Here is a 56572-nt window from a genome sequence, read left to right on the forward strand (position 1 = left end):
TTAAGCAGCGAAACGGAAGCGTCGGAGCGTAAGCGACAGACGCTGACGATTGAGTCGCTTAGTCGATGTTTGTAAAGCAAATGTCGACTGTGACTTAGAGTACTCGACGTTGACGCAGTCAATGTCGACAGTAACTCAAAGGTACAAGCCTACAAATACAATTTGCTTACAGTTTCTTCTGTGAAGTTTTGAGTGAGCAAGACTCATTCAAGCATGCGGTGATGATGCCTGGACGGTACCACCTGTTCCCATTCCGAACACAGCAGTTAAGCGTCCACAGGCCGAGGGTACTTCGTTGGAGACGACGTGGGAGACTAGGTAGTTGCCGCAAGGATAGAACTCGTGAATGACGTGTTCACGAGTTCTATTTATAAATAACATGGCGGCTTTGGTGAAGCGGTTAACACACTGGATTGTGGCTCCAGCATGCATGGGTTCGATCCCCATAAGTCGCCCCATAGGGGTATAGCTCAACTGGTAGAGCAACGGTCTCCAAAACCGTAGGTTGTGAGTTCAAGTCTTACTGCCCCTGCCATTGAGGTTCAGCCGTATCGATTTGATACGGTTTTTTTGTTCTTTTATGTTCTTTTTCTTGTCAAACGTTTCATTATGGTGTAGAATGGCGAACAGCAAAATGATTTTTTTGCCTTGAATTTAAGGAGGAGATCTATCCATGAAGAAATTCGTCCAAATGGCGCTTGCTTTGTGCCTTATGCTGCTTGCCGTACAGGTGAGCGCATCTCCCTATACGGATAAAGTGACGCTTCCCGAGGGAGCAGTGATTACAAATGTTAATCGTTTGGCGATCGGTGCACCTCTTTATGTACAGGTCGAGGATACGGCTCCTTCCATTGAGATCCTGACCCAGGTTGTTGCAGATGCTGCCCGTGTGACGCGTACTAACGTAGTCAGCTATGATACGGTGGTGAACGGGGTCAAGGAGAGCAAGGGCGTTGATCTGAAGACACTTCCGCGCCGTGATGCTGCGAAGACGTTTAAGGAAAATGTTGCCTCCTTTGCTGATGCCTATGTGATTCTGACGGTAGCAAACAATAGCCGTACGGTCTTTTTCTTTGATGTCTATCGCTCCGGTTCGAATGAGCTTCTCTATACCTATGAGGTGCGTGCGAATTCGACGGACGGCAATACGGTTGCAACGTTTTCCAGTCTTTCCGAGCAGTTCTATAAGAACTGGCAGCGTTCGGTGGATGCGCAGAATAAGGGGAAATAATCAGATATATCCGGCTCCCACTCTGTGGGAGCTTTTTTGTTGAATAAGGAAATTTTGTAGCATCTGCTCATAATTTTGGTTGACAAAGATGCTGCACTATAATAAGATAGACACACTATCTTTTGGACGGATGCAGGGGAGGCACATCTTTTTATGGTGACGAATGAAAAACTGCGCAATATCGCAATTATTGCACATGTTGATCATGGTAAGACAACACTTGTCGATGCGATGCTGAAGCAAAGTCATGTGTTTCGCTCGAATGAACAGGTGAATGAGCGCGTGATGGACTCGGGCGATATTGAGCGCGAACGCGGCATTACGATTCTTTCGAAGAATACGGCGATCCTTTATGATGGAATCAAGATCAATATTGTAGATACACCGGGACATGCTGATTTCGGCGGTGAGGTGGAGCGCGTTCTCAACATGGTGGACGGCGTACTCTTGCTTGTTGACGCATTCGAGGGACCGATGCCCCAGACGAAGTACGTGCTGCGCAAGGCACTTGAACAGGGGTTGAAGCCGATCGTGGTCATTAATAAGATTGACCGTCCGGATCAGCGTGTGGACGATGTATATGATGAGGTTCTAGAGCTCTTTATGGAGCTCGATGCAGACGACGATCAGCTCGATTTTCCTGTGATCTATGCGGCGGCGCGTGACGGTATCGCAAAATTCAAGATGGAGGACATGAACGACAATCTTGAGCCGCTGATGCAGACGATTGTGAAGGAGATTCCGGCCCCGCAGGGCGATGCGGATGGCCCTCTGCAGATGATGGTGACGACGCTTGAGGCGGATGACTATGTTGGGCGTGTTGCCATCGGCCGCGTGATTCGGGGGTCGGTGCGTCCCAATCAGAATGTAGTTGTGATCAGTGGTGACCATGAGACGAAGGCGAAAGTCGGCAAGGTCTATGTCTATCAAGGACTCAAGCGTGTCGAGGTGGATGAGGCAGGTATGGGCGAGATTGTTGCTCTGACTGGCCTCGGTGATGTGAGTATTGGGTACACGGTAGCGGACGCAGAGAATCCGGAGGCGCTGCCGACGATTAATATTGATGAGCCGACTCTCTCGATGACCTTTGGTGTCAATACGAGTCCCTTTGCGGGCCGCGAGGGGCAGTTCGTCACCTCCCGCCATCTGCGTGATCGTCTGTTCAAGGAGATTGAGACCAATGTTGCTATGCACGTTGAGGAGACGGATTCTGCCGATGTGTTTAAGGTATCGGGACGCGGTGAGCTTCATCTGTCGATTCTGATCGAGCAGATGCGTCGTGAGGGCTACGAGCTGCAGGTCGGAAAGCCAGAGGTTGTCTATAAGATGATCAATGGCCAGAAGTGCGAGCCGATGGAGAATCTGACGGTCGAGGTGCCGCAGGAGTACATGGGCGCGGTCATGGAGGCTCTCGGCACACGTAAGGCAGAGCTGTCGAATATGACGGAGCTCTCGGGTTATATCCGCATGGAGTTCTTCATCCCTGCACGCGGGCTGATCGGCTTCCGTTCTGAACTTCTGACGAGTACGAAGGGCAACGGTATCATGAATCATGTCTTCCACGGCTACGTGCCGTATAAGGGGGATATGACGGGGCGTTCGCACGGGTCACTTGTTGCGTTTGAGCAGGGGGAGACGACAGGCTACGGAATCTTCTCGCTGCAGGATCGCGGTACGATGTTCATCTCGCCGGGGCAGCAGGTCTATGAGGGCATGATCGTCGGAGAGAATTCACGCGATATCGATATGGATATCAATCCGTGCAAGAAGAAGAATGTCACGAATATGCGTACGTCTGCCTCGGATGAGGCAATCCGTCTCACACCGCCCCGTATTCTGAGCCTTGAGCAGGCGTTGGAGTATATCAATGACGATGAGCTCGTCGAAGTGACACCGGAGAATATTCGTCTGCGCAAGGCGATTCTCGATCGTACAGCACGCGGTCGTGCGGCGAAGAATGCCCGTAAGTAAGTCTTGTCCAATAAAATCCTTCGATCATAGAATTATTTTGTCAAAGATGTGCTTGCTTTTCTGAAAGAAATATGATAGTATGTCTGCGTTAGCAAGATGAGGTTTTGTCGCCAATTTTAGGCAGCGCTTAGAGAAATCGAGGAAGGAAGAGGTAAATGGGTGCAGATTCGTTGTTTTCACGAGTGAAAGATATGTTTTCACACGTGGTGGACTCATTTCTACCGACCGATGAAGAAGATGATGAGGAGGATATCCTGGAGCAGCAGGCGTCACCGGCCATTCAGGCGACACAGGCGGCACAGAACGTTGCTTCCGCGCGCCGTGTAGCCAATGGCGGTACGGTTCCTTTCTCCGCGCCTTCTCCTTCCTCTTCTTTCCAGACGCCGCGTACGCCGGCAATGGGGGAGGGCGGAACGACCCCGTTGACCGTACATACGACAAAGGTATCAGAGCTGCGGGTGCGCATTCATCGTCCGCGCCGCTATGATGATGCGGCTCCTGCTGTTGTGCAGCTGAAGCAGGGGATTGCAATTGCGGTTAATTTTGACTGCATGAATCATCCTGAGCGACGTCGCGTTTGCGACTTCCTAAATGGTGCCTGCTACGTGATGCATGGTACAGCACATGTGGTGTCGAGCACGATCATCCTCTATGCGCCCAAAGGGGTTGATGTGACCGAGGCACTTGCTATGACGCAGTCAAACTGAATGACGACGCAAACATGGAGGGATAGCATTCCTCCATATTTTTTGTGTAAAATTTTTTGGAGGGCGTTGTTTTACTGGTGACGGTATGTTATAATACGCCCTAGTGTGAAAAAGCACGCGTTTCCGATAGCCGTTCTGTGCTGCATTCTGTGCGGTGGTACGGCGGATGAGGGACGCGGAAGAACAACAGGAGGTATTTCCATGGCAGTAATTTCTATGAAGCAGCTTCTGGAGGCGGGGGTCCATTTTGGGCATCAGACGCGCCGCTGGAACCCGAAGATGGCGCGTTATATCTTTACGGAGCGCAACGGAATCTACATCATCGATCTGCAGAAGACGGTACGCAAGGTGGACGAGGCGTACAACTTCCTCCGCAGTGTTGCGCAGGAAGGCAAGTCCGTCCTCTTCATTGGTACGAAGAAGCAGGCGCAGGAGGCAATCCGTGAGGAGGCGCTCCGTGCAAATATGTTCTATGTCAACGAGCGCTGGCTCGGCGGCATGATGACGAACTTCCAGACGATTCAGCGTCGTATTCATCGCCTCAAGACACTCGAGGAGATGGAGGAGAACGGCACGTTTGAGGTTCTTACGAAGAAGGAAGTGCAGGGGCTGCGTCACGAGAAAGAGAAGCTTGAGCGCTATCTGGGCGGTATTAAGGAGATGAACCGTCTGCCGGGTGCACTCTTCGTCGTTGATCCGCGCAAGGAGCGCATTGCGGTTGCTGAGGCACGCAAGCTGAATATTCCTATCGTTGCGATTGTCGATACGAACTGTGATCCGGACGAGATCGACTATGTGATTCCGGGCAATGACGATGCGATTCGTGCCGTCAAGCTTCTCACGGGCTGCATGGCAGACGCTGTGCTTGAGGGCAGCCAAGGAGGCGCGCAGGAAGCGGAAGAATAATAGAATGCAGTGGGGTAAGGGAGTGTTATCCCCTTACCCATTTTTTTTGGAATGATCGTAGGAGGAACAATGATGGCAATTAGTGCGGCAATGGTAAAGGAACTGCGTGAGCGTACAGGCGCGGGTATGATGGACTGCAAGAAGGCTCTTGCAGAGACAAACGGCGATATGCAGCAGGCGATTGACTATCTGCGTGAGAAGGGAATTGCAAAGGCGGAAAAAAAGGCAGGTCGTGTTGCCGCTGAGGGTGCTGTAACGGCATACCTTACGCCCGATGCGAAGGTCGGTGCTATCGTTGAGATCAACTGCGAGACAGATTTTGCTGCAGGGAATGAGCAGTTCCGTGAGCTCAGCGCAAAGGTCGCAAAGCACATTGCTGAGACAAATCCGGCAGATCTCGATGTGCTGAATGCGAGCACACTTGATGGCAAGGAGGTTGCCTCCCTCATCACCGAGGCAACGGCAACGATTGGGGAGAAGATCTCCCTGCGCCGCTTCGTTCGCTATGAAAGCGCGGGGCGCATTGCGGTATACATCCATATGGGCGGCAAGATCGGTGTCCTCGTCGAGCTCTCCGGTGGAGATGAGCAGCTCGGCAAGGATATTGCGATGCAGATCGCAGCAGCGGCGCCGCTTGCTGTTGATCGTGCCGGTGTAACAGCAGATCATATCGAGCATGAGAAGGAAGTCCTCCGCAAACAGGCACTTGAGGAGGGAAAGCCCGAGAAGATCATCGAGAAGATGGTTGAGGGACGTATCAACAAGTTCTATGAGGAAGTCTGCCTGCTTGAACAGAAATTCGTCAAGGATCCGGAGAAAAAGATCGCTGATGTGCTTGGTCCGGTAGAGATCAAGGCGTTCACACGCTTCCAGTTGGGGGAGGGCATCGAAAAGAAGCAGGAAGATTTTGCTGCGGAAGTTGCTGCACAGATGAAGTAAAATGACATGAGGAGAGCTGCCCGTCGGCAGCTCTTTTTTGCAGATGGTCTGCGGATTTTTTTGAAAAAGTATGCTATAATGGCGCAGAGAATGTGCGTGAGGAGGAGTCGTCTTGGAAACGAAATATCGTCGCGTCGTATTGAAACTGAGCGGAGAGGCATTGGCAGGAGATCAGAGATTTGGGATCAACCCGCAGGTGGTTGAGGAAATTGCGTCACAGATAAAAAAGGTGCGCGATCATGGCATCGATGTTGCTATTGTTGTCGGCGGAGGGAATATCTGGCGTGGTCTTGCCGGCAGTGCCAAGGGGATGGATCGTACAACAGCGGACTATATGGGGATGATGGCGACGGTGATGAATGCGCTTGCCCTGCAGGATGCGCTCGAAAAACAGCATGTCGATACGCGCGTCCAGAGTGCAATTGAGATGCGTCAGATTGCGGAGCCGTATATTCGTCGCCGCGCTATCCGCCACATGGAAAAGGGGCGTGTTGTGATCTTCGGTGCAGGGACGGGCAATCCGTATTTTTCGACGGATACTACGGCAGCGCTGCGCGCAGCCGAGATTGAGGCGGATGTCATCCTGATGGCGAAGAAGGGGACGGACGGGATCTATGATTCTGACCCGAACAAGAACCCGAATGCCAAACGGTTTGAGACGTTGACCTATATTGATATTCTTAACAAGGGGCTGGCGGTCATGGATGCGACGGCGACCAGTCTTTGTATGGAAAACAAGATCCCCATGGTGGTGTTTAGTATCGATGTGCATGAGAATATTGCGCGTGCATCGTTTGGGGAGCCGATTGGAACGACGGTAGGAGGCGAAGCTGTATGATCAAGGATATTCTGTCAAAGCATGAGGAAAATATGAATAAGGCGATCGATGTGCTTCGTCGTGAGTTCTCGTCCCTGCGTGCGGGTCGTGCGACACCGAATCTCCTGGATAAGGTGATGGTCCCTTACTATGGCACACCGACCTCGGTCAATCAGCTTGCCAAGGTGACAGTGCCTGAGCCGCATATGATCGTTATCACTCCGTGGGAAAAAGCAATTCTGCACGAGATTGAGATTGCAATTTCGAAATCCGATCTTGGTCTTTCGCCGAATTCCGATGGAAATGTCATTCGTCTTGCAATTCCACAGCCAACGCAGGAGCGCCGCAAGGAGCTGATTAAGACGGTCGGAAAGAAGACGGAGGAAGCGAAGGTCGCGCTGCGCAACATCCGCCGTGATGCAAATGAGGCGATCAAGAAGCTCGAGAAGGACAAGGAAATCAACGAGGATGAGTCTAAACGCGGGCAGGACTCCGTGCAGAAGCTTGTTGATAAGTTTGTCAAGCAGATGGATGAGATGCGTACGGCAAAGGAAAAAGAGGTCATGGAGATCTGATGCAGGATTCCTTTTCGGCACGCCCGTGGGACGAAGTTCGTCGAGAACTTGATGCGGCAGGTGTTCCGTATGTTGTAACGACGACATGTGCTTCGCGGCAGTTTTTCCCTGTAGACAAGGTGCATCCTTATGTCCTTCGTGTTCGAAGGGAAGGGGAGGGATATGCGGTGACGCTTGCCGCTCTCCCTCTGCGGAGTGCAGCGGTTGCTGCCTATGAAGAATATCTCCGCTGAACGCGCGGCACCCCTTTCGGCATTTGCCGAAGGGGTGTTTTGGTCATGGAATCGTCTTGCGGATAGGAATGGAGCGAACGAGCATGTGGAGAAAACTCTTTGGCAGCGCTGAGGGGGAAGTACCATCTTCGGAAGCCTCCCTTTCAATGGATCATACAGGCTCTAAGGATATGCTGCCGCGCCATGTTGCCATTGTGATGGATGGGAATGGACGATGGGCGAAGGCAAAGGGGAAATCTCGTTCTACGGGACATGAAGCAGGAGCACGCACGCTCAAGCGCATTGTGCGGGCCGCATCGGAGATGGGGATCGAAGTGCTGACCGTCTATGCTTTTTCGACGGAGAACTGGAAGCGTCCACATCGGGAAATCGACTTTTTGCTGCGGCTTTTTGATACATTTCTGGCACGGGAAATTGATGAGATGAATGCAGAACAGGTGCGTATTCGTTTTATCGGCCGGCGTGACCGCTTCTCGGATCATCTGCTTGCTCGTATGGAGGAAGCGGAGCATCGCACGGCACAGAATACTGGTGTGCACTTTAATCTGGCAGCGAACTATGGCAGTCAGGATGAGATCCTGCGTGCCGTACGGACGCTGGCTGCCCGTGTGGAGAAAGGAGAGCTTCGTGCAGAAGAAATTGACGAAATACTCTTTTCCCATACACTTGATACGGCAGGGGATCCCCCCGTCGATCTCTTCATCCGTACGAGCGGCGATCTGCGACTGAGCAACTTCCTTCTGTGGCAGTCTGCCTATGCAGAGTTGTACTTTACGGAGACGCATTGGCCGGATTTTACGCCGGAGGAACTCGCGCATGCTATTGAGGATTTCGCGGGACGGAGCCGTCGGTTTGGCGGCTTATCTGCGGAAGAATAGATGGGAGGCTGTCTTTGATTACACGCATTATCTCCGGCATTATCGGCATCGGTATTGCAGGTTATGTCATACAGTCGGGCGGAACAACGTTTGCCATTGCAGCGGCAGTGCTTGCCGCTCTTGCATGGTTTGAGTATACGCGTGCTTTTTCGCGACGTGGTGGCAGTCCTGCACTTTTTTCAGGGCTGCTTGGTATTGGCGGGATGCTGTACGGCGCATATGTCGGACATGAGAATATTATTCTGCTGGCTCTTATGGCGTCCTCAGTTCTTGCGCTCATGACCTGTGTGCTCCTCCGCGGCGATGTGTCTGTTCACGATGCAACTGTTTCTGTGGCGGGGATCTGTTACATCGGTATGCCGTTTGCCCTGCTTATTCTCCTGCGGAATATGATGGGGCCTGTCTATGCGACGCCAATTGAGACGTTTTCCTGCGGGGCGGCGATGGTCTGGGTGATGTTTATCGGGACCTGGGCAAGTGACAGCTTCGCCTATTTCGCAGGATGTGCGTTCGGTTCCCACAAACTGGCACCTGCCATCAGTCCAAATAAGACCATCGAGGGGTTCTTCGGCGGGCTGATCGGCACGATCGCTGTCATCGTAGGGATTGGCTGGTTTCTCGCAATGCCGCTGCCGCAGATGGCGGGACTGGGTGCTGCGATTGCCGTGCTCGGTACGCTTGGTGATCTTGTCGAGTCCATGATGAAGCGGCAGACAGGCATCAAGGACTCAGGTGCGATTATTCCAGGGCACGGCGGTGTATGGGATCGCTTCGACAGTGTCCTCTTTACGGCACCGCTGGTCTACTACTATACGGTATACATTGTCCTGCGCTGAACGGGGCAAAAGGAGTTTGGATGTTAGAGAAAATTGCTGCGACAGTCTTTGTCTTTGGGCTGCTCGTCTTTGTGCATGAATTGGGACATTTCATCACGGCAAAATTGACCGGGATGCGCGTGGATGAATTTGCCATTGGCTTTGGACCGCGTCTTGTGCATTTCCGTTACGGAGAGACGGTTTATTCGATCCGTTTGGTTCCGCTGGGCGGGTTCAATGATATTGCCGGTATGGCAGCGGATGACAATGATGCCGGTGATCGCGGCTATTGCCGCAAACCGATTCTCTCCCGCATGATTGTGATTCTTGCGGGATCGGCGATGAATTTTATCCTGCCCGTTGTCCTCTTTTTTGGCATCTTTTTCTTTGCCGGGGTGCAGACGCCGAATCCCGCGCCTGTCCTTGGCAAGGTGCTCGCAGATAATCCTGCCGCACAAGCAGGGCTCATGACGGATGATCGTATCCTGGCGATTGACGGGCGTACCATCGATACATGGCAGGAGCTGGTGGATGCGATCCGCACGAACCATGGAACGGTACCGATGACCATGCAGGTGGAGCGCGGCGAGCAGGAACTGACGGTAAGCGTGACTCCGCATTATGATGCATCACAGCAGCGTGGATATATCGGTATTGTGAATGCCTATACCAGCACCTATCCTGGTCTCTTCCAGTCCATCTCAATGGCATTCGAACGGACGATGATGATTATCGTGATGATGCTCGATGCACTCTATCGAATCATTCTTGAGCTCTCCGGCTCAGAACTTGCGGGGCCGATTGGCGTAGCGCAGATGGCGGGGGAGGTCGCAGAGATGGGGATTGTCCCGCTCCTCAATTTCGCCGCACTTCTCAGTCTCAATCTTGCGATCATCAATCTACTTCCTGTACCAGCACTGGACGGAGGGCACTTTCTAACGCTCTGCGTCGAGGCGGTGCGCGGCAAGCCGCTGAGTCCGAAGGTCATGCACTACATTCAGAATGCGGGCGTGGGATTGATTATTCTCCTGATGCTGCTCGCCATGAAGAATGATGTCGTTCGTATCTTTGCAGGAGGCTGACCCACGCTATGTCAACATTCGAACGCCGTCGCACGCGGCAGATTCACATCGGAAACATCCCCATCGGGGGCGATGCACCGATCTCTGTGCAGTCCATGTGCAATACCAAGACGACGGATACGGAGGCAACGGTAAGGCAGATCCGCGAACTGGCCGCGGCAGGATGTGATATCGTACGCCTCGCTGTGCCCGATATGGCGGCGGCAAAGAACCTCGGCAATATCATTCGTCAGGTGAAGACGCCGCTCGTCGCCGACATCCACTTTGACTACAAACTTGCACTTGAGGCGATGGCACAGGGGATTGCAGCTCTGCGCATCAATCCCGGCAACATCGGCGGTACGGAGCGCGTGAAAAAGGTTGTCGCGGCGGCACGTGAGGGGGGAATCCCCATCCGCATCGGAGTGAATGCCGGCTCACTCGACCATAAGATGCTCAAGCGGTATGGCGGTGTTACAGCAGAAGCCTTGGTTGAATCTGCCATGGAACATGTGCGTATTTTGGAGGAGTTGGATTTTCATGATATGAAGATTTCGCTCAAGGCGCATGATGTTCCGCTGACACTTGCGGCGTATCGTCTAATGAGTGAGCGCACAGATTACCCTCTGCATCTTGGCATTACAGAGGCGGGCACGGCAGGGACGGGGATCATCAAGTCTGCCGTCGGCGTCGGAACTCTCCTCGCTGAGGGCATCGGTGACACGATACGCATCTCGCTGACGGGTGATCCCGTGGTCGAAGTCCGTACGGCAAATGAGATTCTGAAGGCGCTTGGGCTGAAGGAGTACGGTCCGACGCTTGTCGCGTGTCCGACCTGCGGGCGTACGAGCATCGATCTCGCATCCATTGCAGAGAAGGTCGAGGAACGCCTGCGCGGCATGGAGGATCCCATTGAGGTGGCTGTGATGGGCTGTGTTGTCAACGGTCCCGGCGAGGCACGCGGTGCGGATGTCGGTATTGCCGGAGGGAATGGTGAGGGGCTGATCTTCCGCAAGGGAGAGGTCGTTCGCAAGGTAAAGGAAGAAGAACTGCTGCCCGAACTCTTTCGGGAGATTGATGCGATATTGGAGGAACGGAAACGGTCATGAGAGCAACGAATCTGTACGCGCCTACCCTTAGAAATACGCCTGCGGAGGCGGAGATTGCGAGCCATCAGCTCATGTACCGAGCCGGTCTCATTCGCAAGTCTGCCGGCGGGATGTACACCTATCTGCCGCTCGCATGGCGCACCATCCGAAAGATTGAGCAGATCATCCGTGAGGAGATGGATGCCGCGGGCGGGCAGGAGATCATGATGCCAATCCTGCAGCCGTCTGAACTCTGGGAGGAGAGCGGCCGCTGGGGGGCATACGGCGCAGAGATGATCCGCGTGAAGGATCGTCATGGCCGCGAGTTCTGCATGGGGCCGACGCATGAGGAGATGATTACGGCACTCGTACGTGATGAGGTGCGCTCGTACAAGCAGCTGCCGCTCATGCTCTATCAGATTCAGGACAAGTTCCGTGATGAGCGCCGCCCACGTTTTGGGGTGATGCGCAGCCGTGAGTTCATCATGAAGGATCTCTATTCCTTTGACAAGGACATCGCGGGGATGAACGAGTCCTATCGCAAGATGTCCGTGGCCTATACAAATATTTTCACGCGCTGCGGACTGAACTTCCGTGCGGTGGAGGCCGACAGCGGCGCGATCGGCGGCGGGCATTCCGAGGAGTTTACTGTTCTTGCCCCTGAAGGGGAGTCGCGTATTGCCTGTTGCGACGCATGCAGCTATGCGGCGAGTGACGAGAAGGCGGCACTGCGTCCGATCAATGCACCGGACGAGGCGGAGCTGCCGCTCGCGAAGGTAGCGACTCCGCATACGAGTACGATTGCGCTGCTTGCGGAATACCTCAAGATCCCCGTCGAAAAGACGATCAAAGCAGTCGCCTATCAGACGGAGGACGATGTCCTCATTCTCGCGTTCCTGCGCGGTGACCACGAGGTCAACGAGATCAAGCTCGTGAACGCCGTGCCGGGCGCACGGGAGCTGCGCATGGCGGACGAGGAGGCGATCCGTGCGGTTGGCGGCTGCCCCGGTTTTATGAGTCCCATCGGCATCAAGAAGGGCACGCATATCGTCGTCGATGAGACGGCGATGCGGATGCACAACGCTGTTTCCGGTGCGAACGAAGCGGATTTCCACTATACGAATGTCAATCCGAAGCGTGACTTCGGTGCGGTGACTGTGGCAGACATCCGCCTCGTCGAAGAGGGAGACGCGTGTCCCGTCTGCGAAAATGGGCATCTCCATATCGGCCGCGGCATTGAGGCAGGACAGATCTTTGCCCTCGGCACGAAGTACAGTAAGGCAATGGGGGCGACCTTCCTCGATGAGGCAGGGAAGACGCAGCCCTTGCAGATGGGCTGCTATGGCATCGGTGTTGGACGCACAATGGCGGCGGCAATCGAGCAGAATCACGATGAGCATGGCATCATCTGGCCGCGCGCGATTGCGCCGTATGAAGTCGTCGTCGTGGCAGTAAACGCCAAGGCGGAGGAACAGCTCGCATACGCCGAAGAGGTTTACGAGGAGCTGCGTGCAGCGGGTGTCGATGTACTGCTCGATGATCGTCGCGAGCGTGCGGGCGTGAAGTTCAATGACTGTGATCTCATCGGTTATCCTGTGCGCATAGCGATCGGCCCTAAGACCATTGAGAACGGAACAATTGAGGTGAAGATCCGCAAATCCGGTGCGCTCGTGAACTTTGCGCGGGATACCTATCTGAAGGGCGTGCAGGATATGCTGGCAGCGCTGTAACATATTGTGGATGAACGGAGGACGGACCATGAAACGAGGATGTGTAGGTATCGCTGCTTCAGTGCTCGCCATGTATCTTTCTATATCGAATATTGCTCATGCAGAAACAATTGTCCATAATAAACGTAGTGTCCATCATGCAGCAGAGCAGGTTGAACCAAGGACAGCAGAGTTTCCTGCGGCTATAGAGCAGCCAACTCCAAAACAGCAGGTAAAAAGCGTTGCCCCAAATGAAGACACAAAACAGGATACCCCTCCTCCAACGAGTGAGAAAAATCAGTCAGGGGAGATGATGTCGTCATCTCCCCTGATGCTTCCTCCTGCGGAAAAGAATCCTTTTTTCAAACTTAATATTCAGGATGATTTTATTAGTTATGTGTCCATGTACTATATATTGGACAATGAACAGAACAAGGATTTATTGATTACCGTCGAGAAGCAACGGTCTACAACATACTTGTCGTCAGAATCATACATGATGTTCAAGATAACGGATATTAACAACGACCGTTCCAATCCACCGATCTTTTCTAAAAAACATCCGCCGCGACTGGTTTTTAGAAAAGATGGCGTGGAAAAGATTGTTGCTTTTCAAAAAGTCTACATGATGAACAGTGAAGGTGTTGTCTATGGCAGAGTACGCAATTCTCTTCGGGAATTGGTGTATGCATCTGAAGTCTTTTTTGAAGTCTATCGTGAAGATGAACAATACCATCGTATCCACTTGCCGGATCAGGTCATACAGCAATGGAAAGAGGTTCTGGAATCTGATTTGCGAAAGGTGAAGCAGGAACATCTGAATCGATAAATATTACGATTCAGATAGGGACAGCATTTCATAGAGATAATTGAAAATAACGCTGCTTATTGCTATAATGAAGGCATTGACAGGTATATTTTATTGGAGGTGGCTGTTATGTTTCGTCCATTGCCATTCAATCTGAAAGAGAATGCTGAGAAGGGGCAGGAGATGCTGAGCAAGGCACTTGATACAGTGATGGAGCACTCTTTCAACCCTTTTGATAAGGTCGGCGGGGTACTCTTTCCATTTCGTGTTGATGTGATCGATACGGAGGCGCAGTATGAGATTTTTGCCGAACTGCCGGGATTCGCAAAGGATGCTATTGAGGTTTCGTACAGTGAAGATGGTCGACTGAAGATCAAGGCGGAACGCAGTGCGTCCGAGGTTTCGGAGGTTCGTTATCTCTGTCATGAACGCAGGACGGGTACATTTGAACGCTCCTTCTTCATCGATGATGTAGATGATGCCTCGGTGTCTGTTTCCTATGAGGCAGGAATTCTGCATGTGATCCTGCCAAAGCTTGCCGAGAAACAGTCACGCCGTATCTTTACCATACAGTAATTCTTTTCATCATGGATAGAGATATATAGAACGGGAGAGGGTATCTATGCCGGAGGATCGTGATTGGGGACTTTTTAAACAGAAGCTCAAGGCAAGGACGGAGATCGATCTGGATCTCTACAAAGAACCGCAGATGAAGCGCCGCATCAATAATCTGGTCATGCGTGCAGGGTATAAGGAGTGCTGTGCATATTTTGATCATGTGTGTAAGGACAAGGATGAGTTCGCAGCGTTTATCGAATATCTGACGATCAATGTGTCAGAGTTTTTCCGTACGCCGGAGAAATTCAGCAAGCTTGAGACGGATGTTATTCCCGATCTCCTAAAGCGCTCGTCGAAGCTCAATATCTGGAGTGCAGGGTGTTCCATCGGGGCAGAGCCTTATTCGCTTGCCATCATTATGAAGGAGATGACGCCGGGGACGCGCCACCGCATCCTTGCGTCTGATCTCGATATCGAGATCCTGGCGAAGGCGAAGCGCGGCGTTTATACGGCGGATGAAATCAAGTGTATGTCACCAGAGCGCCGCCGTAAGTACTTTGATGAGGACAGTGACCACTATGCCGTCAAGCAGGAGATCAAAAGTATGATCGAGTTTAAGCGTCACAATCTCCTGCAGGATAAGTTCGAGACGGGCTTCGATCTCATTCTTTGCCGCAATGTGGTCATCTATTTCACGGATGAGGCAAAGGATCAGCTCTACCGTCATTTCTTTGAGGCACTCAAGCCGGGCGGCATCCTATTTGTTGGTGCGACAGAGTCGATTCTCAACTTTCGCAAGATGGGATATACGAGCTTTCAGCCGTTCTTCTATCAGCGTCCGCTCGAGTCATGAGCGGAACTGTACGACTCACGCGGGGACAGCGGTGCGCGCTGCTCCAGCGTGAGGTAAAATGGGCGGAGGAAAAGGCCGCGGCATACCGCGCTGCGTTTTCACGCATCGGTGTGACCCATGCCGACGTGAAAGATTTCGCGGATATGGCACGGCTGCCGTTTTGGGACGCCGTGGCAGAGGAGGGGGCGCATGCCCCCTTTTTTATGCTTACCCTTCCCTTATCGGGGCTTATGCGTATGAGTATGCTGCGGGATGCGGCAGAGGGTGGTGGGCACATTCACTGCTATACGCAGGGGGATGTGGCACGGCAGGTGCAGGTGACAACGGATATGCTTGCTGCCTGCGGCATTCACCGTGCGAGCACGGTGCTGCTCGTCGGCAATGCTGCAGACAGCAGGATCCTTGATCTCCAATATGCTCTCGATGGGCTTGGTGCGACGGTTCTGTCCTGTGCTTCGGCGGCAGATGCCTTGCGTCTCATGGACGTTGCTGTGCCGGATACGCTGATTGCATGGGAACATGATCTTCCTGTATTGGAAGGGACGCTGCAAAAGATGGCACTCTACCGTCTGATATCGATTGGGACGCAGGTAGGTGCACGAGAGAGTACACGGCAGATGGCGGCACGGTTGGGGGCGTGTCACATGCATCTCTTTACGCGTGCTCCGATGGGCGCACTGATCGGGTATCACAGCGGCAATGGTGCGGGCATTCATATCGAGGAGCGGCAGTTCCTTGCTGAGATCATTGATGCAGCAGGCAATAGCTCCACAGCAGATGGGGGATGCGGGGAGCTTGTCCTCTCGACGATTGCGGCAGAGGCAATGCCCGTTCTGCGCTATCGTATGGGTCTGCGCGTGCGCTTGATGCGTGGGCAAGACTGCAGCGGCAATGAGAAGATATGGGTGGCGGAGGCTTGATATGGTGGCAGATGAACGGCTGATTGCAGCACTGGATGTCCATACGCGCGAGGCGCTGGAGGAATTGGTCGGACGGCTGGGGGACAGCATTTCTTACTATAAGGTCGGTATGGAGCTCTTTTATGCGCTTGGCGGGGACGTGGTCACGTGGCTGAAAAGAGAAGGCAATAAGGTGTTCCTCGATCTGAAGCTGCACGATATACCGAACACTGTTGCTGGTGGGCTGTGCTCTCTGCTGCGTCTGCGTCCTGATATTCTGAACGTCCATACGGCGGGCGGCCTGCGCATGATGCGGACAGCGTCAGAGGCACTGCACCGCGCGGCAGAGGAGGAGGGCATCCCCTGTCCGAAGCTGATCGGTGTGACGGTGCTTACGAGCATGGATGCGGAGGACTGGACGGGGCTCGGTCATACGGGAACCGTCGCGGATGCAGTGCTGCGCCGTGCAAAGCTGGCGCAGGAGGCGGGATTGGATGGTGTTGTTGCATCCCCTGCGGAGGCAACGGAGATTCGACGTGCCTGCGGCCGTGATTTTTGGATTGTTACACCGGGGATTCGTCCCGCAGGTGCGGCTCATGACGATCAGCGCAGGGTGATGACGCCGGCGGCGGCACTCCGTGCCGGTTCGTCACAGATCGTGGTGGGGCGTGCCATCTGCACAGCGGAGGATCCGCGCGCAGCGGCAGAAGCTGTTTTGAAGGAGATAGAGGAAATATGATGACGCAGGACGAGGTGCGCGCACTGTTGGTTAAGACTGGTGCAATTATGGACGGACATTTTCTGTTGACGTCGGGACTTCACAGCCCGCACTATGTGGAGAAGTTTAACGTGCTGCAGCATCCGCAGTATACGCAGAGACTTTGTGAGGCGATGGCAGAGAAGTTTAAGGATGCGCGAATTGAGACAGTGGTTGGACCCGTGACGGGCGGCATTCTGCTCGCGCATGAGACGGGCAAGGCACTCGGGACGCGTGCGATCTTCACGGAGCGAGTTGGCGGGAAGATGACGTTCCGCCGCGGTTTCTCCCTATGTGAGGGGGAGCGCGTACTGATTGTCGAGGACATCGTGACAACGGGCGGATCGATCAAAGAGGTGATCGACGTGGTTAAGGCGGCGGGGGCTGTTCCTGTAGCCGTCTCTATGCTCGTTGACCGCAGCGGCGGGAAGGCCGCATTTGGCGATGTGCCCGCAACTGCTCTCCTCACGATGAGCGTGGAGACGTATATACCAGAACAGTGCCCTCTCTGCGCCAAGGGAATTCCCATGACGAAGCGCGGCCGTACGGGCAAGTAAGGGCATGTACGATGGCGAAGGAGTTTACGAAGGAAGTTGACGAGGCTCTTGCTGCATGTGTGCTGCTCGATACATTGCCGAAAGAACTGGATGGTTTTATGCTTGCCCCAATGCGGCAGGAGCACGAGGGACAGTATGATTTCTTTCTCTATGATGCACCTGCAGAGCACCGTGCGATCGTGGGCTTCTATGATAGTGCCACAAAGACCTACAAGGTGCGCGTTGTAGTCGGGGTTGTGAGTTTTGCGCTGTCCTCCTTTGTCTGTGGAGATTTGGAGACGTTCGGGCGGGAACTCACAAGGAATCTGCCGCGTGTGACGGCGGAGCTGCATGCGGACGCGCTGGCATCGCAGGAGCTTGCTCCCGTGTGCGATGCTATTCGTACGTGGTCGTATGGAGCAGCCCTTGCAGAGGAGTTGGAGGGCTTTTCTCTCTTTGTCCAACCCTCTGCACCGGCACAGCTGACGAATGGGTCATTTCTTATCATCGACTATGTAGATTTTGCCAAGGGGAACGATGTCGGTATCTATTACAATTGCTATCGCAATGAGTTCTTCGGTGAGTATCACGTGGCAGGAATGCCTTATGTAAGCTATGACTTTGATGCAGAAGATCTAGAGGGTCTGGAACAGCGGCTGGAGCTTCATCTCGTGCGCTATCTGCGCCTTGTGGCAGCGCAGTGGGCGAAAGAGCAGGGAGTGGATGATGGAAGCGGGAGGTAGTTGTGCAGAGAGATCAACTGAGTACACTGCGGGCAGATGTACTGGAACGCGCGCGCAGCGCATTTGCACATATGGACGAGATTTCCGAGCAAAACACGAAGAAGGTGCTCGATGTCATGCGGGCATGCCGCGTCTCCGATGTGCATTTTAATGTGAGTGCGGGTTACGCATACAGTGACCTCGGGCGTGAGAAACTGGATGAGGTCTATGCACGTGTCTTTGGTGCGGAGCGTGCCCTCGTGCGGACGCAGTTTGTCTCGGGGACGCACGCCCTCGCAGCAGTGCTGTTCGGCCTTCTCCGTCCCGGTGACCGCCTCATCTCCATCACAGGCACGCCCTATGATACGATGCAGACGGTGATCGGCTGGGCGCATGAAAGCTGTGGATCGCTGAAGGAATTCGGCGTCTCCTACGACGAACTGCCCCTGCGTGAAGGGCGCGTGGATCTGGACAGCATTGCACATGTCATGACACCCGAGACGAAGATAGCACTCGTTCAGCGTTCACGCGGCTACAGTGAGCGCGAGCCGCTCAGCATCGCGGATATCCGTGCTGTCAGCGCGCGCATCAAGGCGGCAAATCCCAACTGCATTGTCTTCGTGGACAACTGTTACGGCGAGTTCGTGGAGACGGAGGAGCCGACAGCAATCGCGGATGTGGATATCATGGCGGGCTCGCTCATCAAGAACCCGGGCGGTGGACTTGCACCGACAGGCGGCTACATCGCGGGACGCAGCGACCTCGTGGAGATGGCGTCCTATCGCCTGACGGCGCCGGGGATGGGGGACGAGCTCGGCGCGAGCCTCGTCTCGAACCGTCTGCTCTTTCAGGGGCTGTTCCTCGCGCCGCATGTAGTCGCACAGGCACTCAAGGGTGCGGTGTTCGCCGCAGGCATCTTCGAGAGGCTGGGATGTCATACATTCCCGCGCTTTACGGATGTGCGTAGCGATATCATACAGGCGATTGTGCTCGGGGATGCGGAGCGCATGAAGGCGTTCGCACGCGCGATACAGGCAATGTCGCCCGTGGATGCGTTCGCCGCGCCTGAGCCGTGGGATATGCCGGGCTATACCGATCCGATCATCATGGCGGCAGGAACGTTCGTGCAGGGCGCGTCGATCGAGCTGAGCGCGGACGGTCCCATGCGCGCGCCGTACTGCATCTATCTGCAGGGCGGACTGACGTTCGAGCACGCCGCGCTCGGCGTGATGGCGGCGGCGGAAGCCATCCTGCCGCAGTAGATTCCGTCGGGAGGGATGAATATGTACGGTCATTGCTCACAGGTCGAGGAAGTGCCTCATTTAAGGGAGATAGACGCATACATATATCGAGATTTTGCAGCTCATTCAAAGGGATGGGCTTTTTGTATGTTCAGTTTTTCGGATATTTTTGCAGTTTTAAGGATATTATTCTATCGCAAATATTTGTATAATACATACAATTGAATAAATAATACTATGATCGTGCGTATTTCCGATTGGAGGAGTGAATATGAGCGTAGCGATAGAGATTGAGAATGCCGTCAAGAGATACGGCGATCTCACGATTATCCCGGGGATCACGGAGCATATCCGAAATGGAGAGTTTTTTACCCTGCTTGGTCCCTCGGGCTGCGGAAAAACAACGCTCCTGCGCATGATTGCAGGGTTCAACAGCATCGAAGGCGGTGACATCTGCTTTAACGAGAAGCGGATCAATGACATCCCCGCGCATCAGCGCAACATAGGCATGGTGTTCCAAAGTTATGCGATCTTCCCGCATCTCACCGTGCGGGAGAATGTGGAGTATGGGCTGAAGCTGCGTAAGGTGCCAAAGGCGGAGATGAAGGAGCGCGTCGATAAAATCCTCGATGTGGTGCAGATCACAGACTATCAGGATCGTTTACCCGAGCGTCTCTCCGGAGGACAGCAGCAGCGTGTGGCACTTGCCCGTGCGATTGTCATCCACCCGAGCGTGCTGCTCATGGATGAACCGCTCTCAAATCTTGATGCAAAGCTGCGTGTGGAGATGCGTTCCGCAATCCGCGAGGTGCAGAAGCAGGTCGGCATCACGACGGTCTATGTTACGCATGATCAAGAGGAAGCGCTCTCGATCTCCGACCGCATCGCTGTCATGAACAAGGGGGAGATTCAACAGACGGCACGTCCGCAGACCATCTATGAGCGTCCGTGGAATATCTTTGTCTCGACCTTCATCGGTCACTCCAATCTGTTTCACGGTACGGTGAAGCGGGGGGAGGGACAGACGAGCGTTGTTTTTCGCAATGGCTGGGAAATGCCCATGGACGGCATCGAGGATACGGCAGAGGACGGGATGGAGGTCGTCGTCTCTGTGCGCCCAGAGGAACTGTCCATTCAGTCCGAAGGACTCTCATGTGAGGTACTCACAAAGGTTTTCCTCGGCAAGTACATCAATTACAGTCTCGGCTTTGCCGATGAGATGATCCTGCCGAATCAGGCGTCCATCGAGTTCTCGCAGGATCTCGGCCATGCTGAGCAGCAGCTCGAGGTGGGGGATACGGTCTGTCTGCGCCCCAACGCCAAGCGCATCAATGTCTTTACGGCAGATGGCTCGCGCAATATTTTGAAGGATGTGGTGCACTATGAGTAAGCATGGGGTGCGCCTTGACTTCTGGACGGGCATCACGGCTCTGTCGATTGGTGTGTTTGGGCTCTTCTTAATCTATCCGCTCTTTTCCCTCTTTATCTCTGCGTTTCAGGATGCCATGACGGGGGAGTTCACTCTTGAGCACTTCACGCACTTCTTCGAGCGGAAATATTACTATCAGTCGATGATCAACAGTTTCAGTGTGACCGCCTGTGTGACGGTTCTCGCCATCGTGATCGGGACGGCACTCGCGTACTGCATGACGCTCTTTCGTGTGCGCGGCAAGACGGCACTCGAAATCTGCATTATCATCTCGCTGCTCTCGCCGCCCTTCATTGGCGCGTACTCATGGATTCTCATCGGCGGACGCAGCGGCATCCTGACGCAATGGCTGCAGACGACATTCCACTATGAATTCCCGTCAATCTACGGGTTTACGGGCATTCTGCTCGTATTGACGCTGAAGCTCTATCCGTTTATCTACCTCTATGCCGCTGGTGCGATGAAGAGCATCGATGCGGCACTGGTTGAGGCAGCAGAGAGCCTTGGGTGCAGCGGCATCCGCAAGGTGGCGACAGTCATTGTCCCGCTCATTACACCGACCATTCTCGCCGGTGCGCTCATGGTGTTCATGAATGCGATGGCAGACTTTGGTACGCCGATGCTGATCGGTGAGGGCTTCAACGTCATGCCTGTCATGATCTACTCGGAGTTCATTAATGAAGTTGGCGATCAGGCGAATTTTGCGGCGGCGATGGCGGCGATTATGGTTCTCATTACCTCGACAATTTTCCTGCTGCAAAAGTACGTGGTGAGCCGCAAGTCGTTTACGATGAGCTCTCTGCGTCCGATTGCGGTCAAAGAGCTGCATGGTGTGCGAAATGTGCTAATGCATGCAGCGATATATCTGCTCGTCGCGCTGTCACTCATCCCCCAGCTGGTCGTCATTTATACGTCGTTCCTGGAGACAAATGGTGCGGTATTTACGGGCGGCTACTCGCTCGAGAGCTATACGACGATCTTCAGCAGTCTGGGAACATCGATCTCGAATACGTATCTCTTCAGTACGGCGGCTATTCTTGCTATTGTATTTCTCGGTATGACCGTCGCCTATCTGACGACGCGGCGCAAGAGTATACTCACAGACATCATCGATACATTGACGATGTTCCCATATATCATCCCTGGTTCTGTCCTCGGCATTACGCTTCTCTTAGCGTTCAACGAGGAACCGATGCTGCTCTCAGGGACAGCACTGATCATCATCATTTCGCTCGTCATAAGGCGTCTGCCCTATACGCTGCGCTCAAGTTCGGCGATTCTCTATCAGATCAGCCCGAGCATCGAGGAGGCATCCATCAGCCTCGGGGCCTCGCCCCTCAAAACGTTCTTTAAGGTGACGGCAGTGATGATGCTCCCGGGCGTCATGAGCGGCGCGATTCTCTCGTGGATCACGGCGATCAATGAGCTCAGTTCCTCGGTCATCCTCTTCACGGGTGCGACCAAGACCATGTCGGTCGCCATCTACACAGAGGTCATTCGTGCCAGCTATGGTACGGCGGCGGCACTCTCGACGATCTTGACGCTCACGACGATCGCCGCGATGCTGATCTTCTTCCGCGTGTCGGGCAGCCGCGACGTTACCCTCTAATGCGTTTCTTTCGGGCACGTTCCCGATGATGTTATAGGTTTGGTCGTTTTGTCAAAGGAGGTTATCTCATGCGATTCAAAAAGGTGATTGCTGCTGTCGCGGCATCCCTCGTCCTCGGTACCGCGCTCAGCGGATGCGGTGGCGGGAGCGGCGGTGAGAAGCAGACGGCACAGGCAGATGACAACAGCCTCGTTATCTACTGCCCGCATCCGCTTGCCTTCATCAACCCTCTTGTCGAGGAGTTTGAGAAACAGAGCGGTGTGAAGGTTGAGGTCATCGCTGCCGGAACGGGCGAGCTCCTGAAACGCGTCGAGTCCGAGAAGGCGAACCCTCTCGGGGATATTTTCTGGGGCGGGTCACTCAATACGATGAAGCCGAAGGCGGCACTCTTTGAGAACTACACTTCGGTGAACGAAGATCACATTCAGGCAGCGTTCAAGAACACAGAGGGACCAATGACGCGCTTTACGGATATTCCGAGCGTCATTATGATCAATACGAATCTCATTGGCGATGTGAAGGTTGAGGGCTATGAGGATTTGCTGAACCCCGCCCTCAAGGGGAAGATTGCCTTTGCCGATCCGTCGAAGTCCTCGTCCTCCTATGAGCATCTCATCAATATGCTCTATGCGATGGGAAATGGTGACCCCGACAAGGGCTGGGACTATGTGGAGAAACTCTGCCGTAATCTGGACGGCAAGCTCCTCTCCGGTTCGTCTGCGGTCTACAAGGGGGTCGCCGATGGTGAGTACGCTGTTGGTCTGACCTTTGAAGAGGGCGGCGCGAAGTACGTTGCTGACGGTGCTCCCGTCAAGCTCGTCTACATGAAGGAAGGCGTTATCTCGAAGCCGGACGGCATCTATATCATCAAGAATGCTAAGCACATGGAGAATGCGAAGAAGTTCATTGACTTCATCACGAGCAAAGAGGCACAGAGCATCATCGCCTCGCAGCTCCATCGCCGCTCCGTGCGTGACGATGTGGACCCGCCTGTCGGACTCCTGCCGAAGGATCAGATCAAGATCATCAACGATGATGAGCAGGTTGTCGAGAAGAACAAGAAGTCTTGGCTGGATAAGTTCAAGGACATCTTCACGAGTGTACAGTAATCGTTGGATGATTTCCTGAAAAGGGCTGTTGGAGAGTTCTTCCCATCGGATCGATGCGCTGGCCGCTTCCCCGCTTATGGGGAAAACTAATGCTCTCTTCCCCTAAGAGGGGGAGGGAATCGCTAGTGGTAGTTGAGGCACAAAACGCAGGGACTGTTGTATTAGGTGAAAACCTTTGTACAGCAGTCTCTGTTTGTTTTTGTCTAAATTTGGTATAATAGAGTCCGGATGAAGATTATTTCGTAACTATAGTTAAGGAGGGAGTGCGTGCGGAAATTTCAAGACGAGGTGCGCAGTGCACTCCTCCTGTATGCCATCGTTCCTGTTTTGCTCATCACGGTGATCTGTCTGCTGCTGGCAGCATTTTACTGGCATCGGAATGTCGCCGCGCACACGGAGGAGGAGGTACGGGCGACGGGCGCAATCTTTACGGAGCTGACACAGGATTATGAGGAGCGTGCGGCAGAGATTGCAGCGGTCGGGCTCGATGGGTTCCATACGGACGAAAATGGACGAAGTGCCGCGATGGAGCGTGTTTACGCGCGGCTCAACCGCTATGGTGCACAACCGCATTTCTTCCTGTTGGACGCGGGGCGGCATGTTCTCTTTTCCACAGAGCGGGATGTCCCCCCGTATCTTGTGCCCACGTCAATGCACTGGGGCGTACTCTCGCGTATGGAGCAGCAGGAGGGGGGTGTGGCGGAATTTGTCCCGAACGGAGCACAGGATTGGGACTATGTGGTCGGGCAGGCAGTTCACCGCGCTCCTGCCATTGGAGATGCCGTATCGACGGTCGATGGCTATGCCGTCTTTGTCGTGCCCGTGCGGGAACTGGGGCAGCACTTGCAGATGGGGGAGAAGGTACACTTCGCCATTGCTGACCGTGCGGGACGTGCACCGTTTGTCACAATGGCCGCTCTGCGGGACCCTGCTTTTCAAAAAATCGTGCCCGCATTGGATGGCAGAGCGGGGCTGGTCAGTGTGGATGGGCAGCACTATTATGCGGCATCTGAACCATTGGACGGAGGATTTACTATCTATGCACTTTTGCCGCTCGGCAGCCGTATCGCTCAATTTGCGACAGGGGGGGTGATTCTTCTCGGTGTCTTTTTGCTTATGCTGCCGCTGATCGTCATCAGTGTGCGCCGCGAGACGCGCGATAAGACGCGGGCGGTGGGGGAGATCGTGGATGCATTTCGTGCCGTGCGGCATGGACATCTGGATCGCAGACTCGCGATACGCTCGGGCAACGAGTTTGAGGAGATCGGTGCGGCATACAATCGTATGGCGGAGAGTCTTGTCCGGCTCATGCGCGAAAATGAAGAGGAGGCACGAGCGAGTGTGATCTCAGAACTTCGCCAGCTCGAGTCACAGTTCAATCCGCATTTCCTCTTTAACACACTCGAGAACATCAAGTTTATGACGAAACTCGCACCCGACGATGCCGTGCGCATGATTTCTGCTCTTTCGGCACTCCTACGGTACAGCATCGATAATCGGGTGCGGCAGGTGACTCTCGCCGAGGATCTCTGCCATCTGGAGCGTTATATCGAGATTCAGCGGCTGCGCTTTGGGGCACATTTTTCCTATCAACAGGAGGCCGCAAAAGGGGTGGAGTCCTGCTTCGTTCCGAAATTGCTCCTTCAGCCCGTCGTGGAAAATGCCATTCACTATGGTGCGGATGCAGAGGGGAACATAGAGATTAGGTCGCAGATTACCATGGAGGCGGAGCATCTGCACATCGTCATTGCGGACAGGGGGATGGGGATGGATGCAGAAACGCTGCATCGTCTGCGAACGATGATGGCGGAGGGGGAGAATCGCTCCGTGCACACGGGGCTCTACAATATCGACCGTCGGATTCGTTTGCTCTATGGCACGGGATATGGTGTGCATATTACGTGCCCTCCGTCGGGAGGGACACGTGTGGAGATGGTGCTGCCGATTCGGTGCAGCGGAGGTGAAGAAAATGCAGCGCGTGCTGATTGTCGAGGATGAAGAGATCATCCGCAAGGGGCTGGTATGCACGATTGACTGGGCAGCGATGAATTGCGTCGTGGTTGGCGACGCCGGCGACGGTATTGCAGGATTGGAGCTGCTGCGCACGACGCATCCCGACATTCTTTTGACAGATATCCGTATGCCGCGTATGGATGGGATCACGATGGCAGAGTATGCACGTGATGCGGGAATTCTGCCGCAGCTCATTTTTCTTACGAGTTATGCAGAGTTTGATTATGCCAAAAAGGCGATTGAACTCCAAGCCGCTGACTATTTGCTGAAACCGGTCAATGAGGAGGAACTTGCAGCACTCCTGTATCGTCTTGCAGAGCAGAAGAAAGATAAAACGAAGACAGAGCCTCTGTCAGAGGGGCTTGATTGGGCACGATATTTCTCGGATGATGGACTAAACCCCTATGTACGCTATGCTATGGAGCGCATTCGTTGTGATTATCGTGACAAGCTCAGTATTGAGCAGCTGGCAGAGGAATCTGGTGTGAGTGCGAGCTACCTCAGTCGGAAGTTCAAGGAAGTGCTGGGGCAGACCTTTCTTGAGGCTTTGACGCGTCAGCGCCTGCAAAAGGCGGTGAGTCAGCTCGCATCCGGAAAATATCGTGTTTATGAGATTGCTGAAAACAATGGCTTTGGTGACTATAAGAATTTCTGCAGTGTGTTCAAAAAGTATATGCACATATCACCGCGTGATTTCCTGCATTCTGTTCAGGACCGTGTGCGGCAGAAGGAAGAATAGGGAAAGAGCGTATGCGGCGTGCATCCTATGCCTACACGGCACGGATTATATTTTTGTGGATGAAATGCTTGCGTACTGCTGGAAAACATGATATACTGTCACCTGTCGCGTGAGCGCCGCGTTCTTTTCGTGTGCGTTCGCAGAAGAATAACTCTGCCGCCGACAGGTACGGCGGCCAAAGACCAAAGAGGAGGTGATTTCGTGAGATTGTACGAAGTCATATTTATTGTGAAGCCGATGGAGGAAGAAGCGACAAACGCCGTCATCGAGAAGTTCACAAAGCTCATTCAGGCAAACGGCGGTAAGATCGAGAAGGAAGACCGCTGGGGCAAGAAGCGTCTCGCCTATGAGATCAAGGACATGACCGAAGGATACTACGTTCTGCTGTACGTCAATGCAGAGCCTGCCTGTGTCGCTGAGTGTGACCGTGTGATGAAGATCACCGACGATCTGCTCAAGCACATGATCGTCCGTGCAGACGGCATCGAAGAATAAGACATGACGGGATCCATGCAGGAGAGAGACCCATGAACAGAGTCATACTGATCGGTCGCCTTGCGCGCGACCCTGAGATTCGCTACACACAGAGCGGCAAAGCATTTTGCCGTTTTACTGTGGCAGTTGACCGCCGCTTCTCGCGTGCGGCACAGCAGGAAGGACAGCAGACGGCTGACTTCATCCCCGTGACATGCTGGGAGAAACTCGCTGAGATCTGTGGCAATAACCTTACCAAGGGGCGCCGCATCGGAGTCGAGGGACGCATTCAGGTACGCAGCTACGACGGCAGTGATGGACAGCGGAAGTATGCGACAGATGTTGTTGCGGACAATGTGGAGTTTCTCGATTCGAAAAATGCCGGCAGCGCACCGCAGGGCAGCTATGATGCACCAGCATCGCATAGTGCAGCACCCGCTGCGGGTGGAAGTGCCGCACCGGATATGATGGGACCCGTAATTCCGGATGATGACATTCCATTCTGAGTGAAGTACACCTCAGAATATCCTGTAATAAGGAGGGACAGCCAATATGATGAAACGAGATCGGGGGCGCAAGCCACGTCGTAAGGTTTGCTCGTTCTGTGTAGACAAGGTCGATCATATCGACTATAAGGATGCTGCAAAGCTGCGTCGTTTTACGACGGAACGCGGCAAGATTTTGCCGCGCCGGATTTCCGGCAACTGCGCAAAGCATCAGCGTCAAGTCACGCTCGCTATCAAGCGTGCGCGCAACATTGCGCTTCTTCCGTTCACGGCGGAGTAAATATCGCGCCGCACCGCTATGGTGCGGTGTTTTTTTACGGGGATAAGATTCGGATAGAGGGATGATATATATGATACATTGCCAGAGAAAGTATATCGTATGTGTCCTTGCTGGCATACTTGGGTTCGGCATGATGACTCTGTTTCTTCCGTCGGCAGAGGCGTCAGAGGCCTTGACGCTGAGTTATGAGGAGGGAGCCTCGAATGAGTATGATTTCCGTATCAGACGGGAAGAGCGTATTCATGAGGAGAATGTGCGAACCATCGAGTTCAATTTCCGTTGTGACGGTGATCAGGAAAAGTATGACCGTGCGATGCGCGCCGAACAAAAACGGCATGCTGAGGCAGTGAACGAGATCGAACGAGATTATCGAAGCGGCAGTCCTTGGCGTTGATAGACAACTCAAAAAGAACGTATCCTATGGGGGTCGTCCGATTACTCCATGGGATACGTTCTTTTGTTTTTCTATTTTCGCAGTTCAATCGTATCGATTACTGTTCCGTCAAGGGATTCACAGCATATATGAAGCCGATGTACATCGGCTTCCATATAGAGATAGTTCGACGGAGCGGGATTGGGGGAGGCGGCGAGGTCATAGATCTCGGCAGGGACATCAAAGTATTCATTTCCGCCGGGACCCCCAAGCAGATACAATGTCCCGTGAGGATCCGTTTGGTGTGCACGGATTTGCCGCCGACGATATGCATGGACATGTCCGGTAACAACAAGATCTATGTCAAGCGCATCAAATACATCCATGAAGATGTGCCCTACATCGCTGATGCCGTGCTGTGTCTGCTGATCGATCTGATACTCACCGTATGCGAGGATATCCTTATGCATGAGGACGATCTTCCATGGGGCGTGGGATGCAGCTGCATCCCGTTTCAGCCAGTCAAGCTGCTCCTCCTTTAGCGCCGTTCCACATGCTCCGCACTCGAGAAACTGCGTATCGAGGACAATGACGTGCAGCACACTGAGGTCAAAGGAATAATAGTGACCACGAAATGCCGGACTTCCATTTTCCGGCAGGACGAAGGTATGCAGATAGCGCATAGGGGGAACGTCTTCCCACGCGAGGCTGTAATATTCATGATTACCGAGTGCGGGGGCGTGGGGGACGCGTGCGAGGGGGGACGGTTCGCCCTCCATTGCAGCGAAAAAGTTATCCCAATGCCATGCTGATTCACCGTTATCTGTGAGATCGCCGATGAGTGCAGCGAAGTCGATATCCCCATGTCGCTGGAATGCTGCCTGATAGACAGAATTCCAGATGTTGTAATTCTCTCCGCACTGGCTGTCTGAAAAGAGCAGGGCCCGCACAGGGGCATATGCGCGGGGGACGGACAACGGAATCCAAGCGGTTTCCCCGCCGGAATGTACGATACGATATGTACCGCCAAACTTTGGCAATGGAATCTCTGCATGGAAGATAAACTGTTCTGTGTCATCCATTGTGAAATGTGTGCACTCAGGGGTAAACGACACGGTATGTCCATCCTTGCCGCTGCGGAGTTCAACATAAGCATCGCGCAGCAATATCGGTGCATCCCACTGGATCATACGTGTCGATGCAGGCTGTGCTGTTATGATTTGGCGCAGGTGTCGGATGTCTTCCACAGCGGCGGCAGCGTGGGATGAAAAGAGACTGCCAAGTCCCATCGTAATGATGGAATGCATGGCAGTCTGTAAGAAACGGCGTCGTGTCATCATTTTTTCTCCGTGTTCTCAGGTATGGTTTCCGTGTGCATCATACGTTTTTCAAAACGGATTGCAGTATAGATGAGAATAGCAGCACAGATAACGACAATGATAAGGCGAGTATTGTTCTCCTGCTGCATGATGAGGTCATGTCCGATGATTGCCTCGATGCCCGTCGAGGGAAATTTGCCGACGAGAGAGGCAAGCACATAGTCGCGCAGACGGATAGAGGAGAGTGCACCGACCGCATTCATGACAGCGGAGGGAAGATAGGGGACCATGCGGCCGATGAGCATAATGATGAATCCTTTGCTGCCGCTGTAATGGTCGATCTTTGCAAGGAAGGGGCTCTTGGCGATGGCACGTTCTGCCGCATCCCGGAAGTAGAAACGCATCAGCAGAAAGGCGATGGTTACACCGACGGTCTCGGCAACGCAGGAAAGAATAATGCCGGGGACAATGCCGAAAAGAATGACGTTTGCCGTTGAGAAGATAACGGCGGGCGGAAAGCCGAGTGCATTGGTAAAGAGAGTAAGCAAAAATGCGAAGAAGACCGCTCCCTGACCGAAGGTGTGAATGTAGTCTACCGTTGCCGGAATATCGCCGCTGGCAAGCAGCGAAAACAGTGAGGGGAGGAAATCCGGTGCGATAAGATGAATGATGGCAAAGAGAAGGATAATAGCGAGTGCCGCACCTATTTTTAGGATGCCCATGCCCTGTGGTTTTTTCACGTAAATACCTCCTCCTGGGAGTTTTAAGTCATAAAGAGAAGTACAAAGGCACCGAGGAGCAGGGAAAGGCTGAAGCCCTGCATGACGTTTGCGATATCTCGTCCATAGGCAGAAGAAAAATATGCTGCGATTTTGCGCAGCTCGAAAATCAGGAAGGAAAGACAGAAAAAGATGAGTGAGAGATCGTCCTGTGTCCATCCATAGGCGAAGATCAGTGCAGTGAGAACGATGCCGGTCTGTTCTCCACGGGAAAACAGGCATTCCGTCTCTTTTTTTCGTTCATATGCATCAATTTCTGCGCGCGTCAATGGAATGCCCATCTCATTGAATTTTTCTTGCTCGCGGTCAAACCACCGGTAGTGGAAACTCATGGATTTTCACCTCCGTTTTTTCTGTGTCAAATCTTATTTCGTGGCGATTCTCCGTTGTGTCGTATTCCCTGGCTTCGGTATGTCGGGACGCTTATTCGGACGCAATGACGGCCTTTCCGGAGTAGGACGTACGGGAGGATTTGGCGTGCTTGGTGTGGGGTGTGAAGGTCGGCCATTCTTTTTCTGTGCGGCCTCTAATCTCTCGCGCAGGAGGGCTTGCTGTTGTTCTTGTTCCTCACGTTCCCGGTGCATGATATGCAGACGCTCCGCTTGCAGTTCTTTTGAGCCGTAGTAGATGCATGACTCCGCCACGATATCCGGCATCTCTGCGTAAAGATATCGGCCAGGACATGCTGTGGCGTTAAAGTCACGGTGACCTTTTACGGTGACGCCCCAGATGGGATTGAGTTGATAGACGATGCACAACGCAGCGATGAGATGTGCTGCACTATGCTTTTGCGCTTCGGTAGGAACGGCTGACTCGAAGTCTCCCACAATGTTGATGCCGATGGTATGACGGTTCTCTCCGTAGACGTGTGCACCGACCGTGCCCATGGGGCGACCCTCCTCGATTGTGCCGTCCTTACGGATGAGGAAGTGATAGCCGATGCCTGACCAGCCGTTGTGAAGATGCCATTCATGGACGGTTTCGGCAGAGACATCTGCGTTCGTATTGCCAATGTGGTGGACGACAATACAGTCCGTGACAAAGCGGTTTTCCAGCGGGCCAAAAGATAGATACGTTGGTTTTATCGTTACGCCCGGCAGGACGGGGGGAACGTACCATGATGCCTCTGCCGCATCTGGACAGAAGGGGAATAGGGCGGCACCAATGCCGACAAGCGTCATGCGGCGCAAAAAATCTCTACGATTCATGTGGGAATCTCCTGGGAAACGATTGTGTTGTCGTGTATACGAATTTCGGTTTCATGGAACGCATAGAGCGTTGAGCGATGTCCGACACTGATGATGCCAGCCATAGGAAGCTCCTGCCGGAGAAGTTCATACAGTATGCGTTCGCGCGGCTCGTCGAGGGCGGATGTCGCCTCATCGAGAAAGACCCAGTCGGGACGAATGAGCAGAATGCGTGCAAAGGCAAGGCGCTGCTGTTCGCCGAGCGACAGAATGCGGCTCCAATCATCTGTGTCGGATAGGCGCGCTGCAAGATGCGGCAGCCCAACCTGCGCGAGCACGTGTGTCATCTTCTTATCAGAAGCTGCTGCCGTACGCGGATAGGAAAGCACACGGCGGAGTGTACCGAGCGGCAGGTAGGGATGTTGAGGGAGAAAGAGCCGCGAGGACTTCTGCGGCATTGCTACCGTGCCGCTGCCCGTGAACCAGATCCCCGCAATGGCACGCAGAAGTGTGCTCTTTCCAACACCTGATGTCCCCGTGATGAGGGTGCGGCTGCCGTGCGGCAGGGTTAATCCAGAGACAGAGAAAAGTTCTGCGCCGTGCGGGAGCACAACGTGAAGATCTGTAAGTTGAAGTGCATCCTCCGTATTGTTCGTATGTGCAATCGCAGATGATATGGCAGATGCTTCTGCGATATGCGCCGTAAAGCCTGATAGTCGCTGGATGACAGCGGACAGCTCGGCGATGGAGCTGTAGGAGTCGACGAAGAAGGACAGCGCATCCTGTACGCGGCCAAATGCCGAGATAGTCTGCATCAGACCGCCGAGGGCGATCTCGCCTGCATAGTAGCGCGGTGCTGCCATGATGAGCGGGAAGATAACGGCGAGCTGACCGTAGCCGTTCACGTAGAAATTCAGCAGCTTTGTTCGCCGCATCAGTCCCCAGTAGTTTTTTACGACATAGGCAAAGCGTTCCTTAAACCCCTGTGCCTCTGCCAGCTCACCGTGATAGAATGCGATGCTCTCGCTGTTCTCGCGCACGCGCATCATGCTGAAACGGAAATCCGCCTCATAGCGCTGCTGATTGAAGTTCAGTCGGATAAGCTTTCGTCCGACAAAATGGACAAGGACACTGCCAACGCCTGCGTAGAGGAGAGACAGCCAGAACATATAGCCGTAGATAGTGAATGTCTCGCCTCCCATAGGAACGGTGAGCGTTCCGGAGAGGTTCCACAGAACGACGGCGAATGCGCCGAGTGTTGTGATTTGTTTCAGTGCGCCGACAAGGAGTGCCAGGGTCAGCGTAACGAATTGATTAATATCCTCACTGATACGCTGATCGGGGTTGTCCGTATCGCTGCGGAGCATTTGCAGACGGTAGTAGACTTGTCCGTGCATCCAGCGCGCGAGGTAGTCCTCCGTCATCCATGTACGCCAGCTGATTGTCAGCATCTGCCGCAGATAGACGGCGTAGACGGCAATGATGATGTAGAGAAGAGCGAGTCCTGTGAACGTACCGACGAGCGGCCAGAAGGAAGCCAAGTCGTACGCCTGAAGTGCATCGTAGAAGTCACGATACCAATCATTGATGCGGACAAGTAGGTACACCATGACGAGATTGAGCACGATGACAGAGGTGAGCAGTCCGCGCGCCCGCCACTTCTCGGCGGAACTCCAATATCCCTTGAACAGCCGCCAAAAGCCACGAATGAGGGGCAGTTTCACGCAGTATCCTCCTTTTTTGAACGAACGATATTCATTATAGTATTTTTTCATCAGAACCGCAAGGGAGTTGGCCGGGAAAAGATAAGCGCTGTCATTGACTCAGACCTCTATATATAGTAGAATACAGCTGAATTTAAGCCTATATTTACCAAATGGAAAGGGACTGCCATGAATTCTATTGCGCAAGGCATTGCATTTTTTCAGCAGGGAGGTATCGTCATGTATTTCTTGACGATAGCGTCCATTTTTGTTGTCTTTATTGGGATTGAGCGCGCGTTTTACTTTTCACGTGCTGATGCGGGCCGTGCCTTTGCTCACGCATTCATGCTCGATATTGCAAATGCGCGCTATGCGGAGGCACTTGCCCTCGCGCGCGATCGTCGCGGGGCGATTGCCGATATTTTGTTCAGTGCAATCACCAAGAACAGCAGCCGTGCCGATCAGATGAGCTCCTACATGGAGATCCAGTCCGGCATCGCACTCTCCAAGATGCGTCGCCGCATCTATTATCTGAGCGTGATCGTAACGATGGCCCCCCTCCTCGGGCTCTTGGGAACGATCAGCGGAATGATTACGACGTTCAGCGTGTTCAACATCCAGGCGGGCGAGCCGACGGCGATCACGGGGGGCATCGGCGAGGCACTGATCGCTACGGCGATGGGACTCTGTGTTGCACTCATCGCACTCATGGTACATGCGTATTTTTCGCAGCGAATTGAGAACATCGTCACGGATATGGAGATGTGTTTTTCTGCCGCTGAGAGCAGCCGTCTTGCTCTCGCCGATGCTGCCGGCGTCACGGCAGACAATCCAGCGGAGGGGGCGGCACAATGAGACTGCGTGACCGCAGGGCATTCGGAAAGCCTGAGGTCGTCATCATTCCGATGATCGACATCATGTTCTTCCTGCTCGTCTTCTTCATCATGAGTACCCTATACATGGTCAACGTCAAGACCGTGGATGTAAATCTCCCCAAGGCGCAGTCGGCACAGACTCAGCTGAATGTGACCTATCTCATCACGGTGCGCAAGGACGGCTCACTCTGGCTCGAGGATCAGCCGATTGATGCGGATACTCTTGTGCGACAGGCACGCGCGGAGGCACAGAAGAATCCGCGCTTTGCGGTTGTTGTGCGTGCGGACGGGGATATGAACTACAGCGGCGTCATGGAGCTGCTGGACCGTTTCCGCCAGGCAGGGATTACGCGCTTCGGATTGGCTGCAGAATAGAAAAAAGGAACCGTTGTACGAAGGAAGGACGTGTCATACAACGGCTCCTCTTGCTTTTGTTCTGGGCATCCAGATATTATGGCGCTTTCCGTTCAATTACGGGCACGGATTCAAGGCGTATCTCGAATGTGCGGGGCCATGGGCAGTATGCATTGATATTGTTATGCGCAACACGCAGTGTCATGCCGTTTTGTTCAAAAGGGGCGCGGAATGCAGCAGTTGACTCACAGCTCCTCATGCGGCGGCTCAGGTCATTCATCAGGAGGTCGTTTGCCCAATGCCAGTTTCGCGTGAGATCGAGATCGGCACTGTTCGTATAGCCCGCACGGCGAAGTGCGTCATTCACGCGGTCAATCGTCTCCTTGAGGTAGAATTCGTCTTCTGCCATGCGCCCCGTGAGAAAGGCGAGATTTGCAGCGGCGGCGCGTTCCCGCTCCTCTGCCGTCGCGGCGTTTCTCATGGCACAGTGATAGAGAAGCGCCTCCGCAAGTGCCGTACCGATGGCGTTGCTTGCCGTATTCCACCCCGCGTATGCTGTCAGGGCGTTCACGGGGACATTTTTTTCGGTCAGAATGGGGAGCAGCGTTTCCTCCGCACGGAAATGGCGCGAGAGATCGACGAGTGCGACGGATTTTCCTGCGGCCAGCATTTGATCGATTGCGGCGGCAGAGGGCGCGCGTGAGCCAAGCGTATCCGCATCGCCGTCACCCGCCGTGATAAAGAGGGTCAGGTCGTGGTCCGTGTCATCTGCTGCAAGCATGCCGCCGAGCATGGCGATCTTCTCCCGTGCTGTCACATCGTTTGAGACCGCCATAAAGGGAAAGACGGCGTCTGCCATATCGTCACGCGCATAGCGCAGTGAAATGCGTGGGGGCGTCTCATCGCGCATACGCAAGCCATCGACTGCCATCCGCGTGAGCATAGAGAGCCCAATCTCATCTGCTCCGTGCACGATCATCGCCCGCTCCGGGGCGATGTTTTTTTGTGTCAGCAGGGCGGACAGTTCCGCCTTTTTCAGATTGCCGACGGAGAACTCTTCGCCGTCGTCCTGCCCGAGTACAAGACGCGTGAGCGTGCCCTCCTCGGTGAGCGTAATGAGCATAGCGGCAAGAGCTGTGCTCTCGTCGAAATGCGCAAGATACTTTTGCAGATCCGTATCGGGGATCTCGGCGCGCAGACGCGCCATTTCCTCTGCATCGACCGGAAGCCCCGCGCCTGCGCGTCCCAGGAGACGAGCATAGGAGAGAAGCGCGCGCCGCTCGCGCCAGCCATTGATGCCGTCCTGCGGAATCGCACGCGGCAAAATATAGAACGCGTGCAGGGGAACACTAGGATATGCTGCGTGCAGGCCGCGGAGATATGCGGCGAGCGCATCGATGTCCTCTGCCGAGATATGTGTCTCGCGTGCGGCGAGGAGCCCTCCCGAGAGCAGTTGATCGACCGAGAGAATGACGGCATCTGCATCATTGATATGTTCGGCTAACCAGTTCCGCATTTCCGACGTATTTCCAGCCGTGGAATAGTAGTCCATGAGTTCGGATGGCGGCGTCATGATCTCCTGTCCAATGATTCTTCCGCCGTTTATCACAAACTCTCTGCACGGCGGACGTGAGTCGAGCGGGATGAGCAGGATGGGGCGCTGCGCCCCGGCGGCAGACGAAGCTCCTGCGGAGAGTGGCTGCCATGTGCCGGTGGGAGTGAGGTGGAAGACCAAATGAAAAAGGAAGAGGGCAAGTGCGAGGAAGACAGCGACGATCCCCAAGTTATGTTTCATGCGGTAACCCCCTTTTTCCTCCAGCCCTTTGTTCTGTCCTTATTTTACTGGATACCGTTCCGTTCCGCAATCCATTCTTTGTTGAGGGCGGAGGCGTATTCGAAAAGGCGCAGGGAAAATTTCACAATGCGGTACTGCATAGGAATTTTGCAGAAATTGTTAACTGTGCCTACGGAATGGGCTTCGATCTCTCCGTCATTTCCAATAGCTCGCTGCTGCTCGACTGTAAGAATCTGCCGCAGGACTTCTTTTGCAAGATCACACACCTCGGGATCTCTGTGGACAGCATCGTACCTGAGACACTGCGTACGTTCGGCTGCCATGACGGCGGCAGCCGAACGTCCTGACGGAGTAGTGTCTCATGCAGTTGCTTTTCACTGCGAAAAAAGAGAACCCCGATCTTATCATCAAGCTGAACACGGTGGTCACGAATGTCAATGCCGCAGAGACGCTCATTCACTCAGAACGGGAACTTTCGATTACGCATTGGAAGTTTCTGAAGATGAATCTCCTTGATGATGGGAAGCGTTCGAACAGAGATCTAGAAATCGAGGAGGGAATGTTTCAGTGCTTTTTGCAGAACAACACGCGTACGTGTGGGAAAAACATCCCGGAAAGTTCCCTTGCACGCTCCTATATCATCGCTGACAACCGCGGTTCACTCATCAACAACACAGAGGAGATCTACAAGACCTCGGCAGTCTGCTCCGTAAGGATTTTTGGACGGAGGTTTCCTGGTATACATTCGATGAGGAACTCTATGCAAGCAGGTATGGAAACGTCGGAGAAAAAAAGGCCCTAAGTTGCAGGAAACAAGATTCGAAAAGTAATTGATTTTTCTGAATGGAGATGTTATAATGATTTCATAGTTCAGATCTATTGGTATACCTTGTTTTAATTGTGTTGTTTATTGTGAAACAAGCAGCACAAGAGCTTTACTTAAGGAGGAAATACGTATGAAGGTAACTGTTGTTGGTGCAGGTAACGTAGGTGCTACCGTAGCAAACGTCGTTGCGCTCAAGAAATTTGCGAGTGAGGTTGTCCTTATCGACATCAAAGAGGGTGTCTCCGAGGGCAAGGCAATGGACATGATGCAGTGCTCGCATGCGCTCGGCTTTGACACGACGGTCAAGGGTGTTACGAATGACTACGCTGCGACGGCAAATTCCGATGTTATCGTCGTTACCTCCGGTCTTCCGCGTAAGCCGGGCATGACGCGTGAGGAGCTTGTCGGCGTCAATGCAAAGATCGTCAAGAGTGTTGTGGAACAGGCGCTGAAGCATTCCCCGAATGCGATCTTCATCATCATCTCCAACCCGATGGATGCGATGACCTATCTTGCACTCAAATCCACGGGACTTCCGCGCAACCGCATCATCGGCATGGGCGGCATGCTCGACAGCAGCCGTTTCCGTTATTATCTTTCCGAGGCACTCAACAAGGCAGGTCATCCTGCAACCCCGACCGATGTGGACGGTATGGTCATTGGCGGACACAATGACAAGACGATGGTTCCGCTCGTCAGCATTGCAACGCTCCGCGGCATTCCTGTCACGCAGCTCCTCTCGAAGGATGTCCTTGCTGATGTTGTCCAGAAGACGAAGGTCGGCGGCGCAACGCTGACGGGGCTTCTCGGTACGTCTGCATGGTATGCGCCGGGCGCATCTGCCGCAACGCTGGTTGAGGCGATTGCGCTCGATTCGAAGAAGGTTATTCCTTGCTGCGTCTACCTCGAAGGCGAGTATGGCGAGAAGGAACTCTGCGTCGGTGTTCCTATTGTCCTCGGCAAGGGCGGCTTTGAGAAAGTTGTCGATGTCAAGCTCGAGGGCGAGGAGAAGGCGAAGTTCGAGGAGAGTGTCGAGGCTGCACGTGCTGTCAATGCACAGCTCGCTGATGCACTGAAGTAATCTTCTCTCCGTGAAGGAATAAAAAAGGATCTCTTCGGAGATCCTTTTTTGTACGCGTGATTTATTATGGAAAACACGCGGAAGGGATTGACAGGCATGTATTGTTCCTCTATAATAGCTATGCACTGCAAGGTGCAGACGACTCACTAGCTCAACTGGCAGAGCAACTGACTCTTAATCAGTAGGTTCACGGTTCGATTCCGTGGTGGGTCACCATGAATGTTGCCCGCATATGCGGTTTTAGGCAGGTTGGCATACCAACCTGCCTTTCGTGTATCAAGCAAATGAGAGGAAGATGCCTTTGAATATCCTGATATCAAATGACGACGGGATTGCTGCAGAGGGGATTCATGTACTTGCGCGCCGCCTGTCTGGAGCACATCATGTGACGGTTGCAGCTCCTATGCATCAGCAGAGTGGTACGTCTCACGCGCTGACGATCGGGCGTGCGATTGAGGTGCGTGAGGATGAGAATTTCGATGCAGAGTGTCATGTCGCGGCGTGGGCGATCGACGGCACACCGACGGACTGTGCGAAGCTCTACCTGGATGCGATCGCAGAGGAACGTCCGGATGTTGTGCTTTCAGGGATCAATCACGGGTCAAATCTCGGTACGGATGTGATCTACTCGGGAACGGTTGGTGCCGCTTTTGAGGGATATTTCCACGGAATTTCATCGTTTGCACTCTCGCTTCTTGATGGCAGCAGTCTTTCATTTGCCGATGCGGCAGAGTATTTTGTCCCATTCATGGAACAAGTTCTTGCTGCTGCAGATCAGCCATTTTTGTTGAACATCAACTTCCCGAAGGAGCTTGCGGGGGATGAGCCACGATTTGTGTTCTGCCGCCAGGGCGGACGCGATTACGTGAATGCATTTGAGCGCATTGAGATGGAAGAGGGGCGTGTGCATTACAAGGTAGCAGGCGAGGTGTCTGATACGGATAAGGGAATTGGAACGGATATCTATGCGGTGGAGCATGGGCTGATCGCGGTGACCCCACTGGGCGTGGATATGACGGACTATCCGCTGCTGCGCCAACTGGGTGATGCGCTATAACCACATTGATAATCACTATAAAGAGAGGAGATTCGGCCTTCTCCTCTTTTTTTTCATTCTTGTATGCGGTATAATATTGAATATGAATGGGGTTCATGTTTCTTTAGCTAAAATCCGCGCGGTAAAGAGGAGTGAGTTGTGTGCTGTATCCGCTGAATGTCGATCTGAGCGGACGTTCTCTTATCCTTGTCGGCGGCGGCAGGGTGGCAGAGCGTAAAGCATGCAGCATTCTCTCTGCTGGGACGGAGGCATCCATCTGTGTTATCGCACCAAAAGTCACTTCTGTGCTGCAGGAGCATGCCGCGGCAGGCAGGCTGTGCTGGAAGCAGACATGCTATGCGGACGGAATGCTCGAAGGTGCGTTTCTCGCCTATGCGGCGACGAATCTGCGCGAGGTCAATGCGGCCGTGGCGTCGGAGGCAAAACGCAGAGGGATTCCTGTCAATGTCATTGATGATCCTGCGGCATCTACTTTTCAGGTGCCTGCCTCGATACGCCGCGGCGAGCTGATGCTGTCCGTCTCGACCGCAGGCGGCAGTCCGGCGCTCTCGCGTGCGATACGGATGGAACTGGAGGAGATGTATCCGCCCGCCTTCGGAGTGTGGCTGGAGCGTGTATCATCCCTGCGGGTGGAACTACAGGAGAGTGTCTCATCGAGCAGTGCACGAACGCGCTTTTGGCATACGGCACTGCGCCCTGATATTTTGACCATGGTTCGTCATGGTGCGATGGAGAAAGCAGAGGTTGAACTACGGAATGCGGCTCTTGACTTTGGGGCTCAATCATCGGACTGCACCGATTGATGTACGTGAGCGGGTTTCATTCTCGCGCGAGGAACTGCGCACGGGGCTCCAGAACCTAGGCGATTACGACGGAGTGAGCGGGCTTGTGGTTCTGTCTACCTGCAACCGAACGGAGCTTTACGCTGCTGTGGAGGATCTCGCGGAGGGGGAGCGCTCCGTGCGGCAGTTCCTGTGCGATCTGGCGCAGGGCGGCGATGATCTGGATGCATATCTCTATACGTACACTGACGATGCGGCGATTGAGCATCTCTTCCGCGTGGCGTCGAGTCTCGACTCGCTTGTACTCGGTGAGGGGCAGATTCTCTCACAGGTGAAGGGGGCGTATGCGTTGGCACGAGAGGCAGGCGTGACCGGGACGATCCTCAATTTGCTCTTTCACCGTGCTATTGCTACGGGAAAACGCGTACGGACGGAAACGCGCATCGCTTACCGTTCTGTGTCAGTAAGCTATGCTGCTGTCGAGCTTGCTGCTGCGTCTTTGGGAGGGCTTGGCGGCTGCGGAGCATTGATCTTCGGTGCAGGGAAGATGGCGGAATTGACGGCAGAACATCTGCGTGCGCATGGGATTGAGACGATCTATGTTGCCAACCGTCATATTGAGCGCGCGCGGGGGCTTGCCGAGCGGATCGGCGGAGAGGCCATTCCATTTGATCGTGCCATGGACTATGCGACAAATGTTGATGTTGTCGTTACATCGACTGGGGCACCGCATTATGTAATCAAGGCGTGGGAGGCGCGCCGCCTCATGACGCGTCGTCAGGGACGCAAAATCTTCTTTATCGATATTGCCGTTCCGCGTGATGTTGACCCCGATGTTGCGGGGATCAAGGGAATTGAGCTCTATAATATTGACGCACTCGAGGCAGTGGTGGATGAGCACCTGGGAGAACGGCAGGCGGAGGCGGTCAAGGCACAGAAAATTGTGGAGGAGGAAGTTGCCGCCCTTCAGGAACGCTTCAAGTATCTTTCCTTTCAGCCGCTTATGGCACTGCTCTCAGGACGATGTGAGCGCATTCGCGCGCGTGAGATCAAGCGTGTGAGCGCGAAGCTGCCCGATCTCTCGGAAGAGGAAGGCCGTCAGGTTGAGCACATGAGCCGCATGATTGTACGAAAGATACTGCGCATCCCGATGATGAAGCTGCGGTCATCTGCGGGAACCAAGGATGAGGCATTTTACATCGAAGCAATGCGTTCTCTTTTTAAGTTAGATGCGATGGGAGAGACAGGAACCAGTGAACAGCGGCACAATCACTATCGGTACACGAGCGAGCAAGTTGGCTCTGTGGCAGGCGAACTATGTGGCGGAGGCCATTAAAAAGGAGCATCCGTCCTGCTGCGTGGAGCTGCATGAGCTGACGACGAAGGGAGATCGCATCCTGGATGCACCGCTCGCTAAAATCGGTGGCAAGGGGCTCTTTACGAAGGAACTTGAGCAGGCGATGCTGGATGATGCGGTCGATCTTGCCGTGCATAGTCTGAAGGATATGCCGACGGAGGTTCCCGACGGACTGGTCATCGGTGCGATTACAACACGGCTCGACCCCGGTGATGCCTTTGTCAGTGCACACTACGCTGCAGTGGAGGATCTTCCTGTCGGGGCACGCGTGGGTACATCGAGTCTGCGCCGCCGCGCACAGCTTCTCGCCGTGCGTCCCGATTTAACGATCTGTGATCTGCGCGGAAATGTCAATACGCGTCTTGCCAAGCTCGACGCAGGGGAGTTCGATGCGATTGTGCTTGCGGCGGCAGGACTAAAGCGACTCGGTTTTGAACGTCGTATCCGCACCATTTTGCCGCGCTCTGTGATGCTTCCTGCGGTTGGGCAGGGAGCTCTTGCCATTGAATGCCGTGCTGGGGATGCCGCAATTCTTTCCGCCATTGAGTTTCTGCGTGATGCGGGTATGACGACGGCGGCACAGGCAGAGCGCGCGTTCCTGCGTCGTGTTGAGGGCGGCTGTCAGATCCCTGTCGGGGTTTATGCTGAGGTCGATGCTAATGGTCAGATTTCCATTGATGCTATGATTGCTTCGGTCGATGGACAGCGTATCTGCCGTTCTGATGCACACGGAGCAGGCGAGCAGGCTGAGGCTCTTGGAACTGCTCTTGCCGAGGAGCTCCTCGATGCCGGCGGACGTGAGATTTTGAAAGAGATTGGAATTACAGCATGAAGAACGGAATGGTGTTTCTTGTTGGCGCGGGTCCCGGAGATCCGCGCCTTTTGACCGTGGGGGCGATGCAGTGCCTGAAACGGGCGGATGTCGTTGTCTATGACCATCTTGCCGATGAGAGTATTCTCTCCTATGTGCCTGAGGCAGCAGAGCGGATCTATGTCGGCAAGCAGTCCTGCCATCATACAATGCAGCAGGAGGAGATCAATGTCCTGCTCGCAGACAAGGCGGAGGAGGGAAAGACGGTCGTTCGTCTGAAGGGCGGAGATCCGTTCGTCTTTGGCCGCGGTGGGGAAGAGGCTCTTGTTTTGCTGGAACGTGGAGTTCCTTTTGAGATTCTGCCCGGTGTCACCTCTGCGATCAGCGTGCCGGCCTATGCCGGTATTCCTGTGACACATCGAGGTGTGGCGGTTTCCTTTGCCGTGGTCACGGGACACGAGGATCCGACGAAACCCGAGTCTCATGTCCGCTGGCAGCATCTCGCGACAGGTGTGGATACACTGATCTTTTTGATGGGCGTGGCAAATCTGCCTGAGATCACGAAGCATTTGATCGAGAATGGGCGTCCCGCAGATACCCCGGCAGCACTTATCCGATGGGGGACGCGTGCCGATCAGGAGACATACGTGACGACAGTCGGTGAGGCGGCTGAGATGGTGCGTCGTGATGGGATGCGTCCTCCTGCGATCTTTATTGTGGGAGATGTGGTGCGCCTGCGAGATCGTCTGCGCTGGTTCGACCGCAGAGAGTTCCGCCCTCTTTTTGGGAAGCGCATTCTTGTCACACGCGCGCGTGCTCAGGCATCGGCATTGACGGAGAAACTGACGGCACTTGGTGCATCCTGCGTCGAGGCACCGGTGATTCGCATTGTTCCGCCGTCCGATTCGTACGCAGGACTGGATTCTGCCATCGGAAAACTGCAGGACTATCACTGGGTGATCTTTACGAGTGTCAACGGTGTGGATCATTTCTTTGCACGGCTTCATCACGCAGGAAAGGATGCACGAGCACTCGGCTATGCTAAAATTGCTGCCATCGGTACGGCGACACGGGATCGTCTCCGCACCTACGGGATCGAGGCAGATCTTGTGCCGCAGGAGTTCCGCGCTGAGGCAGTCGTGGATGCGCTCCGTCCGATTCTGCCGCCGCGTGCCCATATCCTCCTGCCGCGCGCACAGGAGGCACGCGACGTTCTTCCTGAGTCCTTGAGTGCACATGGGGCGACTGTGGACGTTGCCGCAGCCTATGAGACGGTACCCGAGACAGAACATGGGGAAGAGCTCGCCGCCCAGATGATGGACGGTGCGTTTGACTACGTTACATTTACCAGTTCCTCCACCGTCAAGAATCTCGTGCGCATGCTCGGCAATATTACGCCGCTGCAGCATACGAAGATTGCCTGCATTGGACCGGTAACGGCAGAAACCGTAGAGAGTTATGCGCTGATGTCTGCCATGACAGCCAGAACTTATACGATTGATGGATTGGTAGATTGCATAAGGGAGAATATAGAATGAGTATGATTCAGCGTCCGCGCCGTTTGCGCATCTCGTCCGGGATGCGCGATCTTGTGCGTGAGACAGAGCTGTCGGTGCGCGATTTTGTCTATCCGATCTTTGTCGTTCCTGGAGAGAAGCTCAAAGAAGAGATCCCGAGTATGCCGGGGTGTTTCCACTACTCTGTGGATCAGGTCGCAGCACTCGCATACGAGATCGCAGCGCGTGGGATTCGCGCCGTCGAGGTGTTCGGCCTTCCTGCTTATAAGGATGAGGACGGCAGCTCTGCATGGGATATGGAGAGTCCTGTCCAGCGCGCGATCGCTGCGATCAAGGACGCTGTTCCTAACCTGCTGGTCGTCGGTGATGTATGCCTTTGCCAGTATACGACACATGGACACTGTGGACATCTCACGGGACACTATGTCGATAATGACAGGACGCTCGCACTCCTGCAGAAGGTTGCCGTAAGTCAGGCAAAGGCGGGGGCAGACATCGTTGCGCCGTCCGATATGATGGATGGACGCATTGCCGCCATTCGCGAGGCACTTGACGAAAATAAATTTGAGAACACCTCCATCATGAGCTACGCAGTAAAGTATGCCTCGGGATACTATGGCCCTTTTCGTGATGCGGCAGACAGCACGCCCGCCTTCGGTGACCGCAGGCAGTATCAGATGGACCCGTCGAATGTCCGTGAGGCACTGAAAGAGACTGCACTTGATGTGGAAGAGGGCGCTGACATCATCATGGTTAAGCCGGCTCTTGCCTATCTCGACGTGGTACGCCGTGTCTATGAGGTGACAGATCGCCCCATTGCCGTCTACAATGTCAGCGGCGAGTACGCCATGGTCAAAGCGGCGGCAGCAAATGGCTGGATTGATGAGCAGCGAATTGTTCTGGAGACGCTGACGGGCATGAAGCGCGCCGGTGCAAAGATCATCATCACCTATCATGCCTTGGATGCTGCTGACTGGATGAACGGATAAGGAGAGAGCTATATGCGCCATACCGAAAAATCAAAGGCTGCCTTTGATGAGGCAAAACGGTATATGCCCGGCGGGGTCAACAGTCCCGTCCGTTCGTTCGCCAATGTAGGGGGGAACCCTCTCTTTATTGCACGAGCGGAGGGGGCGTATATCTACGATATTGACGGGAACTCTTACATCGACTACGTGGGATCATGGGGACCGATGATCGTCGGACACGCGCATCCGCAGGTAGTGAAGGCTCTGCAGGAGGCTGTGGTACGCGGGACAAGCTATGGTGCACCGACGCTCATGGAGACGGAGCTGGCCAAGCTCGTTCAGTCGGCCTATCCGACCATTGAATGCATTCGCATGGTCAACTCGGGAACCGAGGCGACGATGAGTGCACTGCGTCTGGCACGCGGCTATACCGGACGGGATAAAATCGTCAAGTTCATCGGATGCTACCATGGGCATAACGACAGCCTCCTCGTCAGCGCAGGCTCAGGCATGGCGACATTCGGCGTCCCGAGTTCTCCCGGTGTGACGAAGGGGACAGCGGCGGACACGATTGCTGTTCCGTACAACGATGAGGATGCCGTCCGCGATGTGATGGAGCGCGAGGGCGATCATATCGCCGCCGTCATCGTTGAGCCGGTCGCGGGAAATATGGGGCTGGTGCTGCCGCGTCAGGGTTATCTCTCTCTGCTGCGCGAGCTGACCGAGCAGCACGGCACGCTTCTCATCTTTGATGAGGTGATGTGCGGCTTCCGTGCGTCCTTGGGCGGTGCACAGGCTGCCTATGACATCCGTCCCGATCTCACCTGCCTCGGCAAGATCATCGGCGGCGGTCTTCCCGTCGCTGCATACGGCGGACGCCGTGAGATCATGGAGCAGATTTCCCCCTCGGGTCCCGTCTATCAGGCGGGCACTCTCTCAGGCAATCCGCTTGCCATGACGGCGGGCATTGAGACGCTGAAGCTCATCACGGCAGACCCCGAAGAAGGGAAGGCGGATTACAGTCGTGAGCTGACCATCAAGACGAAAAATCTCCTGCTTGGCTGGCAGCGCACAGCGAAGGAGGCAGGTGTGCCGATATGTGCACATCAGGCGGGATCGATGTTCGGCATCTTCTTTATTGATCGTGATGTCTATAACTATGAGGATGCCGCTGCTGCTGATCAGGATGCCTTCCGCATCTGGTTTGAGACGATGCTCGATGAGGGCGTGTATCTGGCTCCGTCCCAGTTTGAGACGGTATTCATGTCGGGAGCGCATACGGACAAAGACATTGAACGCACAATTGCCGCTTCGGAGAAGGCGTTTGCCGCAGTCAAAAAAGCACGAAAATAATTTTCATCAAAGACCTCATGCGACTGCATCGTGTGAGGTCTTTTTGTGATTTGAAACATCTGTCCGTGTGAGTGAAGTCCATTGATAGTGGAAGCAGTTCATGATATAATTCAATCGATATTATTCTCATAATTAGCATTTGAGGCGGTGTTTCTCATTAGTGAGATGAATGTTGCGGAAGGGAAGAAGAGCAAAGGAGAATCCTTTCTCAAGGGTACTTTTGTTCTGACCATCGCAGGTTTTGTGGTCAAGGTGATCGGGTCGCTGAACTGGATCTTCGTCTCCCGCATTCTAGGCGGCGAAGGTATTGGTCTCTACCAGATGGCGTTCCCCATTTATTTTTTTGCCATGACGGTCTCGCAGGCCGGTGTTCCGGTAGCGATTTCGATTATTACGGCGGAGCGCGTCGCACTCAAGGATATCTACGGAGCGAAGCGTGTATTTCGCATCTCTATGCTGCTCATGGTGCTGACAGGACTGCTCTTTTCGATTTTGACCTATTTGGCGGCAGACTGGCTGATCGAGTGGCAGCTGATTCGTGATGCGCGTGCCTACAAGGCTGTGGTGGTGCTTGCTCCGACGGTCTTTTTCGTGACCCTGCTCGCCAGTTCCCGCGGGTATCTGCAGGGATGGCAGCGTATGACGCCGACGGCAGTGTCGCAGATTGTAGAGCAGATTTTCCGCGTGGTGACCATGATTGTCCTCGCGAGTCTTCTCATGCCATGGGGGCTGGACTACGCAGCCGCCGGCGCGTCGCTCGGGGCTTTCGCAGGGGCGGTGACAGGACTCATTGTTCTCGTCTACTTCCACATCAAACTGGAGCGAGACATTGTGCGTGATTACGGGACGGATCTGAGACCGCTGCCGAATGTTCCCTACGAAACACGACTTTCGATTATTCATCGTATTTTTAAGCTGGCACTTCCGGTCTCGGCGGCAAGCATTATGCTGCCCGTCGTCTCGAATCTGGATCTGATGATCGTTCCGCAGCGCCTCGAGGCGGCGGGCTACAGCATCAGTGAGGCGACGGAGCTTTTCGGTTATCTGAACGGCATGGCTGTCCCACTCGTCAATCTGGCGACGATTCTGACTGCATCCATGGCAATGAGTATCGTTCCCGCCATCTCAGAGTCGCGTGTACTCGGCGATCAGGCACGCGTCTATGATCAGACGGCGGCGTCTGTGCGCATTTCGAATTTCGTCTGTTTTCCTGCCTTTGTCATTGTGTTTGTTTTGGCAACGCCAATTTCTTCGCTGATCTACAATGCGCCGGGGGCGGGGCCTGCGGTCATGATCTCGGCGGTGAGCATCATCCTGCTCGGTCTGCATCAGGTTTCAACGGGGATTTTGCAGGGACTGGGACATCCGACGATCCCCATGGTGAATATGGTGCTCGCAGCGGCGGCAAAGATTTTCCTGAACTGGCATCTGACGGCGATCCCCTGGCTCGGCATCATGGGGGCGGCATGGGCAACAGCGGCAGATATGGGGGTCGCCGCGCTCATTAACCTCTACTTCATCTACCGTTTTATCGGCTATCGTATCGAGCTCCTCCAGCTCATCAAGACGATATGTTCTGCCGGGATTATGGCATGTGCTGTTCATTTTTTCTATGTGTGGACACTGGCATGGTGGGGGATCGCAGCGATTTCTACCTTTGGTGCGGTGTTCTTTGGCTGCTTCGTCTATGTGGCGGCGATGATCCTGCTGCGCGGCCTGATCGAGGAGGATCTGTACCGTCTGCCGATGGTCGGTACGGTCGGCATCCGATTTTTACAACGGATTGGGGTGTATAAGTCATGAAGAAAATGGCCTTGATCTACAACCCCGTGTCGGGGCATGCCCTCTTTAAGGAGAAGTTGGACACGCTGATCGAACTTTTTCAGCGTCATGATATCATACTTTCCTCCTACCGCACGCGTGGGAATGGGCAGGATCAGCTCAGCCAGTTTCTCTGTGAGATTGCCCCTGCCGGCATACTGGCAGCGGGTGGTGATGGAACAGTGCACGCAGTAGTGAATGCACTGCAGGATGCCAAGATCGACATACCACTCGGTATCTTAGGAAGCGGCACGTCAAATGATTTTGCTACGCACCTTGGGATTGGCGGGGATTGGGAGTCCTATGTGGAACGCATTGCAGCGGATGAGTCGCGGCGCGTTGATTTGGGCGTTTTGGAAGGACAGGGGCGCTATTTTGTCAACGTCCTCAGTGCCGGTGTCTTGACGGGGATCGCCCATGAGGTGAAGTCGGTCTATAAGAATTCACTCGGCCGAATCGCGTATTACCTGAAGGGGATCGGGGAGCTTCCGCGACTGCATTCATTTCCAGTGCACATTACGGCAGATGGTGAACACTATGAGGAAGAAATTTTCCTGTTCGTCATCGCCAACAGTCCTGTGGTGGCCGGGATGAAGCAGATCGGCAGCGATATTGCAATCGATGATGGGATGCTCGACCTCCTTGCCGTAAAGAAAACAGGTCTGCCGCAGTTTATGTCTGTGGCGGCAGACCTGTTTGCCGGAAAACCGGTATCGGAGCGGGACAATATCCTGCACATACGTGCACGGACATTTGAGCTCACAGCGGATGTACCGCTCTTTAGTGATGTGGACGGAGAATGCGGACCACGTCTTCCGCTGTGTGTGAGGACCGTCCCGCTGGCACTCTCCGTGTATTGCTGAGTTTGTTCATATTATTCGTTGTTTCCCAAATAATAGGCGACGAATTGCTGTGCCGTGCGACCACTGCGCCCGCTGTGCGTCATCTCCCAACGAAGCCCCGCAATGCGCAGCTCCTCAGGTGTCAGGTGGATGCCTTTTTGTGTGAGCATATGGTCGATGATTGCCAGATATTCTTCCTGATCCGGTGTATGGTACTGAATGATGAGACCAAAGCGATCCGAGAGAGAAATCGCTTCGTTGATACTGTCATCGCGATGGACCTCATCCTGCTCGCGCTCACGCCATGTCTCACGGATGAGGTGACGGCGATTGGACGTCGCATAGATGCGTACATTGGAGGGGCAGGATGATACACTGCCCTCGATTGCGGACTTGACCGCCTTGAACTCGGCATCCGAGTCCTCAAAGGACAGATCATCCAGGAAAATGATAAATTTTCGCCCCGCATAACGGCGCAGTTCGTTCATGATCGTGCTAAGTTCACGCAGCTGTTCCTTGGTGACCTGTACAAGACGCAGACCGTTCTCTTCGTATTCGCTGACCAGAGCTTTGACGGCGGAGGATTTTCCTGTCCCGCGTGTCCCAACGAGGAGTACGTGGTTGGACGGCTTGCCGAGGACGAAGGCGCGCGTGTTGCGGATAAGCTGCTCCTTCTGGTGCTGATAGCCGATGATATCCTTCATACGGGGGCACTCAAAGTGGTCGATGCCGCAGATCTGGTGTGCTGCGCTGTCCCAACGGAATACGGAATAGGATGCCATATCTCCATAGCCGTATCGTGCGTAGAACGTTAATAGTGCCTCGGCGTAGTCCTCCGTCGTCTTTGCCGCATCGAGCAGCGGGAGAAGAAAATCCTCTGTCTTATCGTAGATGTTTTTCGTGGGCTCGTAGTTGTCCAGCAGCTCAGCCTTTAGAAATGCACTAGTAGGAAGTGCGAAGATTGGATACAGCAGGGCGATATCCTGATAGAAGATATGGCGCAGGCTGTTTCCGGGCGGCAGCCCCGTGCGTTCCATTGTTTCCGAGACGATATTCGGTGTGTGCGTAATGATGTGGAGGAGGTAGCGCGGCAGCAGATTTCCGCGCAGACCGAGATTCTCTGCAGCGGCGATCAGTGCTGCGCAGCATTCACTGCGCTCCTCTACGCCCTCCTCTCCGTACATCATGGTGTCCTCCAGTGCGGCGAGGACAGGATCCATGCGTAAATTATGCAGGGTGAGCAAGCTGGAAAGATTGACCTGTGGTTCCATAGAACATATTCCTTTCTGTATTTCATTCATGATTTTGTCTTGAAGATCGGCGAGGAGAGAAAATCTGTGCCGCATGTGCCGCCATGTGGCTGCGGCAGTGTCAACGTACGCAGCTCTGTGGCACGTGTATCGAAGGCGAGCATTTGCTGCAGCAGAGACAGCTTCGCTGGGGAGCGCGCACGCGCATCACTCGTCAACGTTTCTGCGGTACGTACAATAATTGGGAGAGGACAATTTTTTTTAATGTGCCGCAGCAGCGTTCTGCCTCTTCCATTAAATGCCAAGGGGCGGATGTAGAGACAGCCGGCGCGGTCAAAGTCCTCTGCCTGTATTTTTTGCAGCCGCAGCAGGAGGTGGATGATAAGACGCCCGATGCGACTCTTTGGATAGCGCTTGGCGGAGGTATGCGTCAGCAGATCTTCGTAGGTTTCTGCCATACGCAGTGCACCCATCAGACGGTTTTCGATCCCCTCAGAGACCCCGCAGATGCTGCGGAGTTCTGTGTCCGTCATGGTGAGGATCTCATAGCGCAGGAGACGCAGCAGTTCTCTGTGGCAGGGAAGGGCGTTCGGATGGGCGCGGCGCAGATCGTCAAGCACGCAAGGCATGACTCCCTCTGCGATGTGCTCCCATGGGGGGATATCCTGCTCCAGTGCTGCGCGAATGGAGGACGCACTGGTGATGCCGCTGCGCAGCCATGGCTCTCCGTGCTTCGCTGTTTTGCGCGGCAAGGAAAGCGGCGTGATGTCTGCACCCTTGGCGTGGAGTGCGCGCAGGTACTCCACGCCAAGGATGTTGTTCGGCGCACGCAGGATGCTTTCTTTGATGCCAAGCTGCTCCGCCAGGGCTGAGGACAGTGCCGCCGCATAGGACAGTCCCATGGAGAGACTTTTCGCAATCATGTGCTGTGTCTTGCCTGTATCGATCTCCCGGGCAGCTCTTTCGAGCGGGGGTATGGCCGCTGCCTCTGTGCCGAAGGCAAGGTGGCTGACGACGCCAAGCTGCATGAGGAGGGAGACACCGCCGCGTGCAAAGTCCTGTGCACTGCGGCAGGCAAAGACGAAGGGGAGCTCGAGTACGAGGTCTGCACCTCCGTCGACGGCGTGCCGTGCCCGTGCCCACTTGTCGAGAACGGCGGGCGTTCCGCGCTGCGTTATGCTGCCGCTCATGACGATGACGATGCCATCCATGGAGGGGAATCTTCGGCGCAGTTCACCGAGTTGCCAGGCGTGTCCGTGATGAAATGGATTGTATTCGGCGATTACCCCGATGACGTCCATATTCCCCCCCCTTTTTTTTTCTTTTTAATTTTATCAAAAAAGAATACGTTTGTGTAGTCCTCCGTTCACAAATACAATATCTTGTATTTTCGTAATGCGAATGCTATACTAAATTCACATTTGATTGAAGGAATCGCTGATAAAATGAAGTCCGTCAGATTAGCGTAGATTTTTTTGTCCGATTGAGGAGGAAAACCGGACGCATAGCCAAAGCTATGTGGAGGATCGCGGGCAAAAAGCGGGCAAAAAAGATGCGCTAAGATGGCGGTGCTGAATTTATCAGTGCTTCCTGAACTTCATGGTGGGACAGAGGATGGAGAAACAACGTGTTGTCGTCGCGATGAGCGGAGGTGTGGACAGCTCGGTTACAGCTGCGCTGCTTCAGGAGCAGGGATATGAAGTCGTTGGTGTGACGATGCGTCTCTCGGAGGAGGGGCGCGATGCAGATCCTGATGGGCGCAGCTGTTGTTCTCTCTCGAGTGTGGACGATGCGCGTCGTGTCGCTGACATCTTGGGGATTCCGCACTATGTGATGGACTTTACCGAGCCGTTTCAGCAGTTGGTGATTGACTATTTTACACAGGAGTACGCGCGCGGGCGCACGCCAAATCCGTGTATTGCGTGCAACCGTTATATTAAATTTGAAGGGCTGCTGGGAAAAATACGGGCGCTTGGGGCACAGCATATTGCCACGGGGCATTATGCGCGGATCACACGTACAGGCGATGGGATCTATCATCTGCGAAAGGGAATTGATACGGCGAAGGATCAGTCCTATGTACTCTATCATCTGACACAGAAGATGATGGATCACGTTCTCTTTCCGCTCGGAGATTATCGCAAGGATGAGATTCGGCATATGGCGGAGGACTATGGACTTCCTGTTGCTCACAAGGCGGAGAGTCAGGAGATCTGCTTTGTTCCCCATGACGACTATAAGTCCTACCTACGTATGCACGCACTGCAGACGATGCGGCCGGGGGCGATCACGGATCGTGCGGGGCATATTCTCGGCACGCATGAAGGTATTGCCTTTTATACCATTGGGCAGCGCAGAGGACTCGGGATTTCGGCAGAGCATCCGCTCTACGTGATCGCATTGGATGCGGCTGAAAATCGTGTGATTGTCGGTGCGTCCGATGAGGTTTTTGCATGTGCGCTGACGGCATCCAATTTGAGCTGGACACTGCCGCAGCCACCGCATGCGCCACGCAGCGTACGGGCAAAAATACGCTATGGAAAACGTGAGGCGGATGCGTGGATGGAGCCGCAGGGCGATGGAACTGTGGCGGTACATTTTTCCGAGCCGCAGCGTGCTGTGACGCCGGGGCAGTCCATCGTATTCTATGAGGGCGATGCCGTGTTGGGCGGCGGCAGCATCGACCGTGTGACACCATGAGCCGCCGTGATAGAGAGAGGGAACAACGATGATGAGCCATGCCATGAAAATCAAGGCCGCATGTGCCGCACTGCTTTGTGTGATGCTGGTGCTTGCAGGGCTCTTTTGGTATTTTCGCGTCTACACGAAGACGCCGGAGTATGCTCTTCGTGCGATTGAACGCGCCTTTGAGACGCAGGATGAGACGCTCTTTCTGCGCTATGTGCGTCTGGATGACGTCCTTGACACGGGCTATGATGACTTTATGGCCGGGACGATGGACACGGAGTTTGGCGGAGTGCATGATACATCTGCGGCTCTGGCGGATTTTTCAAAGATGCTCAAGCCGGCGTTTATCAAAATGTTGAATGATGCGGTTCACACGTATTTGACGGAGGGCGATTGGCCGCCGGCAGATGCCGCAAAGGACGGTTCGGACGCAGAGAATATCCTGTCCCGTATCGGCCTGCGTGATCTCTCGTTCCGTGAGACCGCGAATCTGACAGTGGATCAGGCGGCACAGACGGCGGTGGTCGATGTTGTCATGCATCAGGATGAAGCGGATGCGGATTTCACGTTCCAGGTTTGCCTTGCCCCCTCGGATAATGGAGATTGGCAGGTCGTATCGATACGGAATCTGTATGATTATGCAGCCTTCTTGGGCAATGCACGGCGCCTGCGGGTCCAGCAGTATCTCGAGGAGACGGATGCCATCATTCGGCGGCATGATCAGAGCGTCAGTGCGGCACAGATGCGTCTCTATCGTGTGCTCGGTGCAGGAGCACTCGGGAATCAGACGACGCGGGACATGGCACGTCAGATCATGGAGCAGGATGTCCTCGCGGACTGGCAAGGACGGCGCGAAGAGCTGAGCGCAGTTTCCGTTCCCCGTACGATGCAGAGCCTCCAACAGCTGCGCCTCAAGATTTGTGATCTCCATATCGCCTACGCGGAGGGATATGCAGCGTGGATGACGGATAAGAACGCAGCGACGATCCGCTCTGCCGAGACGAATCTGCGGCAGGCGGATGTGCTCGAGGGAGAGGCGACATTCCTGGCACAGCGCGCACGGCGTCTATTTTCAGACGAGGAAGAGTGAGGAGAGATAGGATGCTCGATTCGAGCAGTGATACCGTGGCGATTCTCTACGACATAGAGAATGCGCCGATTGAAATGCTTCAGTATACCATTGACATCGCACAGCGTTACCAGCCATGCCGCATGATTGTCGTCTCGGATTGGGAGGCGCATCCGGATCAGAAGCGCTGGGATCGGCTCATGGAGTCCCCGGACTTTACTTTTCGGCAGATCAGCCGTACCTTCTTGGGAAAAAATTCCCTGGATTCCGCGCTCTATGACTCGGCACAGATACTCTATCAGGAGGGGGTGCGCAAGTACTTTATCATTACGACGGATTCCGACTTTGTACGTATTGCTGAGTCACTGAATTCCGAGGATCCATCGTACATCATCGGTATTGGAACAAAGCAGGCAAGTGAGGACTTGCGCAACGCATACAACGAGTTCTTTGTATATCCGCCGCCAACCGAGAAGGAGCAGAAGTCGGCACGGGAAAAGAAGGAAAAGAAGACGGAGGAGATCGTGACAAAGAAGAAAGCAGCAGAAGAAAAGACAGCAAAGAATAATGCGAAAGTGAATGCAGAACCAGCAGGAAAGGCACGCGAGCAGAAAAAGCGCGCGGCAGCTGCGGCGAAGAAGAAGGATGCGGCAGGACACGCGGCAGAGGCGGCTGCACCGAAGTCACCTGCACTTAAGGAGACAAAGAAGACGGCAGCCAAGGCGAAGGCAGCGCCCGCGGCACAGCAAACAACGTCGAAGAACGAGGCCGTCAATTCTATCACAAATGGATTTCTTACAGTTCGCCTGCCCAAGAGCCTGCGTGCATCTCTTGACCGCAAGGTGCTCGAAGAGGAGGTCTCTCTGGATGAACTCGTGACATATCTCCTCATGCGCGGTCTCTCTGTGAAATGATGGAGGACTTGTCATGGCGAACAGCAAGGAGCGTGTTCTGCTCTATCAGTTTCCCGCGGATCAGGCGGCGCTGATTATAGGTGTACTGCGTCCGATGGGGGTGGACGTTCAGATCCTTTCACCGAATGCGTGGCACGATAAGGTCGGCTGTCTCCTCGGGCGCAAAGGTTTTTTGAAGCAAACGGCGCAGGAGGGCGGCACGTTCTCGTTTCCGCATCGTGTGATGCTGCTGGATGCGGTGAAGGGGAAGCGCCTGACACAGGTTCTTCGTGTCGTGGAGGATGCCGGCGTTCCGCATATCACCTACAAATCATCCATTACGCCGTACAATACGCTGTGGACACTGCGCTATCTGTGTGAGCACATGGCGAAGGAACACGGCAGTGAAATGCCTACAGAAGGGAATACAGAATGAGCAAAATTCTTGCCTGCCTATTTTGTCTGACGTTGTTTCTTGCGGGCGGATGTGGATCTTCTGTGCAGGAGAAAAGTGCGCCGCTCCCCAAGCTGACCATCGGGCTGATGCCCGATACGGACTCAATACCATTCATTATCGCAGCGGAACGCGGCTACTTTGCTGAGGAAGGCGTCGAGGTAGAGCTGCAGCCGTTCAAGAGTGCAATGGATCGTGATGCAGCACTGCAGAGCGGAAATCTCGATGGGGCTGTGTCTGACCTTCTGGCTGTGATTTTCGCCCGTTCCGGCGGGTTCGATGTCCGCGCCGTTTCCTATACAGACGGCAATTACAATCTCGTTGCATCCGATGGGGCGGGGATTGCATCTCCTGCCGATCTGCGCGGCAAGGAGATCGCCGTCTCCAAGAACACGATCATCGAGTATGTGACGGACGAGATTCTCGCTGCCAACGGAATGCGTGAAGAGGATGTCGCAAAGGTCGTTATCCCGCAGATCCCGGTACGCCTTGAGATGCTCCGCAGCGGAAATCTCGGAGCGGCAGTTCTGCCGGAGCCGATGGCGAGCGTCGCGGCGGCATCGGGCAGCCACTATGTGATCGGCTCGGGTGATCTCGGCATCAACCCGGGCGTAATCGTCTTTTCCAAGTCCGCCCTTCAGGATAAGGAGAAATCCGTTCGGGCGATGTACCGCGCCTACAATAAAGCAGTCGACTATCTGAACAATACGCCGCAGTCGGAGTATCTGGATCTCGTCGTGGAGCGGAGCGGATTTCCGCCTGCGGCGCGGGATGTTCTCGTGCTGCCGTCCTACCGTCATGCGGGAAGTCCGGCAGAGCCAGATGTGACGGAGGCTGTGCGCTGGGTGACGAGCAAGGGAAATGCGGCCGCCTACAGCTATGATGATCTGGTCTCCCATCTCCTGTTGGAGGAGGAGTAATGCCCTATCTCTCTCAGACGAATGCGCCCATTGAGGAGGCGCTTGTGCGGATGAAGCGGGCTCGCCTCGTTCCGTTCGATGTGCCGGGGCACAAACGTGGCCGCGGCAATCCGGAGCTGGCTGAGTTCCTCGGGGCTGCCTGTCTTGATGTCGATGTAAACTCGATGAAGATGCTCGACAATCTCTGCCATCCAGTCTCAGTGATTCGTGATGCAGAGCGTCTGGCGGCAGAAGCATTCCGTGCCGCCCATGCTTTTTTCATGGTCAGCGGGACGACGGGCTCAGTGCAGGCAATGATCCTATCGACGGTAGGACGCGGCGACAAGATCATCATGCCGCGCAATGTCCATCGCAGTGCCATCAATGCACTGATTCTCTGCGGCGCTGTGCCGATCTATGTCAATCCAGGCATCGAGGATACGCTTGGGATTGCGCTCGGGATGCGCACGGACGATGTCGCAGCCGCGATGGAGCGCCATCCGGACGCCAAGGCGGTATTTGTCAACAATCCGACCTATTACGGCATCTGCTCGGATCTGCGTGCCATTACGGAGAAAGCGCATGCCCGCGGGATGAAGGTATTGGTCGATGAGGCACACGGTACGCACCTCTATTTCAGTGATCGGCTTCCAACGGCGGCGATGGATGCAGGCGCGGATATGGCCGCGATCAGCATGCACAAGTCCGGCGGCTCGCTGACGCAGAGCTCCATTCTTCTCTGTGCGAATACGATGCCGCTCGGATATGTCCATCAGATCATCAATATCACACAGACGACGAGTGCCTCGTATCTGCTCCTCGCAAGTCTCGATATCAGCCGCCGCAATTTGGCACTGCGCGGCCGTGAAGTGATCGACCGCATTATTGGACTTGTCGCCTATGCCCGTGATGAGATCAACGCGATCGGAGACTACTATGCCTATGAGCGTGAGCTGATCGACGGTGATGCCGTGTATGACTTCGATACGACGAAGCTGTCCATCTTTACACGTGCAACGGGGCTTGCCGGCATCGAGGTCTATGACATCCTGCGCG

At 54.3% G+C, this 56572-nt stretch carries 58 protein-coding genes, 3 tRNA genes and 1 rRNA gene (1 of these 62 cut by a window edge); 54 read left to right on the forward strand and 8 right to left on the reverse strand.

The window, feature by feature from the left end:
* Positions 1-214: 214 nt before the first annotated feature.
* From rrf to HMPREF0908_RS00165, 33 genes are all read left to right on the forward strand, one after another.
* Positions 215-331 (forward strand): 5S ribosomal RNA (rrf, locus tag HMPREF0908_RS00005).
* Between the two features lie 51 nt (positions 332-382).
* Positions 383-458: transfer RNA gene (locus HMPREF0908_RS00010), tRNA-His, on the forward strand.
* A 1-nt stretch (position 459) separates the two neighbouring features.
* A tRNA-Trp gene (locus tag HMPREF0908_RS00015) sits at positions 460-535 on the forward strand.
* A 138-nt stretch (positions 536-673) separates the two neighbouring features.
* The gene (locus tag HMPREF0908_RS00020; protein WP_006689347.1) at positions 674-1231 is read left to right on the forward strand and encodes a hypothetical protein; all 558 of its coding nucleotides are present in this window, start codon (positions 674-676) and stop codon (positions 1229-1231) included.
* 153 nt (positions 1232-1384) lie between these two features.
* The gene (gene typA, locus HMPREF0908_RS00025) at positions 1385-3202 is read left to right on the forward strand and encodes a translational GTPase TypA (protein WP_006689348.1); all 1818 of its coding nucleotides are present in this window, start codon (positions 1385-1387) and stop codon (positions 3200-3202) included.
* 155 nt (positions 3203-3357) lie between these two features.
* Positions 3358-3909, forward strand: coding sequence for a cell division protein SepF (sepF, locus tag HMPREF0908_RS00030; RefSeq protein WP_040572256.1), 552 nt, complete (start codon positions 3358-3360; stop codon positions 3907-3909).
* Positions 3910-4110: 201 nt separating this feature from the next.
* A complete protein-coding gene (rpsB, locus tag HMPREF0908_RS00035; protein ID WP_006689351.1) occupies positions 4111-4815 on the forward strand; it encodes a 30S ribosomal protein S2 in 705 nt (234 codons plus the stop codon).
* 69 nt (positions 4816-4884) lie between these two features.
* The gene (gene tsf, locus HMPREF0908_RS00040) at positions 4885-5754 is read left to right on the forward strand and encodes a translation elongation factor Ts (protein WP_040572257.1); all 870 of its coding nucleotides are present in this window, start codon (positions 4885-4887) and stop codon (positions 5752-5754) included.
* 112 nt (positions 5755-5866) lie between these two features.
* Complete coding sequence (gene pyrH, locus HMPREF0908_RS00045; protein ID WP_040572258.1) at positions 5867-6592, forward strand: UMP kinase; 726 nt, start codon at positions 5867-5869, stop codon at positions 6590-6592.
* Positions 6589-7146: a ribosome recycling factor gene (frr, locus tag HMPREF0908_RS00050; RefSeq protein WP_006689354.1), complete on the forward strand. Its 558-nt coding sequence runs from the start codon at positions 6589-6591 to the stop codon at positions 7144-7146. The genes pyrH and frr overlap by 4 nt, the downstream gene beginning before the upstream one ends.
* Positions 7146-7379: a hypothetical protein gene (locus tag HMPREF0908_RS00055; RefSeq protein ID WP_006689355.1), complete on the forward strand. Its 234-nt coding sequence runs from the start codon at positions 7146-7148 to the stop codon at positions 7377-7379. Before frr ends, HMPREF0908_RS00055 begins: the two co-directional genes overlap by 1 nt.
* Positions 7380-7525: 146 nt before the next feature.
* Positions 7526-8257 (forward strand): undecaprenyl pyrophosphate synthase, encoded by a 732-nt coding sequence (locus HMPREF0908_RS00060; protein ID WP_425358101.1) that lies wholly within the window; start codon positions 7526-7528, stop codon positions 8255-8257.
* A gap of 14 nt (positions 8258-8271) precedes the next feature.
* The gene (locus HMPREF0908_RS00065) at positions 8272-9093 is read left to right on the forward strand and encodes a phosphatidate cytidylyltransferase (protein ID WP_006689357.1); all 822 of its coding nucleotides are present in this window, start codon (positions 8272-8274) and stop codon (positions 9091-9093) included.
* A gap of 20 nt (positions 9094-9113) precedes the next feature.
* Positions 9114-10154 carry an RIP metalloprotease RseP gene (gene rseP / locus HMPREF0908_RS00070; RefSeq protein WP_006689358.1) on the forward strand — a complete coding sequence of 347 codons (1041 nt, stop codon included), beginning with the start codon at positions 9114-9116 and terminating at the stop codon, positions 10152-10154.
* Between the two features lie 8 nt (positions 10155-10162).
* Positions 10163-11242, forward strand: coding sequence for a flavodoxin-dependent (E)-4-hydroxy-3-methylbut-2-enyl-diphosphate synthase (ispG, locus tag HMPREF0908_RS00075; RefSeq protein WP_006689359.1), 1080 nt, complete (start codon positions 10163-10165; stop codon positions 11240-11242).
* Entirely contained in the window at positions 11239-12951 is a 1713-nt protein-coding gene (locus HMPREF0908_RS00080; protein ID WP_006689360.1) for a proline--tRNA ligase, read from the forward strand. Before ispG ends, HMPREF0908_RS00080 begins: the two co-directional genes overlap by 4 nt.
* 28 nt (positions 12952-12979) lie before the next feature.
* Positions 12980-13759, forward strand: coding sequence for a hypothetical protein (locus HMPREF0908_RS00085; RefSeq protein WP_040572260.1), 780 nt, complete (start codon positions 12980-12982; stop codon positions 13757-13759).
* Positions 13760-13867: 108 nt separating this feature from the next.
* Positions 13868-14314: an Hsp20/alpha crystallin family protein gene (locus tag HMPREF0908_RS00090; RefSeq protein WP_006689362.1), complete on the forward strand. Its 447-nt coding sequence runs from the start codon at positions 13868-13870 to the stop codon at positions 14312-14314.
* 46 nt (positions 14315-14360) lie between these two features.
* On the forward strand, positions 14361-15149 hold the full coding sequence (locus HMPREF0908_RS00095; RefSeq protein ID WP_006689363.1) for a CheR family methyltransferase: 789 nt from the start codon (positions 14361-14363) through the stop codon (positions 15147-15149).
* On the forward strand, positions 15146-16069 hold the full coding sequence (locus HMPREF0908_RS00100; RefSeq protein ID WP_006689364.1) for a phenylacetate--CoA ligase family protein: 924 nt from the start codon (positions 15146-15148) through the stop codon (positions 16067-16069). Before HMPREF0908_RS00095 ends, HMPREF0908_RS00100 begins: the two co-directional genes overlap by 4 nt.
* A 4-nt stretch (positions 16070-16073) precedes the next feature.
* On the forward strand, positions 16074-16787 hold the full coding sequence (gene pyrF, locus HMPREF0908_RS00105) for an orotidine-5'-phosphate decarboxylase (RefSeq protein ID WP_040572451.1): 714 nt from the start codon (positions 16074-16076) through the stop codon (positions 16785-16787).
* Positions 16787-17362, forward strand: a complete 576-nt coding sequence (gene pyrE, locus HMPREF0908_RS00110) for an orotate phosphoribosyltransferase (RefSeq protein ID WP_040572452.1) — start codon at positions 16787-16789, stop codon at positions 17360-17362. The genes pyrF and pyrE overlap by 1 nt, the downstream gene beginning before the upstream one ends.
* 11 nt (positions 17363-17373) lie before the next feature.
* Positions 17374-18084, forward strand: coding sequence for a hypothetical protein (locus HMPREF0908_RS00115; protein ID WP_006689367.1), 711 nt, complete (start codon positions 17374-17376; stop codon positions 18082-18084).
* Between the two features lie 2 nt (positions 18085-18086).
* Complete coding sequence (locus HMPREF0908_RS00120; protein WP_040572261.1) at positions 18087-19325, forward strand: methionine gamma-lyase family protein; 1239 nt, start codon at positions 18087-18089, stop codon at positions 19323-19325.
* 250 nt (positions 19326-19575) lie between these two features.
* A complete protein-coding gene (locus HMPREF0908_RS00125; protein ID WP_006689369.1) occupies positions 19576-20694 on the forward strand; it encodes an ABC transporter ATP-binding protein in 1119 nt (372 codons plus the stop codon).
* On the forward strand, positions 20687-22342 hold the full coding sequence (locus HMPREF0908_RS00130) for an ABC transporter permease (RefSeq protein WP_006689370.1): 1656 nt from the start codon (positions 20687-20689) through the stop codon (positions 22340-22342). The genes HMPREF0908_RS00125 and HMPREF0908_RS00130 overlap by 8 nt, the downstream gene beginning before the upstream one ends.
* Before the next feature lie 68 nt (positions 22343-22410).
* The gene (locus HMPREF0908_RS00135; protein WP_006689371.1) at positions 22411-23451 is read left to right on the forward strand and encodes an ABC transporter substrate-binding protein; all 1041 of its coding nucleotides are present in this window, start codon (positions 22411-22413) and stop codon (positions 23449-23451) included.
* Between the two features lie 267 nt (positions 23452-23718).
* Positions 23719-25449 (forward strand): sensor histidine kinase, encoded by a 1731-nt coding sequence (locus tag HMPREF0908_RS00140; RefSeq protein WP_006689372.1) that lies wholly within the window; start codon positions 23719-23721, stop codon positions 25447-25449.
* On the forward strand, positions 25421-26203 hold the full coding sequence (locus tag HMPREF0908_RS00145) for a response regulator transcription factor (RefSeq protein WP_006689373.1): 783 nt from the start codon (positions 25421-25423) through the stop codon (positions 26201-26203). Before HMPREF0908_RS00140 ends, HMPREF0908_RS00145 begins: the two co-directional genes overlap by 29 nt.
* A gap of 201 nt (positions 26204-26404) precedes the next feature.
* On the forward strand, positions 26405-26698 hold the full coding sequence (gene rpsF / locus HMPREF0908_RS00150) for a 30S ribosomal protein S6 (RefSeq protein WP_040572262.1): 294 nt from the start codon (positions 26405-26407) through the stop codon (positions 26696-26698).
* Between the two features lie 32 nt (positions 26699-26730).
* Positions 26731-27183, forward strand: coding sequence for a single-stranded DNA-binding protein (locus HMPREF0908_RS00155; RefSeq protein WP_006689375.1), 453 nt, complete (start codon positions 26731-26733; stop codon positions 27181-27183).
* A gap of 46 nt (positions 27184-27229) precedes the next feature.
* Entirely contained in the window at positions 27230-27463 is a 234-nt protein-coding gene (rpsR, locus tag HMPREF0908_RS00160) for a 30S ribosomal protein S18 (protein WP_006306231.1), read from the forward strand.
* 61 nt (positions 27464-27524) lie between these two features.
* On the forward strand, positions 27525-27857 hold the full coding sequence (locus HMPREF0908_RS00165) for a hypothetical protein (protein ID WP_006689376.1): 333 nt from the start codon (positions 27525-27527) through the stop codon (positions 27855-27857).
* 71 nt (positions 27858-27928) lie between these two features.
* On the opposite strand, the gene HMPREF0908_RS00170 is transcribed toward HMPREF0908_RS00165, so the two are convergent.
* The 5 genes from HMPREF0908_RS00170 to HMPREF0908_RS00190 are packed head-to-tail and all read right to left on the reverse strand — an operon-like array spanning position 27929 to position 32845.
* Positions 27929-29173, reverse strand: coding sequence for a metallophosphoesterase family protein (locus HMPREF0908_RS00170; RefSeq protein WP_040572264.1), 1245 nt, complete (start codon positions 29171-29173; stop codon positions 27929-27931).
* Positions 29173-29895 (reverse strand): TVP38/TMEM64 family protein, encoded by a 723-nt coding sequence (locus HMPREF0908_RS00175; protein WP_040572265.1) that lies wholly within the window; start codon positions 29893-29895, stop codon positions 29173-29175. Before HMPREF0908_RS00175 ends, HMPREF0908_RS00170 begins: the two co-directional genes overlap by 1 nt.
* Before the next feature lie 23 nt (positions 29896-29918).
* Positions 29919-30266, reverse strand: a complete 348-nt coding sequence (locus tag HMPREF0908_RS00180; protein ID WP_006689379.1) for a hypothetical protein — start codon at positions 30264-30266, stop codon at positions 29919-29921.
* A 33-nt stretch (positions 30267-30299) separates the two neighbouring features.
* A complete protein-coding gene (locus HMPREF0908_RS00185) occupies positions 30300-31142 on the reverse strand; it encodes a peptidoglycan recognition protein family protein (protein ID WP_006689380.1) in 843 nt (280 codons plus the stop codon).
* Positions 31139-32845: an ABC transporter ATP-binding protein/permease gene (locus HMPREF0908_RS00190; RefSeq protein WP_040572266.1), complete on the reverse strand. Its 1707-nt coding sequence runs from the start codon at positions 32843-32845 to the stop codon at positions 31139-31141. Before HMPREF0908_RS00190 ends, HMPREF0908_RS00185 begins: the two co-directional genes overlap by 4 nt.
* 168 nt (positions 32846-33013) lie before the next feature.
* Between HMPREF0908_RS00190 and HMPREF0908_RS00195 the strand changes: the two genes are divergently transcribed.
* Positions 33014-33679, forward strand: coding sequence for a MotA/TolQ/ExbB proton channel family protein (locus HMPREF0908_RS00195; protein WP_006689382.1), 666 nt, complete (start codon positions 33014-33016; stop codon positions 33677-33679).
* Positions 33676-34074 carry an ExbD/TolR family protein gene (locus tag HMPREF0908_RS00200; RefSeq protein WP_006689383.1) on the forward strand — a complete coding sequence of 133 codons (399 nt, stop codon included), beginning with the start codon at positions 33676-33678 and terminating at the stop codon, positions 34072-34074. Before HMPREF0908_RS00195 ends, HMPREF0908_RS00200 begins: the two co-directional genes overlap by 4 nt.
* 76 nt (positions 34075-34150) lie before the next feature.
* On the opposite strand, the gene HMPREF0908_RS00205 is transcribed toward HMPREF0908_RS00200, so the two are convergent.
* Positions 34151-35848 carry a DUF4127 family protein gene (locus tag HMPREF0908_RS00205; protein WP_006689384.1) on the reverse strand — a complete coding sequence of 566 codons (1698 nt, stop codon included), beginning with the start codon at positions 35846-35848 and terminating at the stop codon, positions 34151-34153.
* A 176-nt stretch (positions 35849-36024) separates the two neighbouring features.
* Between HMPREF0908_RS00205 and HMPREF0908_RS10880 the strand changes: the two genes are divergently transcribed.
* The 13 genes from HMPREF0908_RS10880 (at position 36025) to HMPREF0908_RS00265 (ending at position 48284) form a co-directional block, all read left to right on the forward strand.
* Complete coding sequence (locus HMPREF0908_RS10880) at positions 36025-36195, forward strand: hypothetical protein (protein WP_156778187.1); 171 nt, start codon at positions 36025-36027, stop codon at positions 36193-36195.
* A 14-nt stretch (positions 36196-36209) separates the two neighbouring features.
* Entirely contained in the window at positions 36210-36650 is a 441-nt protein-coding gene (locus HMPREF0908_RS00210) for a hypothetical protein (protein ID WP_006689386.1), read from the forward strand.
* A gap of 154 nt (positions 36651-36804) precedes the next feature.
* On the forward strand, positions 36805-37755 hold the full coding sequence (gene mdh / locus HMPREF0908_RS00215; protein ID WP_006689387.1) for a malate dehydrogenase: 951 nt from the start codon (positions 36805-36807) through the stop codon (positions 37753-37755).
* A 140-nt stretch (positions 37756-37895) separates the two neighbouring features.
* Positions 37896-37971, forward strand: a tRNA-Lys gene (locus HMPREF0908_RS00220).
* Positions 37972-38050: 79 nt separating this feature from the next.
* On the forward strand, positions 38051-38812 hold the full coding sequence (surE, locus tag HMPREF0908_RS00225) for a 5'/3'-nucleotidase SurE (protein ID WP_006689388.1): 762 nt from the start codon (positions 38051-38053) through the stop codon (positions 38810-38812).
* Between the two features lie 140 nt (positions 38813-38952).
* Entirely contained in the window at positions 38953-39615 is a 663-nt protein-coding gene (locus HMPREF0908_RS00230) for a precorrin-2 dehydrogenase/sirohydrochlorin ferrochelatase family protein (protein WP_006689389.1), read from the forward strand.
* Entirely contained in the window at positions 39569-40930 is a 1362-nt protein-coding gene (gene hemA, locus HMPREF0908_RS00235; protein WP_006689390.1) for a glutamyl-tRNA reductase, read from the forward strand. The genes HMPREF0908_RS00230 and hemA overlap by 47 nt, the downstream gene beginning before the upstream one ends.
* Entirely contained in the window at positions 40848-41783 is a 936-nt protein-coding gene (gene hemC / locus HMPREF0908_RS00240) for a hydroxymethylbilane synthase (RefSeq protein WP_040572267.1), read from the forward strand. Before hemA ends, hemC begins: the two co-directional genes overlap by 83 nt.
* Entirely contained in the window at positions 41780-43300 is a 1521-nt protein-coding gene (cobA, locus tag HMPREF0908_RS00245) for a uroporphyrinogen-III C-methyltransferase (protein ID WP_006689392.1), read from the forward strand. Before hemC ends, cobA begins: the two co-directional genes overlap by 4 nt.
* Complete coding sequence (hemB, locus tag HMPREF0908_RS00250; protein WP_006689393.1) at positions 43297-44268, forward strand: porphobilinogen synthase; 972 nt, start codon at positions 43297-43299, stop codon at positions 44266-44268. The genes cobA and hemB overlap by 4 nt, the downstream gene beginning before the upstream one ends.
* Before the next feature lie 12 nt (positions 44269-44280).
* On the forward strand, positions 44281-45600 hold the full coding sequence (hemL, locus tag HMPREF0908_RS00255) for a glutamate-1-semialdehyde 2,1-aminomutase (RefSeq protein ID WP_006689394.1): 1320 nt from the start codon (positions 44281-44283) through the stop codon (positions 45598-45600).
* A gap of 147 nt (positions 45601-45747) precedes the next feature.
* Positions 45748-47403, forward strand: coding sequence for a putative polysaccharide biosynthesis protein (locus HMPREF0908_RS00260; protein WP_211204769.1), 1656 nt, complete (start codon positions 45748-45750; stop codon positions 47401-47403).
* Positions 47400-48284 carry a diacylglycerol/lipid kinase family protein gene (locus HMPREF0908_RS00265; RefSeq protein WP_006689396.1) on the forward strand — a complete coding sequence of 295 codons (885 nt, stop codon included), beginning with the start codon at positions 47400-47402 and terminating at the stop codon, positions 48282-48284. The genes HMPREF0908_RS00260 and HMPREF0908_RS00265 overlap by 4 nt, the downstream gene beginning before the upstream one ends.
* 11 nt (positions 48285-48295) lie before the next feature.
* Here HMPREF0908_RS00265 and HMPREF0908_RS00270 read toward each other — a convergent pair whose 3' ends face one another.
* Positions 48296-49534, reverse strand: a complete 1239-nt coding sequence (locus HMPREF0908_RS00270) for an ATP-binding protein (RefSeq protein ID WP_211204770.1) — start codon at positions 49532-49534, stop codon at positions 48296-48298.
* Between the two features lie 26 nt (positions 49535-49560).
* On the reverse strand, positions 49561-50814 hold the full coding sequence (locus HMPREF0908_RS00275) for a tRNA(Met) cytidine acetate ligase (RefSeq protein WP_006689398.1): 1254 nt from the start codon (positions 50812-50814) through the stop codon (positions 49561-49563).
* Between the two features lie 313 nt (positions 50815-51127).
* On the opposite strand from HMPREF0908_RS00275, the gene mnmA reads away from it, so the two are divergent.
* The 6 genes in view from mnmA to HMPREF0908_RS00305 are tightly spaced (at most 28 nt apart) and all read left to right on the forward strand, a layout consistent with a single transcriptional unit that may run on beyond the window.
* Positions 51128-52213 carry a tRNA 2-thiouridine(34) synthase MnmA gene (gene mnmA, locus HMPREF0908_RS00280; protein ID WP_211204771.1) on the forward strand — a complete coding sequence of 362 codons (1086 nt, stop codon included), beginning with the start codon at positions 51128-51130 and terminating at the stop codon, positions 52211-52213.
* Between the two features lie 28 nt (positions 52214-52241).
* The gene (locus tag HMPREF0908_RS00285; protein ID WP_006689400.1) at positions 52242-53291 is read left to right on the forward strand and encodes a hypothetical protein; all 1050 of its coding nucleotides are present in this window, start codon (positions 52242-52244) and stop codon (positions 53289-53291) included.
* Positions 53292-53302: 11 nt separating this feature from the next.
* The gene (locus HMPREF0908_RS00290) at positions 53303-54184 is read left to right on the forward strand and encodes an NYN domain-containing protein (protein WP_006689401.1); all 882 of its coding nucleotides are present in this window, start codon (positions 53303-53305) and stop codon (positions 54182-54184) included.
* A 13-nt stretch (positions 54185-54197) separates the two neighbouring features.
* Entirely contained in the window at positions 54198-54599 is a 402-nt protein-coding gene (locus tag HMPREF0908_RS00295; protein ID WP_006689402.1) for a DUF3783 domain-containing protein, read from the forward strand.
* On the forward strand, positions 54596-55537 hold the full coding sequence (locus tag HMPREF0908_RS00300; protein WP_006689403.1) for an ABC transporter substrate-binding protein: 942 nt from the start codon (positions 54596-54598) through the stop codon (positions 55535-55537). Before HMPREF0908_RS00295 ends, HMPREF0908_RS00300 begins: the two co-directional genes overlap by 4 nt.
* Positions 55537-56572, forward strand: partial view of an aminotransferase class I/II-fold pyridoxal phosphate-dependent enzyme gene (locus HMPREF0908_RS00305; protein ID WP_006689404.1) — the 5' portion only. Its footprint extends 419 nt past the window's final position; 1036 of the gene's 1455 nt are visible here — the first part of the coding sequence; its start codon is at positions 55537-55539; its stop codon lies off the right edge, out of view. Before HMPREF0908_RS00300 ends, HMPREF0908_RS00305 begins: the two co-directional genes overlap by 1 nt.

It is taken from the genome of Centipeda flueggei ATCC 43531 (genome assembly GCF_000160695.1).
GTDB classification, from domain to species: Bacteria; Bacillota; Negativicutes; order Selenomonadales; family Selenomonadaceae; genus Centipeda; species Centipeda flueggei.

Excerpts from the sequence above, each read along its gene's own strand:
- HMPREF0908_RS00055 (WP_006689355.1), top strand. The coding sequence starts at position 7,146 with ATGCAGGATTCCTTTTCGGCACGCCCGTGGGACGAAGTTCGTCGAGAA.
- HMPREF0908_RS00100 (WP_006689364.1), top strand. The coding sequence starts at position 15,146 with ATGAGCGGAACTGTACGACTCACGCGGGGACAGCGGTGCGCGCTGCTC.
- tsf (WP_040572257.1), top strand. The coding sequence starts at position 4,885 with ATGATGGCAATTAGTGCGGCAATGGTAAAGGAACTGCGTGAGCGTACA.
- sepF (WP_040572256.1), top strand. The coding sequence starts at position 3,358 with ATGGGTGCAGATTCGTTGTTTTCACGAGTGAAAGATATGTTTTCACAC.
- HMPREF0908_RS00185 (WP_006689380.1), bottom strand. The coding sequence starts at position 31,142 with ATGAATCGTAGAGATTTTTTGCGCCGCATGACGCTTGTCGGCATTGGT.
- HMPREF0908_RS00300 (WP_006689403.1), top strand. The coding sequence starts at position 54,596 with ATGAGCAAAATTCTTGCCTGCCTATTTTGTCTGACGTTGTTTCTTGCG.
- frr (WP_006689354.1), top strand. The coding sequence starts at position 6,589 with ATGATCAAGGATATTCTGTCAAAGCATGAGGAAAATATGAATAAGGCG.
- HMPREF0908_RS00095 (WP_006689363.1), top strand. The coding sequence starts at position 14,361 with ATGCCGGAGGATCGTGATTGGGGACTTTTTAAACAGAAGCTCAAGGCA.
- pyrE (WP_040572452.1), top strand. The coding sequence starts at position 16,787 with ATGACGCAGGACGAGGTGCGCGCACTGTTGGTTAAGACTGGTGCAATT.
- typA (WP_006689348.1), top strand. The coding sequence starts at position 1,385 with ATGGTGACGAATGAAAAACTGCGCAATATCGCAATTATTGCACATGTT.
- rpsB (WP_006689351.1), top strand. The coding sequence starts at position 4,111 with ATGGCAGTAATTTCTATGAAGCAGCTTCTGGAGGCGGGGGTCCATTTT.
- HMPREF0908_RS00125 (WP_006689369.1), top strand. The coding sequence starts at position 19,576 with ATGAGCGTAGCGATAGAGATTGAGAATGCCGTCAAGAGATACGGCGAT.
- cobA (WP_006689392.1), top strand. The coding sequence starts at position 41,780 with ATGAAGAACGGAATGGTGTTTCTTGTTGGCGCGGGTCCCGGAGATCCG.
- HMPREF0908_RS00295 (WP_006689402.1), top strand. The coding sequence starts at position 54,198 with ATGGCGAACAGCAAGGAGCGTGTTCTGCTCTATCAGTTTCCCGCGGAT.
- HMPREF0908_RS00165 (WP_006689376.1), top strand. The coding sequence starts at position 27,525 with ATGATATATATGATACATTGCCAGAGAAAGTATATCGTATGTGTCCTT.
- HMPREF0908_RS00265 (WP_006689396.1), top strand. The coding sequence starts at position 47,400 with ATGAAGAAAATGGCCTTGATCTACAACCCCGTGTCGGGGCATGCCCTC.
- HMPREF0908_RS00270 (WP_211204770.1), bottom strand. The coding sequence starts at position 49,534 with ATGGAACCACAGGTCAATCTTTCCAGCTTGCTCACCCTGCATAATTTA.
- mdh (WP_006689387.1), top strand. The coding sequence starts at position 36,805 with ATGAAGGTAACTGTTGTTGGTGCAGGTAACGTAGGTGCTACCGTAGCA.
- HMPREF0908_RS00275 (WP_006689398.1), bottom strand. The coding sequence starts at position 50,814 with ATGGACGTCATCGGGGTAATCGCCGAATACAATCCATTTCATCACGGA.
- HMPREF0908_RS00170 (WP_040572264.1), bottom strand. The coding sequence starts at position 29,173 with ATGACACGACGCCGTTTCTTACAGACTGCCATGCATTCCATCATTACG.
- HMPREF0908_RS00115 (WP_006689367.1), top strand. The coding sequence starts at position 17,374 with ATGGCGAAGGAGTTTACGAAGGAAGTTGACGAGGCTCTTGCTGCATGT.
- HMPREF0908_RS00180 (WP_006689379.1), bottom strand. The coding sequence starts at position 30,266 with ATGAGTTTCCACTACCGGTGGTTTGACCGCGAGCAAGAAAAATTCAAT.
- HMPREF0908_RS00210 (WP_006689386.1), top strand. The coding sequence starts at position 36,210 with ATGCAGTTGCTTTTCACTGCGAAAAAAGAGAACCCCGATCTTATCATC.
- HMPREF0908_RS00200 (WP_006689383.1), top strand. The coding sequence starts at position 33,676 with ATGAGACTGCGTGACCGCAGGGCATTCGGAAAGCCTGAGGTCGTCATC.
- HMPREF0908_RS00285 (WP_006689400.1), top strand. The coding sequence starts at position 52,242 with ATGATGAGCCATGCCATGAAAATCAAGGCCGCATGTGCCGCACTGCTT.
- ispG (WP_006689359.1), top strand. The coding sequence starts at position 10,163 with ATGTCAACATTCGAACGCCGTCGCACGCGGCAGATTCACATCGGAAAC.
- HMPREF0908_RS00135 (WP_006689371.1), top strand. The coding sequence starts at position 22,411 with ATGCGATTCAAAAAGGTGATTGCTGCTGTCGCGGCATCCCTCGTCCTC.
- HMPREF0908_RS00085 (WP_040572260.1), top strand. The coding sequence starts at position 12,980 with ATGAAACGAGGATGTGTAGGTATCGCTGCTTCAGTGCTCGCCATGTAT.
- mnmA (WP_211204771.1), top strand. The coding sequence starts at position 51,128 with ATGGAGAAACAACGTGTTGTCGTCGCGATGAGCGGAGGTGTGGACAGC.
- HMPREF0908_RS00020 (WP_006689347.1), top strand. The coding sequence starts at position 674 with ATGAAGAAATTCGTCCAAATGGCGCTTGCTTTGTGCCTTATGCTGCTT.
- HMPREF0908_RS10880 (WP_156778187.1), top strand. The coding sequence starts at position 36,025 with ATGGGCTTCGATCTCTCCGTCATTTCCAATAGCTCGCTGCTGCTCGAC.
- rseP (WP_006689358.1), top strand. The coding sequence starts at position 9,114 with ATGTTAGAGAAAATTGCTGCGACAGTCTTTGTCTTTGGGCTGCTCGTC.
- HMPREF0908_RS00195 (WP_006689382.1), top strand. The coding sequence starts at position 33,014 with ATGAATTCTATTGCGCAAGGCATTGCATTTTTTCAGCAGGGAGGTATC.
- HMPREF0908_RS00155 (WP_006689375.1), top strand. The coding sequence starts at position 26,731 with ATGAACAGAGTCATACTGATCGGTCGCCTTGCGCGCGACCCTGAGATT.
- HMPREF0908_RS00130 (WP_006689370.1), top strand. The coding sequence starts at position 20,687 with ATGAGTAAGCATGGGGTGCGCCTTGACTTCTGGACGGGCATCACGGCT.
- hemL (WP_006689394.1), top strand. The coding sequence starts at position 44,281 with ATGCGCCATACCGAAAAATCAAAGGCTGCCTTTGATGAGGCAAAACGG.
- HMPREF0908_RS00060 (WP_425358101.1), top strand. The coding sequence starts at position 7,526 with ATGGATCATACAGGCTCTAAGGATATGCTGCCGCGCCATGTTGCCATT.
- hemB (WP_006689393.1), top strand. The coding sequence starts at position 43,297 with ATGAGTATGATTCAGCGTCCGCGCCGTTTGCGCATCTCGTCCGGGATG.
- hemA (WP_006689390.1), top strand. The coding sequence starts at position 39,569 with ATGCGGCTCTTGACTTTGGGGCTCAATCATCGGACTGCACCGATTGAT.
- surE (WP_006689388.1), top strand. The coding sequence starts at position 38,051 with ATGCCTTTGAATATCCTGATATCAAATGACGACGGGATTGCTGCAGAG.
- HMPREF0908_RS00080 (WP_006689360.1), top strand. The coding sequence starts at position 11,239 with ATGAGAGCAACGAATCTGTACGCGCCTACCCTTAGAAATACGCCTGCG.
- HMPREF0908_RS00290 (WP_006689401.1), top strand. The coding sequence starts at position 53,303 with ATGCTCGATTCGAGCAGTGATACCGTGGCGATTCTCTACGACATAGAG.
- rpsR (WP_006306231.1), top strand. The coding sequence starts at position 27,230 with ATGATGAAACGAGATCGGGGGCGCAAGCCACGTCGTAAGGTTTGCTCG.
- HMPREF0908_RS00205 (WP_006689384.1), bottom strand. The coding sequence starts at position 35,848 with ATGAAACATAACTTGGGGATCGTCGCTGTCTTCCTCGCACTTGCCCTC.
- HMPREF0908_RS00145 (WP_006689373.1), top strand. The coding sequence starts at position 25,421 with ATGCAGCGCGTGCTGATTGTCGAGGATGAAGAGATCATCCGCAAGGGG.
- HMPREF0908_RS00090 (WP_006689362.1), top strand. The coding sequence starts at position 13,868 with ATGTTTCGTCCATTGCCATTCAATCTGAAAGAGAATGCTGAGAAGGGG.